This window comes from Haemophilus sp. HMSC066D02 (assembly GCF_001810545.1).
Lineage (GTDB): Bacteria > Pseudomonadota > Gammaproteobacteria > Enterobacterales > Pasteurellaceae > Haemophilus_D.
In genome coordinates this window covers 258608-316278 of the sequence record NZ_KV801805.1, presented here as the reverse complement: position 1 = coordinate 316278, position 57671 = coordinate 258608, and the positions used below count along the sequence as shown (strand labels likewise).

The 57671-nt window shown below is 38.0% G+C and carries 55 protein-coding genes and 1 pseudogene (1 of these 56 cut by a window edge); 45 read left to right on the top strand and 11 right to left on the bottom strand.

The window, feature by feature from the left end; genetic code table 11:
* On the bottom strand, positions 1–1302 hold the 5' portion of the coding sequence (pyrG, locus tag HMPREF2750_RS04180) for a glutamine hydrolyzing CTP synthase (RefSeq protein ID WP_070582690.1). Its footprint begins 336 nt before the window's first position; only the first 1302 of its 1638 coding nucleotides appear in the window; its start codon is at positions 1300–1302; the stop codon falls past the left edge of the window.
* A gap of 258 nt (positions 1303–1560) precedes the next feature.
* Between pyrG and glmU the strand changes: the two genes are divergently transcribed.
* From glmU to ispH, 3 genes are all read left to right on the top strand, one after another.
* Entirely contained in the window at positions 1561–2931 is a 1371-nt protein-coding gene (glmU, locus tag HMPREF2750_RS04175) for a bifunctional UDP-N-acetylglucosamine diphosphorylase/glucosamine-1-phosphate N-acetyltransferase GlmU (RefSeq protein WP_070582688.1), read from the top strand.
* A gap of 116 nt (positions 2932–3047) precedes the next feature.
* Complete coding sequence (gene lspA / locus HMPREF2750_RS04170) at positions 3048–3539, top strand: signal peptidase II (RefSeq protein ID WP_070582686.1); 492 nt, start codon at positions 3048–3050, stop codon at positions 3537–3539.
* Entirely contained in the window at positions 3536–4480 is a 945-nt protein-coding gene (gene ispH / locus HMPREF2750_RS04165) for a 4-hydroxy-3-methylbut-2-enyl diphosphate reductase (protein WP_049372702.1), read from the top strand. Before lspA ends, ispH begins: the two co-directional genes overlap by 4 nt.
* 48 nt (positions 4481–4528) lie before the next feature.
* Here ispH and HMPREF2750_RS04160 read toward each other — a convergent pair whose 3' ends face one another.
* A complete protein-coding gene (locus HMPREF2750_RS04160) occupies positions 4529–4900 on the bottom strand; it encodes a CopM family metallochaperone (RefSeq protein ID WP_049357924.1) in 372 nt (123 codons plus the stop codon).
* 131 nt (positions 4901–5031) lie between these two features.
* Here HMPREF2750_RS04160 and rdgB point away from each other — a divergent pair, with 131 nt between their 5' ends.
* From rdgB to HMPREF2750_RS04125, 7 genes are all read left to right on the top strand, one after another.
* Complete coding sequence (gene rdgB, locus HMPREF2750_RS04155; protein WP_070582684.1) at positions 5032–5631, top strand: RdgB/HAM1 family non-canonical purine NTP pyrophosphatase; 600 nt, start codon at positions 5032–5034, stop codon at positions 5629–5631.
* Positions 5632–5669: 38 nt separating this feature from the next.
* Positions 5670–5987 carry a heavy metal-binding domain-containing protein gene (locus tag HMPREF2750_RS04150; protein ID WP_005698058.1) on the top strand — a complete coding sequence of 106 codons (318 nt, stop codon included), beginning with the start codon at positions 5670–5672 and terminating at the stop codon, positions 5985–5987.
* Positions 5988–6131: 144 nt separating this feature from the next.
* Positions 6132–6482 (top strand): helix-hairpin-helix domain-containing protein, encoded by a 351-nt coding sequence (locus HMPREF2750_RS04145; protein ID WP_049364011.1) that lies wholly within the window; start codon positions 6132–6134, stop codon positions 6480–6482.
* A 212-nt stretch (positions 6483–6694) separates the two neighbouring features.
* Complete coding sequence (gene focA, locus HMPREF2750_RS04140; protein ID WP_070582683.1) at positions 6695–7549, top strand: formate transporter FocA; 855 nt, start codon at positions 6695–6697, stop codon at positions 7547–7549.
* Positions 7550–7602: 53 nt separating this feature from the next.
* Positions 7603–9915 carry a formate C-acetyltransferase gene (gene pflB, locus HMPREF2750_RS04135; protein WP_070582681.1) on the top strand — a complete coding sequence of 771 codons (2313 nt, stop codon included), beginning with the start codon at positions 7603–7605 and terminating at the stop codon, positions 9913–9915.
* 129 nt (positions 9916–10044) lie between these two features.
* The gene (gene pflA / locus HMPREF2750_RS04130; protein ID WP_070582680.1) at positions 10045–10785 is read left to right on the top strand and encodes a pyruvate formate lyase 1-activating protein; all 741 of its coding nucleotides are present in this window, start codon (positions 10045–10047) and stop codon (positions 10783–10785) included.
* A gap of 53 nt (positions 10786–10838) precedes the next feature.
* On the top strand, positions 10839–11342 hold the full coding sequence (locus HMPREF2750_RS04125; protein ID WP_070582679.1) for a surface-adhesin E family protein: 504 nt from the start codon (positions 10839–10841) through the stop codon (positions 11340–11342).
* A 121-nt stretch (positions 11343–11463) separates the two neighbouring features.
* On the opposite strand, the gene efp is transcribed toward HMPREF2750_RS04125, so the two are convergent.
* Positions 11464–12030 carry an elongation factor P gene (gene efp, locus HMPREF2750_RS04120; RefSeq protein WP_007241760.1) on the bottom strand — a complete coding sequence of 189 codons (567 nt, stop codon included), beginning with the start codon at positions 12028–12030 and terminating at the stop codon, positions 11464–11466.
* A 36-nt stretch (positions 12031–12066) separates the two neighbouring features.
* Between efp and epmB the strand changes: the two genes are divergently transcribed.
* The 9 genes and pseudogenes from epmB to HMPREF2750_RS04075 all read left to right on the top strand — a co-directional run bounded on the left by epmB (position 12067) and on the right by HMPREF2750_RS04075 (position 22401).
* Entirely contained in the window at positions 12067–13083 is a 1017-nt protein-coding gene (gene epmB, locus HMPREF2750_RS04115) for an EF-P beta-lysylation protein EpmB (protein ID WP_070582880.1), read from the top strand.
* 75 nt (positions 13084–13158) lie between these two features.
* Positions 13159–14550: an opacity-associated protein OapA gene (oapA, locus tag HMPREF2750_RS04110; RefSeq protein WP_070582678.1), complete on the top strand. Its 1392-nt coding sequence runs from the start codon at positions 13159–13161 to the stop codon at positions 14548–14550.
* Positions 14551–14655: 105 nt separating this feature from the next.
* Positions 14656–15063 carry an MliC family protein gene (locus HMPREF2750_RS04105; RefSeq protein ID WP_049364780.1) on the top strand — a complete coding sequence of 136 codons (408 nt, stop codon included), beginning with the start codon at positions 14656–14658 and terminating at the stop codon, positions 15061–15063.
* 7 nt (positions 15064–15070) lie between these two features.
* Complete coding sequence (recO, locus tag HMPREF2750_RS04100) at positions 15071–15775, top strand: DNA repair protein RecO (protein WP_070582676.1); 705 nt, start codon at positions 15071–15073, stop codon at positions 15773–15775.
* 36 nt (positions 15776–15811) lie between these two features.
* Positions 15812–17123: pseudogene (rlmD, locus tag HMPREF2750_RS04095) on the top strand (23S rRNA (uracil(1939)-C(5))-methyltransferase RlmD).
* 101 nt (positions 17124–17224) lie between these two features.
* On the top strand, positions 17225–19474 hold the full coding sequence (gene relA / locus HMPREF2750_RS04090) for a GTP diphosphokinase (RefSeq protein WP_070582672.1): 2250 nt from the start codon (positions 17225–17227) through the stop codon (positions 19472–19474).
* A gap of 20 nt (positions 19475–19494) precedes the next feature.
* Positions 19495–19851 (top strand): diacylglycerol kinase, encoded by a 357-nt coding sequence (locus HMPREF2750_RS04085; protein ID WP_070582670.1) that lies wholly within the window; start codon positions 19495–19497, stop codon positions 19849–19851.
* Positions 19852–19999: 148 nt separating this feature from the next.
* A complete protein-coding gene (locus tag HMPREF2750_RS04080) occupies positions 20000–21256 on the top strand; it encodes a GntP family permease (RefSeq protein WP_070582668.1) in 1257 nt (418 codons plus the stop codon).
* A 14-nt stretch (positions 21257–21270) separates the two neighbouring features.
* Entirely contained in the window at positions 21271–22401 is a 1131-nt protein-coding gene (locus HMPREF2750_RS04075; RefSeq protein WP_070582661.1) for a glycerate kinase, read from the top strand.
* A 58-nt stretch (positions 22402–22459) separates the two neighbouring features.
* Here HMPREF2750_RS04075 and xerD read toward each other — a convergent pair whose 3' ends face one another.
* From xerD to proC, 3 genes are read right to left on the bottom strand one after another with little or no spacing between them, the layout of a single operon-like run.
* On the bottom strand, positions 22460–23353 hold the full coding sequence (gene xerD, locus HMPREF2750_RS04070; protein ID WP_005698164.1) for a site-specific tyrosine recombinase XerD: 894 nt from the start codon (positions 23351–23353) through the stop codon (positions 22460–22462).
* Positions 23354–23355: 2 nt separating this feature from the next.
* On the bottom strand, positions 23356–24516 hold the full coding sequence (locus HMPREF2750_RS04065; RefSeq protein ID WP_070582660.1) for a 3-phenylpropionate MFS transporter: 1161 nt from the start codon (positions 24514–24516) through the stop codon (positions 23356–23358).
* A complete protein-coding gene (proC, locus tag HMPREF2750_RS04060; protein ID WP_070582658.1) occupies positions 24516–25331 on the bottom strand; it encodes a pyrroline-5-carboxylate reductase in 816 nt (271 codons plus the stop codon). The genes HMPREF2750_RS04065 and proC overlap by 1 nt, the downstream gene beginning before the upstream one ends.
* A gap of 68 nt (positions 25332–25399) precedes the next feature.
* Here proC and rdgC point away from each other — a divergent pair, with 68 nt between their 5' ends.
* Positions 25400–26311, top strand: coding sequence for a recombination-associated protein RdgC (gene rdgC, locus HMPREF2750_RS04055; protein ID WP_070582655.1), 912 nt, complete (start codon positions 25400–25402; stop codon positions 26309–26311).
* A gap of 82 nt (positions 26312–26393) precedes the next feature.
* Here rdgC and typA read toward each other — a convergent pair whose 3' ends face one another.
* Entirely contained in the window at positions 26394–28244 is a 1851-nt protein-coding gene (gene typA / locus HMPREF2750_RS04050; RefSeq protein WP_070582654.1) for a translational GTPase TypA, read from the bottom strand.
* Positions 28245–28492: 248 nt separating this feature from the next.
* Here typA and glnA point away from each other — a divergent pair, with 248 nt between their 5' ends.
* From glnA to ndk, 19 genes are all read left to right on the top strand, one after another.
* Positions 28493–29911 (top strand): glutamate--ammonia ligase, encoded by a 1419-nt coding sequence (gene glnA / locus HMPREF2750_RS04045; RefSeq protein ID WP_005695276.1) that lies wholly within the window; start codon positions 28493–28495, stop codon positions 29909–29911.
* A 202-nt stretch (positions 29912–30113) separates the two neighbouring features.
* The gene (locus HMPREF2750_RS04040; protein WP_070582652.1) at positions 30114–31247 is read left to right on the top strand and encodes an LPS O-antigen chain length determinant protein WzzB; all 1134 of its coding nucleotides are present in this window, start codon (positions 30114–30116) and stop codon (positions 31245–31247) included.
* 2 nt (positions 31248–31249) lie between these two features.
* Positions 31250–31879, top strand: a complete 630-nt coding sequence (locus HMPREF2750_RS04035) for an acetyltransferase (RefSeq protein WP_014064211.1) — start codon at positions 31250–31252, stop codon at positions 31877–31879.
* Between the two features lie 2 nt (positions 31880–31881).
* Positions 31882–32919, top strand: a complete 1038-nt coding sequence (gene neuB / locus HMPREF2750_RS04030; protein WP_070582650.1) for an N-acetylneuraminate synthase — start codon at positions 31882–31884, stop codon at positions 32917–32919.
* Between the two features lie 14 nt (positions 32920–32933).
* Complete coding sequence (locus HMPREF2750_RS04025; protein ID WP_070582648.1) at positions 32934–34193, top strand: cytidylyltransferase domain-containing protein; 1260 nt, start codon at positions 32934–32936, stop codon at positions 34191–34193.
* The gene (gene neuC / locus HMPREF2750_RS04020) at positions 34190–35359 is read left to right on the top strand and encodes a UDP-N-acetylglucosamine 2-epimerase (RefSeq protein ID WP_070582646.1); all 1170 of its coding nucleotides are present in this window, start codon (positions 34190–34192) and stop codon (positions 35357–35359) included. Before HMPREF2750_RS04025 ends, neuC begins: the two co-directional genes overlap by 4 nt.
* Positions 35359–35859 carry a serine O-acetyltransferase gene (locus tag HMPREF2750_RS04015; RefSeq protein WP_070582644.1) on the top strand — a complete coding sequence of 167 codons (501 nt, stop codon included), beginning with the start codon at positions 35359–35361 and terminating at the stop codon, positions 35857–35859. Before neuC ends, HMPREF2750_RS04015 begins: the two co-directional genes overlap by 1 nt.
* A gap of 6 nt (positions 35860–35865) precedes the next feature.
* Complete coding sequence (locus tag HMPREF2750_RS04010) at positions 35866–37059, top strand: oligosaccharide flippase family protein (RefSeq protein ID WP_070582642.1); 1194 nt, start codon at positions 35866–35868, stop codon at positions 37057–37059.
* Positions 37060–37062: 3 nt separating this feature from the next.
* On the top strand, positions 37063–37965 hold the full coding sequence (locus HMPREF2750_RS04005; RefSeq protein WP_070582641.1) for a glycosyltransferase family 52: 903 nt from the start codon (positions 37063–37065) through the stop codon (positions 37963–37965).
* Positions 37966–37978: 13 nt separating this feature from the next.
* Positions 37979–39052, top strand: a complete 1074-nt coding sequence (locus HMPREF2750_RS04000; protein ID WP_070582640.1) for an EpsG family protein — start codon at positions 37979–37981, stop codon at positions 39050–39052.
* 9 nt (positions 39053–39061) lie between these two features.
* Positions 39062–40033: a glycosyltransferase family 2 protein gene (locus HMPREF2750_RS03995; RefSeq protein ID WP_070582638.1), complete on the top strand. Its 972-nt coding sequence runs from the start codon at positions 39062–39064 to the stop codon at positions 40031–40033.
* Positions 40034–40041: 8 nt separating this feature from the next.
* A complete protein-coding gene (locus HMPREF2750_RS03990) occupies positions 40042–40857 on the top strand; it encodes a glycosyltransferase (RefSeq protein ID WP_070582636.1) in 816 nt (271 codons plus the stop codon).
* Between the two features lie 13 nt (positions 40858–40870).
* Complete coding sequence (locus tag HMPREF2750_RS03985; RefSeq protein ID WP_049372730.1) at positions 40871–42082, top strand: DegT/DnrJ/EryC1/StrS family aminotransferase; 1212 nt, start codon at positions 40871–40873, stop codon at positions 42080–42082.
* Positions 42083–42084: 2 nt separating this feature from the next.
* Positions 42085–42672: a sugar transferase gene (locus HMPREF2750_RS03980; protein WP_049372731.1), complete on the top strand. Its 588-nt coding sequence runs from the start codon at positions 42085–42087 to the stop codon at positions 42670–42672.
* A gap of 37 nt (positions 42673–42709) precedes the next feature.
* Positions 42710–44605 carry a nucleoside-diphosphate sugar epimerase/dehydratase gene (locus tag HMPREF2750_RS03975; RefSeq protein WP_070582635.1) on the top strand — a complete coding sequence of 632 codons (1896 nt, stop codon included), beginning with the start codon at positions 42710–42712 and terminating at the stop codon, positions 44603–44605.
* 5 nt (positions 44606–44610) lie between these two features.
* Positions 44611–45855: an O-antigen ligase family protein gene (locus tag HMPREF2750_RS03970; RefSeq protein WP_070582633.1), complete on the top strand. Its 1245-nt coding sequence runs from the start codon at positions 44611–44613 to the stop codon at positions 45853–45855.
* 15 nt (positions 45856–45870) lie between these two features.
* Positions 45871–46884, top strand: coding sequence for a dTDP-glucose 4,6-dehydratase (gene rfbB / locus HMPREF2750_RS03965; protein WP_070582632.1), 1014 nt, complete (start codon positions 45871–45873; stop codon positions 46882–46884).
* Between the two features lie 18 nt (positions 46885–46902).
* Positions 46903–48204, top strand: a complete 1302-nt coding sequence (gene pepB / locus HMPREF2750_RS03960; protein ID WP_070582631.1) for an aminopeptidase PepB — start codon at positions 46903–46905, stop codon at positions 48202–48204.
* A gap of 10 nt (positions 48205–48214) precedes the next feature.
* Entirely contained in the window at positions 48215–48634 is a 420-nt protein-coding gene (ndk, locus tag HMPREF2750_RS03955; protein ID WP_070582630.1) for a nucleoside-diphosphate kinase, read from the top strand.
* 48 nt (positions 48635–48682) lie between these two features.
* Here the strand turns inward: ndk and HMPREF2750_RS03950 are convergent, their stop codons facing one another.
* The 4 genes from HMPREF2750_RS03950 to HMPREF2750_RS03935 form a co-directional block, all read right to left on the bottom strand.
* Positions 48683–49414, bottom strand: coding sequence for an ABC transporter ATP-binding protein (locus tag HMPREF2750_RS03950; protein WP_070582629.1), 732 nt, complete (start codon positions 49412–49414; stop codon positions 48683–48685).
* Complete coding sequence (locus tag HMPREF2750_RS03945) at positions 49407–50384, bottom strand: FecCD family ABC transporter permease (protein WP_070582628.1); 978 nt, start codon at positions 50382–50384, stop codon at positions 49407–49409. The genes HMPREF2750_RS03950 and HMPREF2750_RS03945 overlap by 8 nt, the downstream gene beginning before the upstream one ends.
* Positions 50385–50612: 228 nt before the next feature.
* Positions 50613–51398, bottom strand: a complete 786-nt coding sequence (locus HMPREF2750_RS03940) for a substrate-binding domain-containing protein (protein ID WP_070582627.1) — start codon at positions 51396–51398, stop codon at positions 50613–50615.
* A gap of 73 nt (positions 51399–51471) precedes the next feature.
* Positions 51472–53394: a TonB-dependent receptor plug domain-containing protein gene (locus tag HMPREF2750_RS03935; protein ID WP_070582626.1), complete on the bottom strand. Its 1923-nt coding sequence runs from the start codon at positions 53392–53394 to the stop codon at positions 51472–51474.
* Between the two features lie 227 nt (positions 53395–53621).
* Here HMPREF2750_RS03935 and glyQ point away from each other — a divergent pair, with 227 nt between their 5' ends.
* From glyQ to HMPREF2750_RS03905, 6 genes are read left to right on the top strand one after another with little or no spacing between them, the layout of a single operon-like run.
* Positions 53622–54530 (top strand): glycine--tRNA ligase subunit alpha, encoded by a 909-nt coding sequence (glyQ, locus tag HMPREF2750_RS03930; protein ID WP_005695296.1) that lies wholly within the window; start codon positions 53622–53624, stop codon positions 54528–54530.
* Between the two features lie 53 nt (positions 54531–54583).
* Entirely contained in the window at positions 54584–55234 is a 651-nt protein-coding gene (locus tag HMPREF2750_RS03925) for an FABP family protein (protein WP_070582625.1), read from the top strand.
* Positions 55234–55491 (top strand): hypothetical protein, encoded by a 258-nt coding sequence (locus HMPREF2750_RS03920; RefSeq protein WP_049380690.1) that lies wholly within the window; start codon positions 55234–55236, stop codon positions 55489–55491. The genes HMPREF2750_RS03925 and HMPREF2750_RS03920 overlap by 1 nt, the downstream gene beginning before the upstream one ends.
* A 4-nt stretch (positions 55492–55495) precedes the next feature.
* A complete protein-coding gene (locus HMPREF2750_RS03915) occupies positions 55496–55942 on the top strand; it encodes a hypothetical protein (RefSeq protein WP_049384805.1) in 447 nt (148 codons plus the stop codon).
* Between the two features lie 40 nt (positions 55943–55982).
* The gene (locus HMPREF2750_RS03910) at positions 55983–57248 is read left to right on the top strand and encodes a histidine-type phosphatase (RefSeq protein WP_070582624.1); all 1266 of its coding nucleotides are present in this window, start codon (positions 55983–55985) and stop codon (positions 57246–57248) included.
* Between the two features lie 5 nt (positions 57249–57253).
* On the top strand, positions 57254–57619 hold the full coding sequence (locus tag HMPREF2750_RS03905) for an endonuclease domain-containing protein (protein WP_049364812.1): 366 nt from the start codon (positions 57254–57256) through the stop codon (positions 57617–57619).
* Positions 57620–57671 lie beyond the last annotated feature (52 nt).

Sequence of the window (57671 nt, the reverse complement as noted above, 5' to 3'; positions counted from 1 at the left end):
ATCTGAATTGTCGTCACGGGTTTCAATGTGGCCTTCCGCATCTTGCCATTCTGTAATCAAACCAACAACAGGTTGCTCACAGTGACGATCAAATTCAGATGAATTCGCTTTCTCAAGACCAGCGACATTACGAGCGTATTCGATTAACGCAATTTGCATCCCTAAACAAATACCGAGGTAAGGAACATTGTTTTCACGTGCATATTTTGCAGTCAAGATTTTGCCTTCTACACCGCGATAGCCAAAGCCGCCTGGTACTAAAATACCATCGACACCTTTTAATACGTCAGTACCTTTGGTTTCAACATCTTGAGAATCAATGTATTTGATATGCACGCTTAAACGGTTTTTTAAGCCAGCGTGTTTTAAGGCTTCATTCACTGATTTATACGCATCCGGTAATTCAGTATATTTACCTACCATACCGATGGTGACATCGCCCACAGGGTTTGCTTCTTGATAAAGCACTTGTTCCCATTCAGAAAGATCAGCTTCTGGGCAGTCTAAGTGGAAACGTTGACAGATGAATTCATCTAAACCTTGTGATTTCAATAATGCCGGAATTTGGTAGATTGAATTCACATCTTTTAATGAGATGACCGCACGTTCTGGTACGTTACAGAATAAGGCGATTTTTGCACGCTCGTTTGGTGGGATCATACGATCAGAACGACAAATAAGCACATCCGGCTGAATACCAATCGAAAGTAATTCTTTCACAGAATGTTGAGTTGGTTTAGTTTTTACTTCACCTGCAGTTGGAATATATGGCACTAACGTTAAGTGCATAAAAATAGTATGCTCACGGCCTACTTGTACGGCAAGTTGACGGAGTGCTTCTAAGAATGGAAGCGATTCAATATCACCCACTGTTCCGCCCACTTCCACGATAACCACATCATGGCCTTGCGCACCGGCAATCACGCGATCTTTGATTTCATTGGTGATGTGTGGAATAACTTGAATTGTCGCACCTAAATAATCACCACGACGCTCTTTGCGTAATACTTCAGAATAAATTTTACCTGTGGTGAAGTTGTTGCGTTTTGTCATTTTGGTACGAATAAAACGCTCGTAGTGACCTAAGTCTAAATCGGTTTCCGCCCCGTCTTGTGTCACGAACACTTCGCCGTGTTGGGTTGGGCTCATTGTACCCGGATCTACGTTGATGTAAGGGTCTAATTTCATAATAGTCACGTTTAAGCCACGTGCTTCTAAAATTGCTGCCAATGATGCTGCAGCAATACCTTTACCTAACGATGAAACTACACCGCCTGTGACGAAAATATAATTTGTAGCCATAGTGAGAGACCTAATATGTTGGGATAAAAATGATTATAGCCAATCATCTTTTATGCAAATTTGTGCAGAATGCTGAAAAGTGCGGTCAAAAATAAAAGAAAAAGATGATTAGCTATCAAGACGGGAGGATAGTTTACAGGATTTGAGATTTTTATACAATCTTGTCTTGTCAGGAATGTATGAAAATTAAATGGCTTATCATATTCTCCATTCTACGATAGAATACGTTCAATTTTTTTTAAAAGAAGAGAAGAATTTATGACAAATAAAGCATTAAGCGTGGTGATTTTAGCAGCCGGTAAAGGCACTCGTATGTATTCTGATTTACCGAAAGTCTTGCATAAAGTGGCAGGAAAACCGATGGTAAAACATGTGATCGATACGGCAAATCAATTAGGTGCGGAAAACGTGCATTTAATTTATGGTCACGGTGGCGAATTAATGCGTGAACGTTTGGCAAATGAAAGCGTAAACTGGGTGTTCCAAGCAGAACAATTGGGGACAGCCCATGCGGTTCAACAAGCTGCACCATTCTTCAAAGATGATGAAAATATTGTGATTTTATATGGTGATGCACCATTAGTGACCAAAGAAACATTGGAAAAACTCATTGCAGCGAAACCAGAAAATGGGATTGCATTACTTACTGTCAATTTAGATAACCCAACGGGTTATGGTCGTATTATTCGTGAAAATGGCAATGTGGTGGCGATTGTGGAACAAAAAGATGCCAACGCAGAGCAATTAAAAATCCAAGAAGTGAATACTGGCGTGTTAGTGGCTGATGGTGCGCATTTCAAAAACTGGCTTTCTCGTGTGAAAAATAACAATGCACAAGGCGAGTTTTATTTAACTGATGTGATTGGTTTAGCCAACCAAGATGGTTGTCAGGTTACTGCCGTTCAAGCCTCTGAATTTATGGAAGTAGAAGGTGCCAATAACCGTTTACAACTTGCTGCATTAGAGCGTTTTTATCAACGTAAACAAGCAGAAAAACTTTTACTTGCAGGCGTGATGTTAATTGACCCTGAACGTTTTGATTTACGTGGTACATTAGAACACGGTAAAGATGTTGAAATTGATGTGAACGTAATTGTGGAAGGCAATGTACGTTTGGGGGATCGAGTAAAAATCGGTGCGGGTTGTGTATTGAAAAATGTGACTATTGGTGATGATGTTGAAATCAAACCTTATTCTGTTTTAGAAGATGCAACAATTGGTGAGAAAGCGGCGATTGGCCCATTCTCTCGTTTACGTCCAGGTGCTGAATTAGCCGCTGAAACCCATGTAGGCAACTTTGTGGAAATTAAAAAATCTACAGTAGGGAAAGGTTCTAAAGTAAACCACCTCACTTATGTCGGTGATACCGAAATCGGTGAGAACTGTAACATTGGTGCAGGTGTCATTACTTGTAACTATGACGGTGCAAATAAATTTAAAACAATCATTGGTAACAATGTATTTGTTGGATCGGATACGCAGTTAGTCGCGCCTGTTACCGTCGCAGATGGCGCAACCATTGGGGCTGGTTCAACGATCACTCAGAATATTGAGAAAGATGAGCTGGTGATTACTCGCGTGCCACAACGTCATATTCAAGGTTGGCAAAGACCAGTGAAGAAAAAGTAATTAACATTGCAAGGCGAACCAATGTGTTCGCCTTTTATGATTTGATGCCTTTTACTTTATAAAGGTTGTTCGAGTTGCTAAAATCATCGTCCATTTATAAAGACAGATAATTTCCTATGACAAAAAATAAAACAGGACTTTCATTTCTTTGGCTAAGTGCGGTCGCATTTATCCTCGATTTACTGACCAAATATATTGTGGTGCAACGCTTTGATCTCTATGAAAGCGTGAACATATTACCCATTTTTAATTTAACCTATGTGCGTAACTATGGCGCAGCGTTTAGCTTCCTTGCGGAACATGATGGTTGGCAGAAATATTTCTTTATCGTGCTTGCAATTGGGATTTCTTTAATGCTGGCTTACTTTATGAAAAAGAATTCAGCAGAACAAAAATTACAAAATTCAGCTTATGCTCTGATTATTGGTGGCGCTTTAGCCAATATGGTGGACCGTGTGTATAACGGTTTTGTGGTGGATTTCTTAGATTTTTATTGGGATATTTATCATTATCCGGTATTCAATGTGGCAGATATTGCGATTTGTATTGGTGCGGGTTTATTAGCATTAGATGCCTTTAAAGGTGATAAAAAGAGCGGTCAAAAATGAAGATAATTTTAGCTAACCCTCGCGGATTTTGCGCGGGTGTCGATCGAGCCATTAGCATTGTTGAATTAGCGCTTGAAATTCATGGTGCACCGATTTATGTACGTCATGAAGTGGTGCATAACCGTTTTGTGGTAAATGGTTTGCGTGAGCGTGGGGCAATTTTTGTAGAAGAATTAAGTGAAGTGCCAGATGGTGCCATTGTGATTTTCTCCGCTCATGGCGTGTCACAAGCCGTTCGTCAAGAAGCAAAAGATCGCCAGTTAAAAGTATTTGATGCAACTTGTCCGTTGGTAACCAAGGTACATATGCAAGTGGCTCGTGCGAGCCGTAAAGGGACGAAAGCGATTTTGATCGGACACAAAGGCCATCCAGAAGTGGAAGGCACAATGGGGCAGTACAACAACGAGGAAGGTGGTATTTTCTTAATTGAAAGCGTGGAAGATATTGCTCGTTTGCCGGTTCAAGAAAATGATGATTTAACCTTTATGACGCAAACCACACTTTCTCTTGATGATACGGCAGAAACTATCAGTGCATTGAAAGACAAATATCCTGCTATTCAAGGCCCACATAAAAACGATATTTGCTATGCCACAACCAATCGTCAAGAAGCGGTGCGTGAATTAGCAAAACAATGTGATTTAGTGGTTGTTGTAGGTTCTAAAAACTCATCAAATTCTAACCGTTTAGCTGAGTTGGCATCACGTATGGGCGTGAAATCAAAATTGATTGATGATCCAAATGATGTGGCAGCAGATTGGTTTGAAGGCGTTGAAACAATTGGTGTGACTGCGGGGGCTTCAGCACCAGAAGAGTTGGTGCAATCCGTGATTGCTCGATTAAAAGAATTTGGTGCGGATAGTATCGAAGAGCTTCAAGGCTTAGAAGAGAATATGTTCTTTGAAGTGCCAAAAGAGCTACGAATAAAAGAAGTAAACTAATTCTATTAAAAAAGTGCGGTTAATTTACCGCACTTTTTTTGTGTTATTTTATTTTTTATTGTGCACTTTAAGCCATTTTTGCATTTGTTCAATTTCTGCTTGTTGAGCGTTAATAATATTCTCAGCAAGCTTACGCATCTCAGGATCTTTTCCGTATTTTAATTCAACTTCCGCCATTTTTACTGCGCCAATATGGTGTGGCAACATACCTGCTGCAAAAGCAACATCAGGATCTTTATATTGTGCAGCTGCCATCATGTCTTGATGCATTTGACTCATACCTTGCATTAATTCTTGTTGCATTGCAGAATCTGTCGACATTGGCATATTCATGTGTGCTTGATGCGGTTGTTCATTAGCTTGGGCATAAATTGAAACTGCAGCAGCGCTAAGTGTGATAAAAGTCATAAGTTTTTTCATGTTTTTCTCCTATGTGATAACTGAATGAGCACCAATCATAAACTTTGACCTAAGGTTAAGGTCAATATTTATTCCGAAAATTTTTGGTGAGATGCTAAAATAAGACAATGTTTGATATGAGGGACAGAATCATGAAACAAAAAATTGTGCTTGCCACAGGTAATAAAGGCAAAGTAAAAGAAATGGCGGATGTATTAGCCAATTTCGGTTTTGAAGTGATTGCTCAAACGGATTTAGGCATCGAAAGTCCAGAGGAAACGGGCTTAACGTTTGTCGAAAATGCGATCCTTAAAGCACGCTATGCGGCTGAAAAATCAGGGTTACCGGCAATAGCGGATGATTCCGGTCTCGTGGTGGATGCGTTAAATGGTGCGCCAGGATTGTATTCTGCACGTTATGCAGGTGTAGATGGTGATGAAGCTGATGCGAAAAATCGTGAAAAATTACTGGCAGAATTAGCTGATGTTCCATCTGAACGTCGCCAAGCAAAATTTGTGAGTACGATTGTGTTATTACAACACCCAAGTGATCCTTCTCCGATCATTGCTCAAGGTGAATGTGAAGGGAATATCATTTATGAAGAAAAAGGTGAAAATGGCTTCGGTTATGATTCGCTCTTTTTTAGCCCAGAAAAAGGCTGTACTTTTGCAGAATTAGAAACCGTAGAGAAAAAGAAAATTTCTCATCGTGCGAAGGCACTAGCTGTTTTAAAATCAAAATTAAGCGTCTAAAGTGCGGTTAATTTTTAACGAGAATTTAAGGATACAAAATGATTGTGACAACAACCCCTAATGTTGAAGGGAAACAAATCGTAGAATACAAACAAGTCGTCTTTGGTGAAGTTATTGCGGGTGCAAACTTCATGCGTGATTTTTTTGCTGGTATCACAGATGTGATTGGTGGGCGTTCTAGTGTTTATGAGCGCCGTATTAGTCGTGCGCGTCAAGATGCGTTGAAAGAACTAGAAGAAAAAGCGTATGCCTTGGGTGCTAATGCTATTGTTGGCGTGGAAGTTAATTACACAACGGTAGGCACGAAAAGCATGTTTATGGTGATTGCAAGTGGCACGGCAGTGGTGGTGCGCTAAGGTCGTTTTTTCATTTACTTAAATGTAATTTTTGCGATCAGGATCGCAAAAGTGCGGTCAATTTCTTGCGTGTTTTGGGTGTTTCTTAAAAATGTCGCTGTTGATATGAATCAACGGTACTTTTTGTTAATAAAGGACATTTTTATGAAATTGATGAAACATTTATTTAGTTCATTATTTGTTGCGACCACAATGTTGAGCTCGCAAGTGTTTGCAGAAGAAAAGGTAGCTGAACAGGCTCAACCTCAAGCGCAAGTTCAGCAACAAACCGCATCACAAACTACACAACAAGCAGTGAGTGATAAATTAAATATCAATACCGCCAGTGCATCAGAAATTCAAAAAGCGCTAATTGGTATTGGTGCGAAAAAGGCAGAAGCCATTGTGCAGTATCGTGAAAAGCACGGTAATTTCACTATGGCAGAACAATTGCTTGAAGTACAAGGCATTGGTAAAGCAACGTTAGAGAAAAATCGCGATCGTATTGCGTTTTAATCTGCGTTATTTATATATAAAAAGCGGGATAGTAATATCTCGCTTTTTTTGTATTTGAAGATAAAATTTACCAAAACTTGCAAAATATCAAATTTTTTTGAAATAAATAGGGGATTTCTTGCAAAGGTTTTTTAAGAGAGTAGAATAACGATAGGTATAAAAATACCTATGTTGAAGTATAAAAATAATCAATCAATTATTTGGAGTAAGATATGGCATCAGAAAATTTAAATCAATCTTCTGTTGCTCTCACACCAGTTGAAGCAACGGATTATGCTGAAAACGTCGCTGCGTATAAAGCGCAAAAACGTCCATTTTTATCATTCATGTCTGGTATTAGTGCAGGGGCTTGTATAGCATTAGCCTTTGTATTTTATACGACAACTCAAACAGCGAGCGCTGGTGCGCCTTGGGGATTAACCAAGTTAGTTGGTGGATTAGTCTTCTCTTTAGGCGTAATTATGGTGGTGATTTTAGGATCGGAATTATTCACCTCTTCTACTTTAACCTTAGTTGCCCGTGTAGGCGGAAAAATCACTACAGCACAAATGATTCGAAATTGGATTGTGGTGTATTTAGGCAACTTCGTAGGCGGTTTATTTATTGCTGCGGTGATTTGGTTTGGGGGACAAACCATGGCAGCAAGTGGTCAATGGGGTTTAACCATTTTGGCAACCGCGCAACATAAAATTCATCATACTTGGTTTGAAGCATTTAACCTTGGTATTTTATGTAACATTATGGTGTGTGTAGCGGTATGGATGTCTTATTCCGGTAAAACTGTTACAGACAAAGCATTTATTATGATTATGCCAATTGGCTTATTTGTTGCATCAGGTTTTGAACACTGTGTGGCAAATATGTTTATGATTCCGCTTGGCATTATTACAGCACACTTTAGTACACCAGAATTTTGGCAACAAATTGGTGTGGATCCAATGAAATATGCAGACTTAGATCTTTATCATTTCATTGTGAAGAATTTAATTCCCGTAACGTTGGGCAACATTGTGGGCGGCGCAGTTTGTATCGGCTTATTCCAACGTTATTTAACTAAAGCTCACTAATGTACTAACGAACTAACAGACTTATTTTTTATCAATTAAAAAAGGAAATGACTATGTCAGAACTTAATGAAGCACAAAAAGTTGCGTGGACAGGGTTCGTTGCCGGTGACTGGCAAGAAAACGTCAACGTGCGTGATTTTATTCAGAAGAACTACACCCCGTATGAAGGTGATGATTCTTTCTTAGCTGGTCCAACCGAAGCGACAACAAAACTTTGGGAAACCGTAATGGAAGGGATCAAAGTTGAAAACCGTACTCACGCGCCATTAGACTTTGACGAGCATACGCCTTCAACGATTATTTCTCACGCGCCAGGCTACATCAATAAAGACTTGGAGAAAATCGTAGGTCTTCAAACTGATGCTCCATTAAAACGTGCCATTATGCCATTTGGTGGTATTAAAATGGTGGAAGGTTCATGTAAAGTTTACGGTCGTGAATTAAATCCTGAAGTGAAAAAAATCTTCACTGAATACCGTAAAACACATAACCAAGGTGTATTCGATGTTTATACGCCAGATATTTTACGTTGCCGTAAATCAGGTGTATTAACAGGTCTTCCAGATGCTTACGGTCGTGGCCGTATTATCGGTGACTACCGTCGTGTAGCACTTTACGGTGTAGACTTCTTAATGAAAGATAAATACGCACAGTTCTCTTCTTTACAAAAAGACTTAGAAGATGGCGTAAATCTTGAAGCAACTATCCGTTTACGTGAAGAAATCGCAGAACAACACCGTGCATTAGGCCAAATGAAACAAATGGCAGCAAGCTACGGTTACGATATTTCTAACCCAGCAACTAACGCTAAAGAAGCAATTCAATGGATGTACTTTGCTTACTTAGCAGCAATCAAATCACAAAACGGTGCAGCGATGTCATTCGGTCGTACTGCAACCTTTATCGATATCTATATCGAACGTGATTTAAAAGCGGGTAAAATTACTGAAACTGAAGCGCAAGAATTAGTTGACCACTTAGTCATGAAACTTCGTATGGTTCGTTTCTTACGTACACCTGAATACGATCAATTATTCTCTGGTGACCCAATGTGGGCAACTGAAACCATCGCAGGTATGGGTTTAGATGGCCGTACATTAGTAACTAAAAATACATTCCGTATTTTACACACTCTTTACAACATGGGTACTTCTCCAGAACCAAACTTAACGATTCTTTGGTCTGAACAATTACCTGAAAATTTCAAACGTTTCTGTGCGAAAGTATCGATTGATACCTCATCAGTTCAGTACGAAAATGATGATTTAATGCGTCCAGACTTCAATAATGATGACTACGCGATCGCATGTTGTGTATCACCAATGGTTGTTGGTAAACAAATGCAATTCTTCGGTGCTCGTGCAAACTTAGCGAAAACATTGTTATACGCAATCAATGGCGGTATCGATGAAAAATTAGGTATGCAAGTAGGTCCGAAAACTGCACCAATCACTGATGAAGTGTTAGATTTCGACACAGTCATGACTCGTATGGACAGCTTTATGGATTGGTTGGCAAAACAATATGTGACTGCCTTAAACATCATCCACTACATGCACGATAAATATTCATACGAAGCAGCATTAATGGCGTTACATGATCGTGATGTATACCGTACTATGGCTTGTGGTATCGCAGGTCTTTCTGTTGCTGCAGACTCACTTTCAGCAATTAAATATGCGAAAGTTAAACCAGTTCGTGGCGACATCAAAGATAAAGATGGCAATGTTGTAGCAAGCAACGTAGCGATCGACTTCGAAATCGAAGGTGAATATCCACAATATGGTAACAACGACAACCGTGTTGATGACATCGCTTGTGATTTAGTTGAACGTTTCATGAAGAAAATTCAAAAACTTAAAACTTACCGCAACGCTGTGCCTACACAATCTGTATTAACCATTACTTCTAACGTAGTTTATGGTAAGAAAACAGGTAACACCCCAGATGGTCGTCGTGCAGGCGCGCCATTCGGACCAGGTGCTAACCCAATGCACGGTCGTGACCAAAAAGGTGCGGTAGCATCATTAACTTCTGTGGCTAAACTTCCATTTGCTTACGCAAAAGATGGTATTTCTTATACCTTCTCAATCGTACCAAATGCGTTAGGTAAAGATCCAGAAGCACAACGTCGCAACCTTGCTGGCTTAATGGATGGTTACTTCCACCACGAAGCAGCAGTAGAAGGTGGTCAACACTTAAATGTGAACGTGTTAAACCGTGAAATGTTATTAGATGCGATGGAAAATCCGGATAAATATCCGCAATTAACTATTCGTGTATCTGGTTACGCAGTACGTTTCAACTCTTTAACTAAAGAGCAACAGCAAGACGTCGTCACTCGTACATTCACAGAATCGTTCTAAAACACGATAAAATTTAACCGCACTTTAGCGGGAATATAAAAATTATGAGCCTGATTTAAGTCAGGCTCATTTTTTATAGATGATATTTTTGGTAAAATTTAGTTATATTCATTTTTGGGAAATTTATGTATGTCTGTTCTAGGAAGAATTCACTCCTTTGAATCCTGTGGAACCGTGGATGGTCCTGGCATTCGTTTTATTTTATTTATGCAAGGCTGTTTAATGCGTTGCAAATATTGCCACAATCGTGATACTTGGGATCTTGATGGTGGTCGTGAAATCAGTGTGGAAGAACTTATGAAAGAAGTGGTGAGTTATCGTCACTTTATGAATGCAACCGGTGGTGGTGTAACAGCATCTGGTGGTGAAGCTATTCTTCAAGCTGAGTTTGTACGAGATTGGTTCCGAGCTTGTAAAGCAGAAGGCATTAATACTTGTTTAGATACTAATGGGTTTGTACGTCATTATGATCACATTATTGATGAACTGATCGATGTAACCGATCTTGTTTTGCTTGATTTAAAAGAACTGAACGATCAAGTGCACCAGAATCTGATTGGTGTACCAAATAAACGTACGTTGGAATTTGCGAAATATCTGCAAAAACGTAATCAGCGCACCTGGATTCGTTATGTGGTGGTTCCAGGTTATACCGATAACGATCATGATGTTCATCTGCTCGGACAGTTTATTAAAGGTATGACCAATATTGAAAAAGTCGAACTTCTCCCTTATCATCGATTAGGCGCTCATAAATGGAAAACCCTCGGCTTTGAGTATGAGCTCGCAGATGTTTTACCACCGACAAAAGAGTCACTTGAACACATCAAAACGATTCTTGAAGGATATGGACATACGGTAAAATATTAAGCTAAGGTATAAAAAGATTAACAGCAGGCTTTAGAAAGCTTTAAGGAGGAAAAATGAAAAAATTAGCATTAACGTTTTTAGGTGTAGCCCTTTTAGCAGGCTGTTCAGCTGTTCAATCGCCAGTTACACAAGAAGAGGTGACATTAACACCTCCTTCAAAAGATAGAGTAGGGTATGTGCGATTAGTAAAAGATAAAAATTACTACATTGATACTGATTCAATTTGGGTGGACAACCAAGATTTAAACCAAGTGCATTTTGATGCCGTGGTGAATTTGGATAAAGGTTTATATGTGTATCCAAATGAGAAAAGACGTTATGCACGTTCTGTTCGCCAATATAAAATCTTAAACTGTAAGAACTACCATTTAACCCAAGTTCGTACTGATTTTTATGATGATTTCTGGGGCGAAGGTTTGCGTGCCGCACCGAAAAAACAAGAGAAATACACAATTAGCTTAAAACCTAATACAACGCTCTATGCGGCGGCACAAATCATTTGTGTGAACTCAGATAGAAAACCTTCTTTAGATTTAGAAGGCTCAAAAGCGAAATAATCAATCAAAGTGCGGTTAGAAATAACCGCATTTTTTATCTCTATGAAACTAATGAGTAGGCAATAAAAAACGGCCAATATTTATCAAATATTGACCGCTCTTTTTATCTCATAATGAAAGATTATTTCACACGAGAAACGTATTCGCCTGAACGAGTATCGACTTTAATCACTTCACCAATTTGAACGAAAAGAGGCACTTTCACCACTGCGCCAGTGCTTAATGTCGCTGGTTTACCGCCTGTACCTGCAGTATCACCTTTAAGACCTGGGTCTGTATCGATGATTTCTAATTCTACGAAGTTTGGTGGTGTGATGCTGATTGGTGCACCATTCCATAAAGTCACGATACAATCTGCTTGGTCTAATAACCATTTTTCTGCATCACCCACTGCTTTTGCATCAGCAGAGTATTGTTCGAATGTTTCTGGGTGCATAAAGTACCAGAATGCATCATCTTTGTATGAATAAGTCAGGTTAAGATCCATAACATCAGCAGCTTCAACCGAAGTACCAGATTTGAAGTTTACATCTAATACTTTGCCTGAAATTAATTTACGAATACGAGTACGAGTAAAAGCTTGGCCTTTACCTGGTTTAACGAATTCGTTTTCAACGATCACACAAGGCTCACCGTCTTGCATAAATTTTAGACCTGGTTTGAAATCACTGGTAGTATATGTAGCCATATTAAAAATATCCTAAAAAATAGAGATTGTTTGAAAGTGCGTATTTTAACCCGAAATATTGCGATTAGAGAAGAACAAAATTGGTTAGAAACCCTAAAAAATGCGATTTCTGATCCGAAAATCTTATTAAAAACCTTAAATTTGCCCGTTGAAGATTTTGCCGAGGACATCGCAGCTCGTAAACTTTTTACTATGCGAGTGCCTTTGCCTTTTGTTGAAAAAATGGAAAAGGGGAATCCTAAAGACCCACTTTTTTTACAGGTAATGACGGCTCAACAAGAATTTATTGAGGCAGAAGGCTTTAGCCAAGATCCTTTAGATGAGCAGCAAAAAAATGCCGTGCCTAATATTCTGCATAAATACCAAAATCGCTTGCTATTCATGGCAAAAGGGGGCTGCGCAGTTAACTGTCGCTATTGTTTCCGTCGTCATTTTCCTTATGATCAAAACCCAGGCAATAAAACGAGTTGGCAACAAGCAATAGACTATATTGCCGCACATCCTGAAATCGAAGAAGTGATTTTTTCGGGGGGCGATCCGATGATGGCGAAGGATAGTGAATGGGCGTGGCTATTAGAACGCCTTGAAAAGATACCGCACTTACAGCGTTTGCGTATTCACTCTCGTTTGCCGGTCGTGATTCCAGAGCGCATTACGGATGAATTTTGTGATTTATTGTTAAAAAGTCCATTAAAAACGGTGTTTGTGACGCATATCAATCACCCAAATGAAATTGATGAAGAACTCGCTTTCGCTATGCAAAAACTGGTAAGCGCTAAGGTCACATTACTCAATCAATCAGTCCTTTTAAAAGATGTGAATGATAACCCACATACATTAAAAGAATTAAGCGATAAGCTATTTCAAGCAGGCATTCTGCCTTATTACTTGCATTTGTTGGATAAAGTGCAAGGTGCGAGCCATTTCTATATTTCAGATGAGAAAGCGTTACAAATTTATAAAGAATTACAGGCGCTCACTTCTGGCTATTTAGTACCCAAATTAGCTCGAGAAATCGGTGGAGAGCCAAATAAGACTTTATACACAGCGTAAGATCCGATAAAATACGATCCAATTTTTCACCGCACTTTTTGTGCGATCTTTAGTTTAGCAAATCGAGGTAATCCCGTGGATAATAAAAATCAACCTAACGACAATTCATCTCAAAATGAATTAGATTTAGGATTTAATCATTCAGACTCTGTGACCCCAAGAAAACCGGTTCAACAAAGTGGCTCAATTTTTGATAAAGCCAAAGGTTTATTTGGTAAAAAAGAGCAACCAGATACGCAATTCCATGTTCGTCGCGAACCAACTTTTGGTGCGGCAGCAAGCCAACCTTTTTCTCCATCTCAAGCATTCCAAAGTGAAAATGTTGAGCAATCAGTTTCATCAAGCTCTTTCGAAACTCAAGAGCCCGTTGAGAATGTTCAGGTAGAAAACATAGCGGAAGAAAAAGTGATTTTTGAAAATTCTCCAGCAGAAGAGATTGTGGAAGAAGTGACAACTCAAGCCGAAACAGTTGCACCAGCAGCCGCTGCTGCTGCAAGCTTGAAATCACCTGAAAAATGGAAGGTTCTACAAATGTTACCAGAAAAACATCGTCGTTTATTTATTGCGATTTTGGGTTTAGTGGTATTGTTGATCATTTTCTTCACCCTAAAACCAAACTCAGATACGGTGGAGTCTTTTGAACAACAAAACAGTAATGAAATTCCAGTTCAATTCCAATCATTGGATCAGTCTCAACCGGTTGAAACCACCGTATTAGATAACAATAATACTACGGCTCCTGCAACAACAGAACAAACAGCAAATGATGCTAAATCAGATACACCTCCAGCAATGGAATATGTAGGTGATAAAGCAGACGCCGCTAAATCACAAACTGCAGAGCCTGCACAACAAACTGTTGCTCAACAACCAGCAACTCAACCTGTACCAGTTAAACCAACTCTTGATGCAACAAGTAAAGAACCATTGCTAAGAACCCTGCAGCCAACGGCAGAAAAACATACCGCAACGGTTGAGTATAAAGCAGAACCTCGTCATGAACATACACCTGTGGTTCAAGAGAAAAAACAACCTAAACCAGCAACTGAAAAAGCGACAGCTCAACCGACTCAAACCGTGAAAAAAGAGCAAAGCAAAATTCAAGAAGCGAAACCTGTTGCGACTAAAGAAACTAAAGTTCAAATTGTGGAAGCGAAATCCGCAACCAACAAGACTGTGAAAGCTGCAGAACCAGTAGTTCAAACAGCTTCAACAGGTGCAACAAAAACATTAACTGTGCCGCAAGGTGTTTCACTGATGCAAGTATTCCGTGATAATAAACTGAATATTTCAGATGTGAATGCGATGACCAAAGCAAGCGGTGCTGGTAATGCATTAAGCAGTTTCAAACCTGGTGATAAAGTACAGGTTTCTGTGAATAGTCAAGGTCGAGTAAGTGAGCTTCGCTTATCAAATGGCGGCAAGTTCATTCGTCAAGCCGACGGTTCATATCAGTATAAAAAATAATTTTTAGTGGGCGAGTAATCGCCCATTTTTCTAGATAAGATTGTTTATCCTTGCTCATTTTGCAAAGTGAGCAATCATAAACAACCCTTGATGGAAATAGAATTCATGTTAAAAAAATTAAGCGTAATTTTGACCGCACTTTGTCTTTCTGCTTGTTCACAAAATGTTGAATTAAGCAAGCCAGCACCACAGAAAATGAAAGTGCAAACCGTTGATAAAAAATCCCAAAAGGGTTCAGCGACGGTTTATTTGTGTAAAGGCAATAAAGAAGTGAGTGTGGTTCATACCAAGCAAAAACAGAAAAGTAAAAAAACACTTAGTCAGGTGACCGTTACTTTTAATGATGTAACCGAAAAATTGACACGAGTGATTTCTGAGCGTGGGAGAAATTATGCGAATATTCGTTGGTATTGGCAGGAGCGTGATGACTTCAGTCAATTACAAACTAGCGTAGGTGAAGTGCTCGCAGAACGCTGTGTTAAACAACCAAGTGAATTAAAATCAGGCAAATAATTCTTTTATGGATCTCCAACGCGGCTTTGTATTACATCGTCGTCCTTATAGTGAAACCAGCCTTTTGGTTGATTTATTCACTGAAGAAACGGGACGTTTGACGGTTATTGCAAAAGGTGCACGTGCGAAACGTTCGGCATGGAAATCTGTCTTACAGCCTTTTACGCCATTACTTCTACGTTGGTCAGGGAAAGGCGCATTAAAAACACTCACCAAAGCTGAACCAGCTGCGATTACATTACCTTTACAACAGACGGCTCTATACAGCGGGTTTTATGTTAATGAATTGATTATGCGAGTGATTGAGCCAGAAACGGCCAATCCACAGCTTTTTCAGCATTATCTACAATGCTTAACGGGCTTAGCGACTCAGCTACAGGTCGAACCTACATTACGCTTATTTGAATTTCATTTACTTAAAATTTTAGGTTATGGCATTGATTTTCTGCATTGTGCTGGATCAGGTTTGCCAGTGGATGAATCAATGACTTACCAATACCGTGCGGAAAAAGGGTTTATCGCCTCGTTAGTGAAAGATAACTTGACCTTTTATGGTCGAGATTTACTCGCTTTTGACCGTTTGGAATTTACCGATGAGGCAGTCTTGCAAGCGGCAAAACGCTTTACCCGTATCGCACTTAAACCTTATTTAGGCGATAAGCCGCTGAAAAGCCGAGAATTATTTACTCAAAATGTACTTTATTTAAAATAATCCCTTTCTTTGATACAAATAGATTAAAACACCATCATGGCTTTACTTTACGCTCCACAAAAAAAAACAGAAAACCACGCAAAAAATCGTCGCTGAAATTCAGGATTTAGATTATCAAGGGCTAGGTGTCGCCAAAATTCAAGGTAAAACCTGGTTCATTGAAAATGCCTTGCCAATGGAAAAAGTGGAAGCAGTAGTGACCGATGAAAAACGTCAATATGGATTAGCGACTGCACAAAAATGGCTACAAGAGAGTAATCAGCGTGTTGAGCCACAATGTCGTTATTATGGGCGTTGTGGTGGCTGCCAAGGTCAGCATATTCCGGTGGAAATGCAACGTAAAGCGAAAGAGAATGCCCTTTTTTCTCGTTTAAGTAAACTGCAAGCAGAGCCCATTCAATTAATGCCCATGATTTGTGGCGAACAATGGGCTTATCGTCGTCGAGTACGATTAAGTTTACTGTGGAATGCGAAAAACAAAACCGTTGAAATGGGATTTCGTCAGAAAAACTCCAATCAGTTAGTCAGCATTAAGCAATGCTTAGTGGCAGAGCAAGCAATCAATGATCTTATCCCCAAATTGACCGCACTTTGGGCGCAATATTCAGCCCCGAAACAATTAGGGCATATTGAATTAGTTTCAGCAGAGAATGGCGTAGCCATGTTGTTACGCTATAAGGGAAATTTAGCCGAAACTGACCGCACTTTATTGCTCGAGTTTGCACGCGTCAATGCCGTGAATTTGTTTCTGCAAGATGATCAAAACATCCAACTTGTACATGGTGAAATGCCTTATTATGCGTTAGACGATATTCTTTTATCTTTTGATATCCGCGATTTTATTCAAGTGAATACCCAGTTAAATCAGCAAATGGTTGAGACGGCTTTAGATTGGCTTGATTTGAATCAGGATGCTCATGTCTTAGATTTATTCTGTGGGATGGGTAATTTCACATTGCCTTTAGCCAAACGCGTGAAAAGTGCGGTTGGAATTGAAGGTGTTTTGGATATGGTGAAAAAAGCCCAATTGAATGCACAGTTTAACCACATTGAGAATGTTGAATTTTATCAAGCCGATTTAGACCAAGCTTTTTCAGAACAACCTTGGGCAAAACAACATTTCAATAAAATTCTTCTCGACCCGCCTCGTAGCGGTGCGGCTTTTGCACTGAATGCCTTATGTGAGCTTGGTGCAGAAAGCATTCTTTATGTATCTTGCAACCCTGCAACCTTAGTACGAGATGCAGAAATACTTCGCTCTTTCGGTTATCGTATCATCAAAACGGCTATGATTGATATGTTCCCGTATACCAGTCATTTGGAGTCGGTGACATTATTTATCAAATAAGGTGTAAATTCTGATAGAATAGTCAGACTTTTTTGTTGTCTTAAAAAGACAACTCGGTTGACAGGATGTCACCGAGCCATATTCATCAACAAGGGGGTATTATGGTTGCAGTTCGTGGTTCTCACTTATTAAATCCGCAAGATTTTGTGATCGAGCAATGGTGTTCGAGCCTTAAACTTCCTGCCGCCACTGAAAAGTCCCTGATTGATGCCTGGTATTACGCTCAAGCTAAAATAGCTGAACACACCGATAAAATGGAAAATGCAGTGCTCACATTGCAATCTGGTGTAGAAATGGTGGAAATCCTGCATGAAATGAATATGGACAGTGAGAGTTTGCTCACTGCGATGCTATTTCCATTAGTCGCCAACCAACTCGTAGATTGGGAACAAATTCAAGAAGATTTTGGCCCTAAAATCACTAAATTACTCAAAGGCGTAGAAGAGATGGATAACATCCGTCAACTCAATGCCAGTCATTCTGCCAATGCTTCTCAAGTGGATAATGTACGCCGTATGCTCCTTGCGATGGTGGACGATTTCCGCTGTGTGATCATCAAACTTGCCGAACGTATTACCTTTCTTCGCGATGCGGAAAATCATTTTTGCGAAGAAGAAAAAGTGTTGGCAGCCAAAGAGTGTTCCAATATTTATGCTCCGTTGGCGAACCGTTTAGGTATCGGTCAATTGAAATGGGAACTTGAAGATTACTGCTTCCGTTATTTGCATCCAGAACAATATCGAAATATCGCCAAATTATTACATGAGCGTCGTTTAGATCGTGAGCAGTATATTACTGATTTTGTGACAGAATTAACCGGTTATTTAAAAGAAAATATTGATCAGGTTGAGGTTTACGGTCGTCCAAAACATATCTATAGCATTTGGCGAAAAATGCAAAAGAAACATCTGGAATTCAGTGGTTTATATGATGTAAGAGCGGTCAGAGTTATTGTGCAAAAATTGCAGGATTGTTATACCGCGCTTGGTATCGTACACACTCATTTCAAACATTTACCAAAAGAATTTGATGACTATGTTGCCAATCCAAAACCGAATGGCTATCAATCCATTCATACTGTGGTATTGGGCAAAGGTGGTAAGCCGATTGAAGTGCAAATTCGTACTCAACAAATGCATGATGATGCGGAGCTTGGCGTTGCAGCACACTGGAAATACAAAGAAGGGACGACGGGTAGCCTTTCTGCTTACGAAGAAAAAATCACTTGGTTGCGTAAATTACTTGCATGGCAAGATGATATTACAGATTCTGGCGAGGTGATGGCCGAATTGCGTAGCCAAGTCTTTGATGACCGAGTCTATGTGTTTACGCCAAAAGGTGAGGTAGTAGACTTGCCAGCTGGTTCTACACCGCTCGATTTTGCTTATGCGATTCATAGTGAAATTGGACACCGTTGTATTGGGGCGAAAGTCGGGGGACGTATCGTGCCATTCACTTATCACCTGCAAATGGGTGAGCAAGTAGATATCATCACGCAGAAAAACCCTAACCCAAGCCGAGATTGGGTAAATCCTAATTTAGGTTTTACGCATACGTCAAAAGCGCGTGCGAAAATTCAAGCGTGGTTCAAAAAACAAGATCGCGATAAAAACGTTCCTGCGGGTAAAGAGCTGTTAGATAATGAGCTTGTGCGTTTGAATATCAGTTTAAAACAAGTAGAGCAGGTTGCATTACCTCGTTATAACTTAAAAAATCTTGAAGACTTATATGCGGGTATTGGTAGCGGGGATATTCGTTTAAATCAGTTGGTGAATTTCTTACAAAGCAGATTGATTAAAGTGACGGCTGAAGAGGCAGATCAAGAAATTCTCCGTCATGTGGCGAGCAAAAGTGCGAATACTGCACAGCAGAAGGCACAACAAAAAGCAGACCTGCAGCAGAAAAAAGGCTATGTGATTGTTGAAGGTGTCGGTAATTTACTGCATCATATGGCACGTTGTTGCCAACCGATTCCAGGCGATGCGATTGCAGGCTACATTACCATGGGACGAGGTATCTCAATTCATCGTTGCGATTGTGAGCAGTTCATTGAATTACAAGCGGCACATCCTGAACGAGTGGTAGAAGCCCTTTGGGGGGATAATTACGCGACCGGTTTCCATATTAATATTCGCATTGTGGCGAGTGATCGTAATGGTTTATTACGCGATATTACGACTGTACTGGCGAATGAAAAAGTCAGTGTACTAGGTGTTTCAAGCCGTGCGGACACCAAAAAACAAGTAGCAACAATGGATATGGAAATTGAACTAAAAAATGTCGAAAGTTTAAGTAAAATACTGGCCAGATTAGCGAAGTTAGACGACGTTATCGAAGCAAAACGTTTATAGATTACAACATAGGAACTTTTATGTATAAAACCACGGGATTAACCCATTTAATTAACTCCACAAAATATTCCTTACAAGGTTTAAAGAGTGCATTCAAAAATGAAACTGCATTTCGCCACGAATGTTTTCTTGCGTGCATTCTGATACCGCTCGCATTTTGGCTCGGTGACACTAAAATTGAGATCGCACTGATGATTTCATCGATTTTACTCGTGATGGCAGTAGAGCTATTAAATAGTGCAGTTGAAGCGGTGGTGGACCGTATCGGTACAGAACGACACGAGCTTTCAGGACGAGCTAAAGACCAAGGCTCAGCAGCGGTATTCATTGCGCTTTGCATCGTTGCCGTTGTTTGGGGAAGTATTTTATTTTTCTAAAGTGCGGTCAATTTTAAGTAAAAATGTCGGCTTATGTGTTTTACATAAGCCGTTTTTGTAGGTGGAAGTCGGACAAGATTTTATTCCTCTACTTTTGCTGATATAAATAAGAAAGATTTTTGCATATTCATATCAACAGGAGGACGCTATGCCAACAGTCTCAGCCTTAGGTGCGCTCATTGCACTCATCGTCGCTATTTTCCTTATTTTGAAAAAAGTCTCACCCGCTTATGGTATGTTAGTCGGGGCTTTAGTAGGGGGATTAGTTGGTGGCGCTGATTTATCTCAAACCGTGAGTCTCATGATCGGAGGCGCTCAAGGTATCACTACCGCAGTCATGCGAATTCTCGCAGCAGGGGTATTGGCGGGAGTACTGATTGAATCAGGTGCGGCTAATACCATTGCTGAAACCATTACAAACAAGTTAGGTGAAACAAGAGCATTATTAGCGTTAGCGTTGGCCACATTAATTTTAACCGCCGTTGGTGTATTTATTGATGTTGCCGTGATTACGGTCTCTCCAATCGCCTTAGCACTTGCTCGTCGTACTGACTTATCAAAACCTGCTATTCTATTAGCGATGATTGGTGGGGGGAAAGCAGGAAACTTAATGTCTCCCAATCCCAATGCAATCGCGGCGGCAGACACATTCCATCTTCCTTTAACGTCAGTGATGATGGCAGGGATTATCCCCGCTATTTTTGGCTTAATATTGACGTATTTTTTAGCAAAACGTTTAAGAAACAAAGGTTCGCGCGTTTCATCCCAAGAGGTTGTCGCAGTAGAAACACAGAATCTACCCTCATTTTTGACCGCACTTATGGCGCCTTTGGTTGCCATCTTCTTACTAGCACTTCGTCCGTTAGCCGATATTAAAGTCGATCCTTTAATCGCGTTACCACTTGGTGGTTTGATTGGCGCATTATGTATGGGCAAGCTTCGCCAAGCCAATAACTATGCGATTAGCGGTTTAGGGAAAATGGCTCCGGTGGCGATTATGCTACTTGGTACGGGAGCTTTAGCCGGTATTATTGCCAATTCCGGTATGAAAGATGTGCTCATTGAAGGCTTAAAACATTCGGGTTTACCTTCTTATATCCTTGCGCCAATTTCAGGTGCACTCATGTCGCTTGCTACGGCATCAACAACTGCAGGTACTGCTGTTGCTTCGAATGTGTTCAGTTCAACGCTATTAGAGTTGGGGGTGAGTAGTCTGGCAGGTGCTGCGATGATTCATGCGGGGGCGACAGTTTTCGATCATATGCCACATGGTTCTTTCTTCCATGCAACTGGTGGTAGCGTAAATATGGACATGAAAGAACGCTTAAAATTGATTCCTTATGAAAGTGCAGTGGGGTTAATTATGACCATTGTGTCCACCTTAATTTTTGGTGTATTTAGTTAGTTTAAGGAGAAAATATGAAAATTGTCATTGCGCCTGATTCATTTAAAGAAAGTTTAACCGCACTTGAAGTGGCTAATGCGATTGAAACTGCTTTTAAACGTATTTTCCCAAACGCTGAATATGTGAAATTACCAATGGCAGATGGGGGAGAGGGAACCGTACAATCTTTGGTAGATGCCACTCGGGGGCGCTTAATTGAGGCAGAAGTCACTGCACCGTTAGGCAACCAAGTAAAAAGCTTTTTCGGTTTATCGGGTGATGGTAAAACAGCAATCATCGAAATGGCGGCAGCGTCGGGATTACATCTTGTCCCGATGGATAAACGCAATCCTTGTCAAACTACCAGTTTGGGTACGGGGGAGCTAATTAAGCAAGCCCTTGACCTGGGTGTTCAACACATCATTTTAGGGATTGGTGGGAGTGCTACAAATGACGGTGGTGCAGGTATGCTACAAGCGTTAGGCTTACGTTTATTGGATAAAGACGGTCAATCCATTGGCTTTGGTGGAGCAGCGTTATCCAATCTTGCTGAAATTCAAATATCTGATTTAGATCCTCGATTGCAACACGTACAAATTGAAGTGGCTTGTGATGTGAATAATCCACTTTGTGGTGAACGTGGTGCTTCTGCAATTTTTGGCCCACAAAAAGGTGCGACGCCTGAGATGGTGAAGGAACTCGATACTGCGTTAGCCCATTTCTCCGAAATTGCCGAGCGGGATTGTGGTAAACAAATTCAAGAGCAACCAGGTGCGGGGGCGGCTGGTGGTATGGGCGGTGGTTTATTGCTCTTACCTAATGTGCAACTCAAAGCCGGTGTGCAGATCGTGTTAGATAATTTGAAACTCGCTGAGCAAGTTAAAGAGGCTGATTTAGTGATTACTGGTGAAGGCCGTATGGATGCGCAAAGTATCTTAGGTAAGACCCCAATCGGTGTGGCACGCACAGCAAAACAATTTAATAAGCCTGTTATCGCGATTGTAGGTTGTTTGCGTGAGGATTATGAAGTGGTGTATGAACATGGAATTGATGCGGTGTTCCCGATAATTCGAAGTCTGAGTGATTTACCGACAATTCTCAAGCAAGGCGAGCAGAATTTAATCTCAACAGCTCAAAATGTGGCGAGATTGTTGTCATTGAAATAAGCTTTTCATACTAAAGTGCGGTCAAAAATAACGATAAATTTGACCGCACTTTTTGATTTTATCCCCGTGGATGAAATCTTTCGTGAAGGTGTTTCAAGCGTTCTTTAGCCACGTGAGTATAAATTTGCGTGGTGGAGAGATCGCTGTGTCCGAGGAGCATTTGCACAACACGGAGATCCGCACCATGATTCACCAAATGTGTTGCAAAGGCATGACGGAGAACGTGTGGAGAAAGCGCATCAGTATCGATTCCTGCTAACACGGCATAATGCTTTATACGATGCCAAAAGGTTTGGCGAGTCATTTGCTGAGCCCGTTGACTCGGAAAGACCACATCAGAGCTTTGCCCATTAAGCAAAATAGGGCGACCGTAAAGTACGAATTGTCTCACCCAAAACGCGGCTTCTTCTCCCATTGGTACGATGCGTTCTTTGTTACCTTTACCAATCACACGCACGACACCTTGTTGTAAATTCATATTCTCAATAGTGAGCGTGACCAATTCCGTGACACGTAATCCAGTGGCGTATAGCAATTCCAACATGGCTTTATCGCGTAACTCGAGCGGAATTTCGACATCAGGTGTATTTAATAAATCTGTGACTTGTTGCTCGGTTAAATACTTGGGTAAACGGCTTGGTAATTTAGGTGAGCTCAGTACAGCACTTGGGTCATCCGTACGATACTTTTCACGATATAAATATTGGAATAATTTCCGCATCGCACTTAGCATTCGTGCAGTACTGGTAGCTTTGTAGCCTTGTTCTAAACGGCTGCCCAAAAATTGTTGCAGATCTAAGGGTTCGAGGGTTTCGAGAGATAAATTTTGTTTATCCAGCCAATCACAAAGTGCGGTCAAATCGAGACGATAGGACTGCACGGTGTTTTCAGACAATCCTTTTTCGATCCAATATTCATTCAAGAATAAATCGACTAGCGTGAGATTATTCATGTTTATACTCTATGTACCAAAAAGGCTTTCACGCCACGTGGGGTGATAAATAACCCAATGAAGGCAAAGGCGGCCATTAAACTAAAGGCATAAACTGGCGAAATTGGATAAAGTACGCCAGAAAGCGCAGTGAAAATCGCAATGGCTGCACACCCCGCCAAGGCATTGTATAAGCCTTGTAATTTCGCAATATGGGTTTGTGGTTGCGTGGTGATATAACGCACGGTCGCGTAATGGCCGACGACATAAGTAAGACTGTGAAAACATTGCAATAGCACGATTTCAACAAAGGTATCGGCATAACCGAACGCGAGCCAACGCACGATAGCCGCAATACCGGTAAGATAGAAAAGGGCAGTAATGGTCCAGTTTTTGAATAATCGAGTAGAGAAGAAAAAGACCACGATTTCAGCTAATACACTGATTCCCCAAAATAAACCTGCATCGGAAACGGAGTGGCCATGATTTGTCCAAAAAATGGTGCTATATGAGTAATAAGCTGCGTGCGATCCTTGAATCAGTGCAATCGCAATAAACAAACGAAGGGTGGTTTTATTTTTCAGTAAGTCTAAAAATCCAACGGAATTTTCGACCGCACTTTGAGGTTCATCCTGCGGCATTGGGTTCGGATGAAGTAATTGCACAATACAGTAAAAAACGAGTATGCCTGTGATCATCCAAGTAATATATTGCTCACCCACGAGCCCAACGAAATACCCGAATACCATCACACCAACAACAAACGCAAAGGAGCCAATTAAGCGCGCTTTGCCGTAATCTAAATGAATTTGTTGTTGCCATGTACTGGCGAGGCTATCACCAATCGGCATACCGGCCGCATTCACCATGGAATACAATGCAAGTCCAATAAACAAGAGCCAGAAATTGTGCGACATTAGTCCAATTAAGGCCATTGTAATGGCACTGGCCACGCCTAAATAACGTAAGCCATTTACTAAGAGGGAAACGCGTTTTATTAAGCCAGAAAATAAAATACCGCCGCTGAAACGGAAAATGTAGGCACAGGCGAGCAATAAGCCGATATTTTCTTCGCTATAAGATTGCGTTTTCAACCATGCTGGGAAAAGGGGAAGAAACACACCGTAGGCACAATAGTAGCCAAAAAAGCTCAAGGCGAGCCAAGTAAAAGGACGAACTTGCATTAGAATAATTTTTCCATTTCTTGTGAGCGTGCCACACAGGCCTGCATCGCTTGTTTAATGATGTCGTTAAATTGGAGTTGATTGAATACATTTAACGCAGCTGCGGTGGTTCCGCCTTTTGAGGTGACATTTTCTCGTAACGTGGAAAGTGCAGTCTGTGGGTTTTCAATCACCAGCTTCGCCGAGCCTAACATGGCTTGTTGTACCAACGCACGAGATTGATTTTCATCTAAGCCCATTTCTATTAAGCCTTGTTGCATGGCTTCTAAAAATTGGAAGAAGTAGGCTGGGCTACTGCCAGACGCAGCAGTGACTGCATGCATGTGATCTTCATTTGTCACCCAAGTGGTTTTCCCTACAGCTGAAAGTAAATCTTCCGCAAAAGTGCGGTCAATTTCAGGTGTGTTTTTATCGGCAAATAAGCCTGCCATGCCTTCTCCCACTAATGCAGGGGTGTTTGGCATCACGCGAACAATAGATTTTGCTGTTGGGATGAGTTCGGCTAATCGGGCTGTAGAAATACCCGCAGCAATAGAAATAATTAATTTATCAGAGAAATCAACCGCACTTAATGGCTTGCAAACATCGGCTAGTACTTGTGGTTTTACTGCAAATAACACAACTTGAGATTGTATGATGGATTGCTCGTTGTCTGTCGAAACGGCGATGCCATATTGAGCAAAAAAGGCACGTTTCTCTTCATTAGGATCATTAACAATAATTTTGTCGGCTGGATAACCTTGTTTTAATAGGCCTAACACAATCGCTTGTGCCATATTGCCACCGCCGATGAAGGCAATTAATTTCTGTTGCATCATTTTTTCCCGTGAGTTTATGGGCTACAATGTCGCGTATTTTACCCTATTATGAAGGAAGTGTTACGATGTGGTTTAAAAATTTAATGTCATATAGGCTGACGAAGCCCTTAGATTGGGATCTTAATGAATTGCAACGCCAGTTGTCAGATTGTGAATTTCATCCTTGTGGTTCACAAGATCAAAACAAATTCGGTTGGACGAATCCCTTGAAAGGCAGCGAATTATTGCATTTTTCTGTCGGTAAACACATTTTATTGGTTGCGAAAAAAGAAGAGAAAATGTTGCCGGCGAATGTGGTGAAACGTGAATTAGATGAACGCATTGAAAGCCTTGAACAAAAAGAAAACCGCAAATTGAAAAAAACGGAAAAACAAACGTTAAAAGATGATGTGGTGATGAATTTATTACCACGTGCATTCACTAAAAATCAGCAAACTGCCGTGTGGATTGATACCGAAAATAATCTTGTTCATGTCGATGCTTCATCCAGTAAACGTGCAGAAGATGCCTTAGCATTATTGCGTAAATCACTTGGTTCATTACCCGTTGTGCCGTTGGCTTTTGCCAATGAACCTTCGACCATTTTAACGGATTGGATTGTGCAGGAAAAAATCCCGCATTGGTTGGTGGCATTAGAAGAAGCTGAATTGAGAGGAAGCCAAGAAGACAGCGTGATCCGTTGCAAAAAACAGCCTTTAGAAAATGAAGAGATTCTCGCGCTTTTACAAGATGGTAAAAAAGTGGTGAGCAAGCTCGCATTAGAATGGGAAGATACGCTGACTTTTGTGTTTAATGAAGATTGCACGCTTAAACGCTTAAAATTTGCTGATGCGGTGCGCGAGAAAAATGCCGATATTTTAAAAGAAGATTATGCGCAACGCTTTGATGCTGATTTTGTATTGATGACGGGTATTTTATCTAAACTAACAGAAAACTTACTTGATGAATTCGGTGGTGAGAAAGTCAGATTAGGCTAGTTTTAATCATGAAATAAAAAAGGCGAATATGATGTTCGCCTTTTTTGTTTAAAAGTGCGGTCAAATTTCCGCACGTTTTTAATTAGTGTGTGCTCGTACTGGTTGTCGTACGGTTTGCACGTTTACGATCGTTTTCCGTTAAGAGTTTTTTACGGATACGGATCGATTCTGGTGTTACCTCGACTAACTCGTCGTCATCGATAAACTCGATAGCTTGTTCAAGTGTAAATTTCACCGGAGTGGTTAAGACGATAGCATCATCTTTACCTGATGCACGCATATTGGTGAGTTTTTTACCTTGTAAACAGTTAACCGTTAAGTCGTTTGTACGGCTGTGAATACCGATGATTTGACCTTCGTAAACTTCTACGTTAGCTTCGATCATTAATTTACCACGCTCTTGTAAACCAAATAGCGCATAAGCGAGTGCTTTACCTGTGGCGTTAGAAATTAATACACCGTTTTTACGTTGGCCGATTTCACCTGGTTTGATGTCATCGTAGTGATCAAAACTAGAGTAAAGTAAACCAGTACCTGACGTCATAGTCATGAATTCACCACGGAAACCGATCAAGCCACGGCTCGGGATGATATATTCTAAACGTACACGACCTTTGCCATCTGGCATCATGTCACGAACTTCACCTTTACGGATACCTAATGCTTCCATGACAGAACCTTGGTGTTGTTCTTCTACGTCGATAGTTACTTGTTCGTAAGGCTCTTGTTTTTTGCCGTTGATTTCACGGTAGATTACTTTAGGACGAGAAACCGCAAGTTCGTAACCTTCACGACGCATATTTTCAATTAATACAGAAAGGTGTAATTCACCACGGCCAGAAACACGGAATTCATCTGGGTTTGGTGTTTCTTCTACGCGTAATGCCACGTTGTGAACTAACTCTTTGTTTAAACGTTCAAGAATTTGACGAGAAGTCACATATTTACCTTCTTGACCTGCAAACGGTGAAGTGTTTACACAGAAGAACATGGTTACGGTTGGTTCATCAACAGTTAATGACGGTAAGGCTTCAACCGCGTTGATATCACAAATGGTATCCGAGATATTTAATTCACCTAAACCAGTAATCGCGATGATATCACCTGCGTAAGCAACATCTTCTTCATAACGTTGTAAACCAAGGTGACCTAATACTTGACCGACACGACCTTGGCGAGTTTTACCTTCACCATCAATGATCGTTACAGGTTGATTTGGTTTGATTGAGCCACGTTTGATACGACCGATACCAATAACACCCACATAGCTGTTATAGTCTAATTGGGAAATTTGCATTTGGAATGGGGCATCAAGTTCCACTTTTGGCGGTTCTACGTGTTGAATGATCGCTTCAAATAATGGGGTCATATCTTCCGCTAATTCTTCGTGTTCAAGACCTGCAACACCATTTAATGCAGAGGCATAGATAATAGGGAAGTCTAATTGCTCATCGGTTGCACCAAGGTTAACGAATAAATCGAAAACTTGATCCACTACCCAATCAGGACGTGCGCCTGGACGGTCAACTTTGTTGATAACTACAATTGGTTTTAAACCGTGAGCAAAGGCTTTTTGTGTCACGAAACGCGTTTGTGGCATTGGGCCGTCAAAGGCATCTACGACTAAAAGCACAGAATCCACCATAGAAAGTACACGCTCTACTTCACCACCGAAGTCGGCGTGTCCTGGGGTATCTACGATGTTAATGCGATAACCATTCCAGTTGATTGCGGTATTTTTTGCAAGAATGGTAATACCACGTTCTTTTTCAAGATCGTTTGAGTCCATTACGCGTTCATCAACATCACCACGCGTTGATTCAAATGTACCAGATTGTTGAAGGAGTTTGTCAACGAGGGTGGTTTTACCATGGTCAACGTGAGCGATAATTGCGATATTGCGCAATTTGTTAATATCAATGTCGTTTTTCATTTATTACGTTCTTAAAGTTTAAGTTTTGTAGGGTGGAATTTTAATGCCACCGAATAGTCCAAGTAGTTTGAATTAGTGAGTAAACCCACTCTACGAGAATCTCGAAAGGGCAAAAATTATACACGATATTTCGCTGCTCTGCTACGCCAGGACATAAAATAAATCTTATGAAAAAAGCAAGCGATTGCGTTATAATACTCTTTTAATTTTTATAAAGATTATACACATAGCAAAATAGAGGACTCCTTATGCCAAATGCAAATGCAATTGCCAACGTATTTAAACTGATCGAAGAGAACGATATTAAGTTCGTGCTACTTCGTTTCACCGACATTAAAGGTAAAGAACATGGTGTTTCTATCCCGGTTAGCCTTGTCGATGAAGATATGTTTGAAGATGGCAAAATGTTCGATGGCTCTTCTGTTGAAGGTTGGAAAACCATTAACAAAGCCGATATGCTTTTAATGCCAATTGCTGAAACTGCAGTAGTCGATCCATTTGCGCAGATCCCAACACTTTCAATTCGTTGTAGCGTTTATGAGCCAACAACCATGCAAAGCTATGATCGTGATCCGCGTTCAATCGCTATTCGTGCAGAAAACTATATGCGTTCAACAGGCGTTGCAGATCAGGCATTCTTTGGTCCAGAACCTGAGTTCTTCTTATTTGATGATGTGCGTTTTGATGTATCAATGAACCGTGCTTCTTTTGCCATTGATGATATTGAAGCCGCTTGGAACACCAACAAAAAATATGAAGGTGGTAACAATGCTTATCGTCCATTGAAAAAAGGTGGTTATTGTGCAGTGGCACCAATTGATACGGCTCATGATATTCGTTCTGAAATGTGTTTGATTTTAGAAGAAATGGGCTTAGTCATCGAAGCTCATCACCATGAAGTGGCAACAGCTGGTCAAAACGAAATTGCAACGAAATTCAACAGCTTAACCTTAAAAGCAGATGAAACACAAATCTATAAATATGTGGTGCAAAACGTTGCCTTAGAACACGGTAAAACTGCTTGCTTTATGCCTAAACCAATTACGGGTGATAATGGTTCTGGTATGCACTGTAATATGTCATTAAGCAAAGATGGCAAAAACATTTTCCAAGGTGATAAATATGCAGGCCTTTCTGAAACCGCACTTTATTACATCGGCGGTATCATTAAACATGCTAAAGCATTAAATGCGTTCACCAACCCAAGTACTAACTCATACAAACGTTTAGTACCTGGTTTTGAAGCACCAGTATTATTGGCTTACTCTGCAAGTAACCGTTCTGCGTCAATTCGTATTCCGGCAGTAACCAGCCCGAAAGCAATCCGTATTGAAGCGCGTTTCCCAGATCCAATGGCAAACCCATATCTGGCTTTCGCTGCATTATTAATGGCAGGTCTTGATGGTGTGGTGAACAAAATTCATCCAGGCGATGCAATGGATAAAAATCTTTACGATCTTCCACCGGAAGAATTAAAAGATATTCCAGCAGTTGCGAGCTCGCTAGAAGAAGCATTGAATTCATTAGAAAAAGACTATGAATTCTTAACGCAAGGTGGTGTGTTTACCAAAGACTTTATCGAAGCATTTATTAATATTAAACGTAAAGAAGTAGAACGTTTAAATATGACACCACATCCGGTTGAGTTTGAGATGTATTATGCTTAATTAGTATATAATTAATTGATTTTTAAATGTAAAAGATATCACTTTTTTAGTGGTGTCTTTTTTATTTATATTAATGATTTCTTTCGTTATTACAATTAATAATTATTCATTAAGATCATTCTAATTCCCTTGTTAGCATGGGGGAACTCAGGTAGAATGTGGTGAATTTATAGTATGTTCAAGAGACCTGAAAGGATTAATAATGAATGATAGTCGTTATCAAAAAATAAATGAGTCAGATGAGATTGATTTGATTGAATTAGTTAAAAATCTATGGAGGAAAAAACTATGGATTATTTTATCTGCCTTCGTTTTTACCGCCATTGCGGCAGGCTATGCTTTTACAGCCAAAGAACAATGGACATCCAAATCGGTAGTAATTCCGCCTAAAGTCGCTAATTTAGGTGATTATTTATCATTCCGTAGCGAATATGCATCTATTCTAGATATCAAAGATTTTTCTCAAGATAAAGTTTCCGAAAACGTATTTAATGACTTTAAAACAGCTTTATTTTCACGTAGTTTGAAAGAGGCATTCTTTTCTCAATCAAAATGGTTTAACACTTATGCTGATAAAAATGCTAATTCTGAAGAGACTAAACATAAGCTGTTATCTAATTTGGTCGATAAAAATCTGATTGTTACCGTACCAGATCCTAAAAAAGATCCAAATGCAATTGGTGTGAATGTTAGTTTTTCTGCCGAGACGCCAAAAGAAGCACAGGATGTATTATCAGCTTATATCCAATTTGTAAACCAATGGGTGGTTATTCAAAATAAAAAAGATTTTCTAGCTGATATTAGTGTAGTACGTGGTAGTTTAGAAATACAAAAGAACAAGATTAAGCAGGATGCTGAAAATGCTCGCCAAATTCAATTAGAAAATCTTACAACAGCTTTAAATATTGCTAAATCAGCAGGGATTAAAGATTATTCCAAGTCGTTAAGTGGAAATATAAGTTTACTAGAAGTTTCTCTTGGTGATACACGAGTGCCATCTACTGACTCAAAGTTGAGTGATGGTACATATTTATTTATGCTTGGGGAACAATATTTGCAAGCTCAAGTTAATACCTTAAAAAATGCGCCTTTAGTCTATCCGTTGAATTACTATAATATTGAAAAACAAGCTAATCTCTTAAGTGCGTTAGAGAAAAAAGTGGAGAAAGAAGGTGCTGTTAGTGGGTATTATTATTTAAGTGAGCCAGACTATCCCGTGATTAAAGATAAACCCCAAAAAGGATTAATTATTGTAATTGGGTTTATTATTGGTTTGATGATTTCTAGTTTTATTATTTTGTTGAGTTCATTGATTCAAAGTACTAAAAAACGTTAATAATGAAAAAGAAAGTAGTTTTTATTGGCGCAGGTGGCTATGCGAAGTCTGTACTAGATTCTTTAGATTTATCAAGATATGAATTTTGTGGGTTCATTGATAATTTTAAACCAGAAGGAACGAGTCATTTAGGTTATCCAATTCTTGCTAAAACGATTGATGATTTCCAAGAAAGGGAACATTACAGTTTTTTTATAAGTATAGGAAATAACACTTATCGCCTAGATAAATATTTAAAGCTTATGAAATATCAATGTGACGTTATTAACATCATTGATAAAACAGCGGTCGTATCTAACAACTCTTCTCTAGGTAGAGGGGTTTTTGTAGGGAAAATGGCCATAGTAAATAGCGGTGTTACTATTGGAGATAATGTCATTATCAATACTAAGTCATTAATTGAGCATGGTTGTTGTATTGGTGATCACAGTAATATTTCTACAAATAGTACATTAAATGGTGATGTTATAATTGAAGATTATTGTTTTATTGGAAGCTCATCGGTGATCACTGGCCAATTGAGAATTGGGGAAAGTGCTGTAGTTGGTGCAGGTGCAGTTGTAATTCGTAACGTAAAACCTCGTACTATTGTTGCTGGTGTTCCAGCAAAATTTATTAAGGAAGTAGAATAAAAATGAGTCAAGTATTTATTGTTGCAGAAATTGGTTGTAATCATAATGGAAATCCTGAGTTAGCAAAGAAAATGATAGATGTTGCAAAGGAATGTGGTGTTGATGCAGTTAAATTTCAAACATTTAAAGCAGATAAACTGATTTCAAAATATGCTCCGAAAGCGGAATACCAAAAAGTAACTACAGGTACTGCAGATAGTCAGCTTGAAATGACTCGTAAACTAGAGCTTTCTTATGATGAGTTTCGTAAATTAGAAGCTTATGCGCGTTCTTTAGAGTTAGAAGTGTTTTCTACGCCATTTGATATGGAGTCCATTGATTTTCTTGCTAGTGAAAAGCAAAAAGTATGGAAGATTCCATCTGGCGAACTAACTAACTTACCTTACTTAGAGAAAATAGCTAGTTTGCCGATTGAAGGAAAAAGCGTGGTAATTTCAACAGGAATGGCGACTATTGAAGAGATCAAAGATGCTTTATCTATATTAGAAAAAAATGGTATGAAGAAAGAAGAGATTACTATTCTTCACTGTAATACCGAATACCCAACCCCTTATGAAGATGTAAATTTAAATGCGTTTTATCAGTTAAAAACATTATTCTCTGATTATAATTTGGGTTTTTCAGATCATTCTGTAGGTTATTTTGCAGGGCTTGCAGCTGTGCCGTATGGTATTACTTTCATTGAAAAACATTTTACTTTAGACAAAAATTTTGAAGGTCCAGATCATAAAGCATCTGTGACACCAGAGGAATTGAAATTGCTTTGCGAAGGAATTCGCGCAGTCGAAAAATCATTAGGTTCTTCTGAGAAAATTGTTACTGCTTCTGAAGCTAAAAACAAAATTGTGGCTCGTAAATCCATTATTGCAGCTCGCCCAATTAAAAAAGGCGAAACCTATACGACTGAGAATTTGACCACTAAACGTCCAGGAAATGGTATTAGTCCGATGTGTTGGTATGATATTTTAGGCAAAGATGCGGAAATGGATTTTGAAGAAGATCAATTAATTCAAGATAGTCGTTTCTCAAATCAAGAATAAGAGCGGTTAAAATTATGAAGAAAATTGCAATTATTACAGCGAGAGCAGGCTCAAAAGGGTTACCTAATAAAAATGTTTTATTTGCAAATGGTAAACCACTAATGGCCTATAGTATTGAGGCAGCATTGGAAAGTGGAGAGTTTGAAAAGGTTATCGTAAGTACAGATTCTCAAGAATATATTGATTTACTTGCTCATTATCCGATTGAATTTATCAAACGTTCTGCCGAGCTATCCTCAGATAAAGCAAGTTCTTTTGTCGTAATTGAAGATGTATTGAATCGATATAGCCATGTTGATTATGATTATTTTGTATTGCTGCAACCGACTTCACCATTAAGAACTGCTCAACATATTCAAGAAGCGAATAAAAAATTTGAAGCACATTTTGCTAAATTTGATTTTTTAGTTTCGGTATCTGATGCGCATAAACCAACAACATTAACCCGTCCAATTGATGAAGATGAGAGTTTAAAAAACTTTAAATTAGATTATTCTAATTATGCTCGCCAGCAATATCATCCAGAGTACTCACCAAATGGGGCAATTTTTTCTGCAAAACCTCAGGCTTATTTAGAGCAAAAACACTTCTATGGAGAGAAGTGTGTTGCGTATTTTATGGCTAAAGAGGTTTCAGTTGATATAGATGATCGTCTTGATTTCGAATATTTCTATTTTATTCTTCAACAACGTAATAAAGATAAAATCCTATTAGAAACCATCAAAAAAACAATATCTGCTAAGAAAGATAATTTTAATCAAACAAAAGAAATCAGCTTAATTGGTCACTCAATTTTAGATTATTGGAATATTGAAGAAGTTAACAACCAAGCTGTTAATAATTTAGCTATTTCGGGGATTACTACTAAACAATATATTGATTTGATTCTAGATCAAGGATTGATTAAATCTTTAGGTAATAAAGCTATTTTGATGTTTGGAACTAATGATATCGTGTATGCTGATTGGACAAAAGAGCAAATTTTATCAGACATTCAGCAAGTTATTGAAAAACTAAAAGCAATCAATAATAACATTCAGCTTTATTTCTTAGAAATTACCCCTGTGGCCTTAAGGATTGATCGTAATAATGCAGTGATTAGAGAACTTAACGCATTTCTAAAAGAAAATCTTAAATCTGCAAGATGGATTGCTCTAGATAGCAAATTTAGTGATCACTATGGCAAATTAAACTTAAATTACACTAATGATGGCTTACATTTGAATGAACAAGGCTATCAGTTATTGGAAGATATTATCAGATCAGAGCTATGACTAAAAAAAGAATTGCCTATGTAACAGGCTCTCGTGCTGAATACGGTATTGTTAAGCGCTTACTAAGACGATTACAAGAAGACAATGGGTTGGATTTTTCATTGATTGTAACCGCTATGCACCTTGCTCCTCAATATGGAAATACCGTAGATGTGATTGAGCAAGATGGGTTTAATATTGCTGAGAGAATAGCAGTAAAACTTGATAGCCAAAATAACCAAACAATTTTAACTTCAATGGCTGAAACCCTCGATCTCTTTGGTAAACATTTCCAGAAAAATCATTATGATGCAGTAATGGTATTAGGTGATCGTTATGAAATACTTTCTGTAGCAACGGCTGCTGCAATGCATAACATTCCATTAATTCATTTGCATGGTGGCGAGCAAACATTAGGAAATTATGATGAGTTTATTCGCCACTGTATTACAAAAATGGCAAAACTGCATCTCACAGCGACAGAAGTATATCGTAAGCGAGTGATTCAGCTTGGCGAACTTCCTGAAAGTGTGCATACCATTGGCTCTCTTGGGGCTGAAAATGGACTAAGTTTAGAATTGCCATCAAAAGAGCGGTTGTTTTCTAAGTTAAATTTGCAAAATAAACCGTATTTTATGGTTGCATTTCATCCTGAAACTATTACTGGGCAATCTGTAGAAGAGCAAGTTGATCAGCTTCTTTTAGCATTAGATTCCTTTAAGTCAGATTATCAATTTGTGTTTATTGGATCTAATTCTGACACACATTCCGATGTTATATTTACCAAAGTAAAAAGTTATACAGATGAAAATCGATTTGCATTTTTCACATCGGTAAAACCGGAGGAATATTTAGCTTTAATTAAGTATTCAAAAGGGTTAATAGGTAATAGTTCATCAGGTTTGTTAGAAGCGCCTTCTTTACAAGTAGGGACAGTAAATATTGGGAAAAGGCAAGAAGGACGCGTTCGCGGCGAATCAGTTATTGATGTAGAAAGTAACCGACAATCTATTGAACAAGGGATTCAACATTTATTATCTGATGATTTCCAAAAACGCTTGCCTACAATGGTCAATCCATATTATCAAGATAATTCAGCGGAAAAGGCTTATGGGTTGATTAAAGCATTTTTAGCTAGTGAGAGTGGAAATAAACCGAAGCGGTTTTATGATTTAGAGAATAAGTAATGAAATTGTATAGATTTTTTTTAAGGTCATTAAGTGAGGAGTTGATCTTTTTAATAAGATTAATGCAACGTTTTAATCAAAATATAGAAAGATATAAAGATAGTAAATTTCTTTGTAAAATTAATAGCCTATTGGTCTTTTTATTGCATAAAAGGATATTTCGTAAGTTTGCTTGTGATATTACACCTAGTTGTAAATTAGGTAATGTTGTTTTTCGACATCCTACAGGAATTGTCATTGGTGGTGGAGCTGTCTTAGCTGATGGAGTTATTATCCATCAGAATGTTACTTTCGGTGCATTAAGATTTGACGAAAAAGAAAAAAGAGGTATCCCGTGTCAGCAAATTGTTGGTCAAGATACTATTATAGGATGTGGGGCAAAGGTTTTAGGTGATGTTACTATTGGTAAAAATTGCATAATAGGCGCTAATGCTGTAGTTACAAAAAATGTTCCTGATGACACAACAGTTGTTGGTTTTAATACATTCATTTATAAATGATAATTTATGATCTTAAAAGATAGTGTTATTTACTTAATAGGTGAGATAGTTGCTAAAATTTTCCCATTTTTACTGTTACCTTATTTGTCTAGAAAATTAGGTGTAAACGGCTTTGGGGAATTATCCTATTATCAAACAATACTATCTTTACTTATTATTATTATTAGTTTCAGTCAAGAAGGAGCTGTTACAAGGTACTTTTATTTCTATGGAAAGCGATCTATAAATTTGATCTTATTTTCAGGATATGCTTATGCTTTACTTGTAGGTTCCATAGGGTTGTTATTTTGCTATTTTTTTCATTCTGAAATTTTAGCATACTTAATTCTGACCTCAATTTTCCAAACTTTCTTAACAGTTCAATTATGTATAAAACAGTGTCAGAAAAAGGTAATCTCGTATACTTTAATTCAAATTGGAAGTGCATTGTTGACAACATTATTAACGGTATTATTTTTGGAGTTCTCTCACAGTGATCTTGTTGGCAAGAGATTTCTTGCACTATTCTTAGGTAACTTAATAATATTTATATTGGTTTATTTTTCCTATTTTAGGGAGCATAGAAGAAAGTCTTTTAATATAGCAGAGTATCAAAAAGGTTTTCTATATTTTCTAGGATTTGGTATTCCCTTAGCTTTTCATCAGATCAGCATGTTTATAAAAGGTCAATTAGATCGAGTATTTATTTATAATAAATTTACTGAATCTGAATTAGGTCTTTATGCTATGGGGGCTCAAATTGCGTTGGTGCTTGCAGTCATTATTCAAGCAATAAATAAGGCTGCAATACCTTATTTTTATGAAGCATTAAAACAAAAGAAGATTACTTTACAGAAAGTACACCAACTAACATTGCTTTCGTTACTTTTAATTCCTATTCCTTCTATTATTATGTGGGCAATTCCAGAGGAATTTGTGATTTTTGTTTTAGGAGAACAGTTTTGGGGAACAAAGTACTATATTATTATGTTCCTTATTGCCACAATGTTCTCGGTACCTTATCTAATTTTAGTAAATTACCTTTTCTTTTACGGAAAGAATAAATGGATATCATTATGCTCAATCCTTTCTACAATACTGTATTTAGGAGGGTTGTCGATCTTTATGCAATTTGGGGTTGAATATGTCCCCTTTGCTAGCATATTAGGAGCGGGTATTATACTTCCTTTTTTATATGTCATGACATCGAGAGTTAAATAAAATATGAATTTAATTATATGCACAACCCCTTTACAAACTCTTTTAGCAAAAGAGATAGTTAAAAACTATGAAGATGAGAAATTTTACGGAATATTATTTTCTAATCATTTTTCCGAGAAAGTGGATAGATATTTTAATTTATTTGGTGTTTTATGTCATATTTTAAATAAGATTTATTGTAAAAGTTCAATAAAGTTAGTATTCCTTATTTTGTATTACAAGATTAAATTATTTAATAAAAAATTTGATAAGATCTTCGTTGCAAATATAGAAAATATATTGATTCAATCAATTATTTCATCTCTTAAATTTAATGAGCTAATAACATTTGATGATGGAACTGCTAATATTTTGAAAAACAGTATGCTTTATCAAAATAATGAAAGCTGGAAGCTTAAGTTTATTAAGTTTATCTTTATGATCGATCATGATATTAATACATTAAAAGATATATCGTCTTTACATTATACTATATATGATATGGATAATATCATAAAAAATACAAAAAGAATTTCTATATTTAATTTTAATAATAGTGGTGGTAATGTTCTTAGCGGTGTATTAAAAATATGTTTAGGGCAAAGATTGTATAATGATGATGCTAAGAATGTAGATTTGTTTAAGAAAATAATAGATAAATATAATATTGATTATTACCTCCCTCACCCCAAAGAGAGCTTTGTTGTCGATGGAGTTAAGTATTATAATTCAGATTTAATTTTTGAAGATATCATATCTAATGAATTAAATAATTATAAAGAGATATATGTATATACTATATATAGTTCAGCGATTATAAATATATTAGGTGAAAATAGAATTCATCCGGTGTCTATTCAAGTGGAAGGATTTGAAAAAGAATCGGAATTGATGAGAAAGTTTGATATTCTAATTGAGAAATTATAGGTTTGGCTAATCTATGTTAGAAACATTTTTTATATACTATTTAATGTTTGCCAGTAGTGTTATATTTATTTTTGCCTCTGAGAATTGTAGCAATAGAATTGCTAAACACATATTGGTATTATTTTCTCTTATTCCTTTGTTTTTAATTTCTGGATTAAGAGAAAATACAGGTGCAGACTATGAGAATTATGTATATATATATAAAAATCTAGATTATTACCATTCACAGTGGCCTTTGGAGATCGGTTTTTACTATTTGAATAAATTATATAATTCTTTAGATCTGCATGTGCAGTTTATTTTTTTGACTATGGCGTTTATTCAGTGTTTATTCTTATACCTTTCCCTTATAAAGGTAAGAAAACCTTCTTTATTTTTGACTTTTTATATTCTTATTTTCTATTTGGATAGTCTAAATATAGTTAGGCAGAGTGTCGCTATGTCTATAGTTTTATATTCTTGTATACTTCTCCTATATGACAAGTTAACTATTAAATTCTTTTTTTTAATCGGGCTAGCATCTTCTTTTCATAATGTTTCATTAATTTTTGCTCCATTATTTTTTGTACGAAATTTTCATTTAAATAAGACTTTTATGTTGTTATTTATATTAATATTCCTTGCTGTGTTAAGGTTTGATTTGTTTGGTTTGTTGATTAGTCCTGATTATTTTTCTGGTACAAAGTATGAAGCATATTTTTTTATAGATGAGTATGCTAAAGAGGCAGATTTTGGTAGTGGAATAGGGGTTATATTCCAATATTTTATAATGCTTCCTATATTGTTCTTTAGAAATAAACTTTTTGAGAGTGATAAATATAATTTTGTATTGCTTTCTAATGTACTTGTTTGTATTGCATTCGCTGTCTCTATGAAATTTTATATCTTTAATAGAGTGTTGTCAGCTCTTAGTATTTCTCTTTTATTATCTGTTGAGCTTATATACTTTTCTAAGATTAAAGTTAGGAAGTTAATTGTTTTGGTTTATTTTTTGTTTTCTTTTATTTTATTTTCAAAAGATATTTATGATAGTTTTGGAAATCATGCTAATAAAAGAATTTCACCATATATTAGTATTTTAAATTGAGTATAACTTATGAGATTTTCTGTAATTGTCCCTGCTTATAATGTGCAGGATTATATCGTTAGTTGTATAGATAGTATTTTAAAGCAATCTTTTAGGGATTATGAAATTATCTTGGTGAATGATGGTTCTACCGATGCTACATTTGAGCATTGTCAAGAATTGTGCAAAAAAAATACATGTATAAAATTAGTTAATAAGGAAAATGGTGGTCTCTCTAGTGCAAGGAATGTCGGGATAAATCAAGCAGAAGGTGATTACTTATTATTTTTAGATGGTGATGATTTTTGGCGAGATGATGATTTCTTGGAAAATCTTAATTGTATAATTGAAACTAATTCACCAGATACGATAATTTTCCCTTACTCTTATTATTATGGCAAGGATAGAATTAAGGAGTATGAGTTTGACTTATCTGAAGTATCTTCCAGTTCAAATAAATTTTCTGACGACTTATATTTGTTGATTGATAATGGGATATGGTATCCATCTGCATGTAATAAATGTATAAGAAGGGATATTGTAGCTATTAATAATATTTCATTTCCCTTAAATATGACATCAGAAGATGTGAAGTGGTGTTTTGAGCTTTCACAGCATATAGCCTCTTATTATATTTATAATAAAGGAGTTTATATGTATAGACAAAATAGGGAAGGAAGTATTAGTTATAAGCTTAAAATGAAAAATTTGGAAGATCTATTTTTAAATATAGAAAATGTGCTTTCAGGTTCAAAGAAGATCAGGGATGCTGATTATTTGTATTTATCACATTATTATTTGGAAGTTATTCCTTATGTGATGCCATTTTTAAAAAATCCTAATGTTAAACGTATGTTAAGTAAATATAAATGGCTTTCTAAGTATTCTAAGAATACGAGGAATATAAAGAAAAGAATTATTTACTTTTGTTTAACATATATGGGGTTTAGATTATCTAGTCTTTTATTAAGTATTTTAGTTAAGTTGTATAAATCGACATAGGGTGTAATATGAATCTTTCAGTTTTGATGTCTATTTATTATAAAGAGAAGGCAGAATATTTCCATAAAACCATGGAAAGTATATGGACTGACCAAACTTTAAGACCCGATGAAATTATTTTGGTTGAAGATGGTGTCTTATCAGATCATTTGTATTCAGCAATTAATTACTGGAAAGAAAAAATAGGAACTAAGTTAGTATCTGTTCCATTACCTAAAAATATGGGGCTTGCTTTAGCATTAAATGAAGGGTTGAAGGTTGCTAAGGGGAATTTTATTGCTAGAATGGATACGGATGATATAGCTGAAAGAGACCGTTTTAAAGTACAGCTTGAGTTCTTACAACAGCATGTAGATGTTGATGCGGTTGGTTGCTGGATTTGTGAAATTGATGAAAATGATAGTGTTATCAATGATAAAGTAGAATATCCTCTTCTTCATGACGAGTTATATCAATTTTTTGAAAAACGAGATCCGATAGCTCATCCAACAGCTATGTTCAGGAAGGCTTTTTTTGATAAAGCGGGAAGGTATAGTAAGGAAGTTGCTTTAGCGGAAGATACTTTATTGTGGTATCAAGCATTCTTAAATAACTGCAGATTGGCAAATATTGATTATATTGGATTGAAATTCAGACGGAGTTCCGACTTTTATAAGCGCAGAGCAAATTGGAAAAAAACAATTGGGCTACTAAAATTCCGCCTATTTCATATAAATAGAGATTTAAATTATGGTATTAAAGCAGATATCTACGCAATTGCTTATTTTTTGATGTCTATTTCTCCAAGTTTTGTGAAAAAATTATTATATAAATTATTTAGATAGAAAGGATAAAAACATGAAAATTCCATTTTCCCCCCCATATGTTAATGAAGATGTAATCAATGAAGTTGTAGATTCTTTACGTTCAGGCTGGATTACCACAGGACCTAAAGTTAAAGCTTTAGAAGAAGAAATTAAACAATTCTCTGGGGCCAAAGAAGTGCTTTGTGTAAACTCTTGGACTTCTGCAGCGATTATGATGCTTCGTTGGTTTGGCGTAAAAGAAGGCGATGAGGTAATTGTGCCTGCTTATACTTATAGTGCAACAGCTTTAGCAGTATTGCATGCGGGAGCTAAGCCAGTAATGGTAGATACTTCAGAAGATTTTAATATTTCTTTAGATGCGATTAAAAAAGCAATTACACCAAGAACGAAAGCTATTATGCCTGTTGATATTGCTGGGTTCCCTTGCGATTATGACGAAATTATGGATTTGGTAAAATCTTCAGAAATTCGACCACTCTTTAAGGCTGAAAGCGAGAATCAAGAAAAACTTGGCCGTATTTTAGTATTGAATGATGCAGCACACTCTTTAGGTGCTTGGTACAAAAAGGGTATGAGAACAGGAAGTGAAACTGATATTGCTATTTTCTCATTGCATGCTGTAAAAAATGTTACCACAGCTGAAGGTGGTGCAATTTGTATTAACTTACCTGCACCTTTTGATAATGCTAAGCTCTATAGTGAACTTCGCCAAATGGCATTAAACTGTCAAACTAAAGATGCTTTCTCTAAGAGTAAAGCTGGTGGTTGGCGATACGATATTACTGGTCTAGGTATGAAAATTAATATGGCAGATGTGAATGCTGCTATCGGCTTAGCACAAATTCGTATTTATGAAGATTTATTGAAAGAGCGTAAACGTGTTTTTGATACTTATGGCGAAGCATTTAAACAATATGATTGGGCAATTTTACCACCATCAAAACAAGGTGAAAAAGAAACTTCATATCACTTATATGCTTTACGTATTAAAGATTTTACTGAAGCGCAACGAGATGCGATGATTGATGAAATAGCGAAGAGTGAAGTGGCTGTAAATGTTCACTTTATCCCAATGCCAATGCTTACTTTATTTAAGAACCTAGGGTATAAAATTGAAGATTACCCGCAAGCATATAATAACTATAAGTGTGAGATTTCTCTTCCTATCTATCCTCAATTAACAGATGAGCAGGTGAAATTTGTAATTGATACGGTTGTGAGTGCCTATAATAAGGTTAAGTAAAAGTGATTCGTTTTTTTGATTTTATTTTAAGTTTAGTTGGGCTAGTTGTTCTAGCCCCTATTTTCATTGTATTAGCCATTTGGATTAAGACAGATTCAAAAGGTCCTGTCTTTTATAAGCAAGTTCGAGTTGGACAGAATGGTATCGATTTTGGTCTGTTTAAGTTTCGATCAATGGTGGTTGATGCTGATAAAAAAGGGTTAATCACTGTAGGTGGTCGAGATCCTAGAATTACCCGTTCAGGTTATTTTATTCGTAAGTATAAACTTGACGAGTTACCACAGCTGATTAATGTACTTGTTGGAGATATGAGTTTAGTTGGTCCTCGTCCAGAAGTAAGAAAATATGTTGAGCTTTATACTGATGAACAACAAAAAGTACTTTCTGTAAAGCCGGGGATTACTGATTATGCTTCTATTGAGTATATGGATGAAAATGAAATTTTAGGGAAGTCTAATGATCCTGAAAAGACTTATATTGAAGAGATCATGCCTGAGAAGATTAAATATAATATGAAGTACATTCAGAATAAAAATGTATCAGAATACTTTAAAATAATCTTTCTAACATTGTTGAAGATTGTTAGGTAGATTGTTTAACCAATTTTACTAACTTAAGGATATTTGTATGATTTATTCTCTAGTATTTGGAATGTCGAGAACTAAAAAGAGAGTAATTAGTCTTTTTATTGATGTTGTCTTATTAATATCTGCATTTTTTCTAGCTTATTGGACTCGATTAGGTGGAATAGTTGCATTTGATGATACAGAAATTTGGACAACTCTATTATGCACAATTGCGATAACTCTTTTTACGTTTATTAAATTAGGGCTTTATCGTGCAGTCTTGCGTTACATTTCTTTTAAGGCTTTAGCAATGGTAGCTGGAGGCGCTTTCGTTTCAGCGGTTAGCCTTATTTTCTTTTCTTTCTTTATCGGTTCGGATATACCTAGAACTGTACCTATTATTTATTTTTCCTATGTGTTCTTGCTATGTGGTAGTGCAAGGATGTTGGTTCGCTATTATGTTAGTTTAATTTTAGATAAAGATAATGAATCTGTCTTGATTTACGGTGCTGGTACAACAGGGCGTCAACTAGCAGTGTTACTTAAACATGCTTATCGCTATCGCATTCGCGGATTTATTGATGATAATGCTAAGCTACATGGAAGTTATCTTTTAGGGAATAAAATATTTTCGCCAAATGATATTTCAAAACTTGTTCAAAAATATAATATTAAAGTTATTTTGTTAGCGATTCCTAGTGCATCACGTAGCGAGCGTAAGGCAATAATTGATAGTTTAATTCCTCTAAAAATTAAGGTTCAAACTATTCCTGACATGGAAGATATCTTACAAGGGAATGCAAAAATTGATGAGTTACGAGAAGTTCACATTGAGGATTTATTAGGACGAGAACCAGTATTACCAAATAAAGATTTATTGCAAAAAAATATTTTTCATAAAGCTGTAATGGTAACTGGAGCAGGTGGTTCAATAGGATCTGAGCTATGCCGTCAAATTATTTTAAATGAGCCAAATATTTTAATTTTATTTGAACTTTCAGAATTTTCTCTTTATGCCATCCATCAGGAGTTATTAGAGATTGTTAAGAAAAATAATATTACAAACACTAAAATTTATCCTGTTTTAGGAAATGTACAGGATATTGAACGTCTAGATCGTGTTTTATCTCATTTTAGTGTCGATACTATTTATCATGCGGCAGCATATAAGCACGTTCCTTTGGTTGAGTATAATATGATTGAGGGCGTGCAAAATAATGTGTTTGGTACATATAATGTTGCAAGATGTGCAGCAGAACATAATGTTAAATCGTTTGTGCTCATTTCAACAGATAAAGCAGTTCGTCCGACAAATGTAATGGGGGCAAGTAAGCGTATGGCTGAGCTGTGTTTGCAGGCATTATCAGAGCAATTAAAAGACTACCAAACTTGTTTCAGTATGGTTCGTTTTGGTAATGTACTCGGCTCATCTGGTTCAGTTATTCCATTGTTTAGAAAGCAAATTCTAAAAGGTGGCCCTATTACTATTACACATCCTGATATTATTCGCTATTTCATGACTATTCCTGAAGCGGCTCAGCTTGTTATTCAGGCTGGAGCAATGGCAAAAGGTGGTGATGTTTTCATTTTAGATATGGGTGAACCAGTTAAAATAGTAGATTTAGCTAAAAACTTAGTTCAGTTATCAGGGCTCTCAGTTAAGGATGAAACCAACCCGAAAGGTGATGTTGAGATTACTTATACTGGGTTGCGACCAGGAGAGAAGTTGTATGAAGAGTTGTTAATTGGTGGAGATAATGTTCGTAAAACAACCCATCCCCGTATTATGACTGCTGAGGAGGTTTATTTACCATTTGAACAATTATCTGAAGTGTTGTCTGAATTAGAGAATTCTTGCAAAGATGCCAATTATATGGCTATTCGTCAAGCATTGCTAAATGCTCCTACAGGCTTTAACCCGACTACAGAAATTGTAGATGTATTATATAAGGATTGAGATTTATGCATAATATAGGAATTTTCCCTAAGTTATTTATTAATGCATCTATATTTTTATTTTTTACTTTACTTTTGATGTTCCCTAAAGGATATAACTACGGTTCGACGGCCTTATTAGTTTTAAGTGTATTATTTTTGTGTTATTTACTATATAAGAGAGTAAGTTTCTTAGCAATAGTGAAGCAGAATAAAGCTATTTTTGTGGTGACTACTTTTTATTTTTTAGTTTCGCTTTTCTTTATTTTCTTCCATGGGGAAAAAATTAATCTCATTGATAATCCATTGAGAGCGTTTTTATTTCTTTCTGTAATTATTTTTGTAGTTTATAGTTCGGTTAAATTTGATGTATTACTCTATAGTATTCCTTTAGGGGCCTTTATTTCAGGTGTAGTAGCTCTCTATCAGTATTATATTTTAAACTTGGAAAGTGCTTTCTATTACCAAATGAAGATCCAGTCAGGGGATATGGCGATGTCATTAGGCTTATTTAGTTTTAGTGTTGCTTTTTATTTTTTAGACGTAAAGAAAAGTAAGTTGGCTTTATTTTCAGTTGGTTGTGGTATATTCGGCGTTTTGGCTAGCATCCTTTCATTTGCTCGTGGAGGATGGATTAGTGCTCCATTCATAGTAATAACCCTTCTTTTTTTATATAGATATTTATTATCAAGAAAGGTATTAATAGGACTTTCGCTGATTTTGTGTTTTGGTGGAGCATTATTGATGATGAATAATCAATTTACTGGGAGAATTTCTGATGCAAAATATCAATTAGATGTCTATTTATCTAGTTATAATAAAGTAAGCTCTGTCGGTGAACGTTTAGATATGTGGAAGATTGGTTCAAAAGCTTTTTTAGAACACCCAGTTTCTGGGTGGAGTTTAAAAGAATTAGATTATTATAAAAAAGATTTAGCTGATAAAGATGTTGTAACTAAGGCGTCAATTTCGTTTTCACATTTACATAATCAATTTATAGATGAATTGGCAAAGAAAGGGATAGTAGGAGGCATTGCCATATTGAGTATTTTTATTATTCCTCTATACCTGTTCTACAGAAACGCAGTTGGACAGTTGAATAAAAGAATAAAATTTATTTCGATATTAGGTATTGTCCATGTACTATCAATGATTATTTATTGTATGAGTCAGTCATTTCTTGCGCATAATTCAGGAAATATCTTTTACTTCTTTGTTCTATTTTTATTTTATGCTTTCATGGTTAATGAAAGTACCACTACATCTGAATAAATAGAGCTTCTTCTTATGAGTAAAAGAATCCTCATCACCGGCGGTTCCGGCTTCATCGGTTCCGCCCTTATTCGATATATCATTAACCATACTCAAGATTATGTGATCAATATTGATAAACTGACCTATGCGGCAAATCAATCAGCTTTGAAAGAGGTAGAAAATAATCCTCGCTATGCTTTTGAGCAAATTGATATTTGTGATCTTAAGGCGACAGAGAGTATTTTTGAAAAATATCAGCCTGATGCAGTGATGCATTTGGCGGCAGAAAGTCATGTTGATCGTTCTATTTCGGGAGCGGCTGATTTTATTCAAACCAATATTGTTGGTACTTATACGTTGTTAGAGGTTGCTAAGAATTATTGGCATACCTTAGACGAAGCTAAAAAAACGATCTTTCGATTCCACCATATTTCTACAGATGAAGTGTATGGGGATTTATCCCTTTCTGCTCCCGCCTTTACTGAATATTCTCCTTATCATCCGAGTAGTCCTTATTCCGCCTCAAAAGCAGCGAGTGACCATTTGGTGTACGCTTGGCATCGCACTTATGATTTGCCGGTGATTATCACAAACAGTTCCAATAACTATGGGGCTTATCAGCATGCTGAAAAGCTTATCCCTTTAATGATTTCAAATGCAGTGATGGGAAAGCCTTTGCCAATTTATGGTGATGGGCAGCAAATTCGTGATTGGTTATTTGTGGAAGATCATGTTCAAGCTTTATATTTAGTTTTAACAAAAGGTCGAATCGGAGAAAACTATAATATCGGTGGAAATTGTGAAAAAACAAACCTTGAAGTGGTTAAAACAATTTGCCAATTACTCGAAGAACTTGCGCCAAATAAGCCTAATCACATTAAGTATTACGAAGATTTAATAACCTTTGTAAAAGACCGACCTGGTCACGATGTGCGATATTCATTGGATTGTTCTAAAATTCATGCAGAATTAGGTTGGCAACCACAAATAACCTTTGAACAAGGACTTTGTCAGGCGGTAAAATGGTACCTAGAGAATAATAGATAAATAAAGGATAACAACCACATGCAAATTACATTATCAACTACTCCCGCTTCGGAGAGTTGGGGCAAAAATGCCATTTTAAGTTTTAATCAAGATCAAGCCGTTATTCATCTTAAAGATAATGAAAAATCGAACCTTGTTTTAGTGCAAAAAGCCGCACGTAAGTTATGTGGACAAGGCATTAAAGACGTTGAGCTTGTGGGTGATGCATGGGAATTAGAAAATTGCTGGGCATTTTATCAAGGTTTTTATACCGCGAAGCAAGATTATTCGATTGAGTTTCCTCATTTAGATGACGAGCCACAAGATGAATTATTAGCTCGTATTGAATGTGGTGATTTTGTGCGTGGCATTATTAATGAACCGGCACAAACCCTTACCCCAGTTAAATTAGCCGAACGCGCGGCAGAGTTTATTTCTAAACAAGCCGAAAATTATGCCGATAAAAGTGCGGTCAGTTTTCAAATCATTTCTGGTGAAGCATTAAAAGAGCAAGGTTACCACGGGATCTTTACTGTGGGTCGCGGGTCTATTAATCCGCCAGCCATGTTGCAATTAGATTTTAACCCGACTAATGATCCAAATGCGCCCGTATTAGCCTGTTTAGTGGGTAAAGGTATTACTTTTGACAGTGGTGGTTATAGCATCAAACCAAGTGATGGCATGAGTACTATGCGTACCGATATGGGCGGCGCTGCGTTATTAACAGGCGCGCTAGGATTTGCGATTGCGCACGGTTTAAATCAACGTGTAAAACTCTATCTATGCTGTGCAGAAAACTTGGTGAGCGGAAATGCGTTTAAATTAGGGGATATCATCACATATAAAAATGGTGTAACCGCGGAAATTTTAAATACTGATGCGGAAGGGCGTTTAGTATTAGCAGACGGTTTAATTGAGGCCGATAGCCAAAATCCACAATTTATTGTCGATTGTGCAACCTTAACTGGTGCGGCGAAAGTAGCAGTCGGTAATGATTACCACAGTGTACTTTCTATGGATGATGCGTTAGTAAATAGCTTATTCCAAGCCGCCAAAGAAGAAAATGAACCATTCTGGCGTTTGCCTTTTGAAGCGTTCCATCGTAGCCAAATCACTTCTTCTTTTGCGGATATTGCAAATACAGGTACAGCACCGGTTGTCGCGGGCGCAAGTACTGCAACGGCATTTTTATCGTATTTTGTGAAGAACTATCAACAACGTTGGTTGCATATTGATTGTTCGGCCACCTATCGTAAATCAGGTAGTGATTTATGGGCGGTTGGTGCAACCGGAATCGGTGTGAAAACTTTAGCAAATTTATTAGTAACGAAAGCAAGTTAAGTAGGATTTTATGACAGAACGTACTTTTTCAATTATCAAACCCGATGCAGTAAAGCGTAATTTAATTGGTGCTATTTTAGGGCGTTTTGAATCACAAGGATTTCGTGTCGTTGCCCTTAAAATGGTGCAATTAACCAAAGAACAAGCCGAAGGTTTCTATGCAGAACATCAAGGTAAACCATTTTTTGACCCGTTGGTGGAGTATATGCTCTCTGGCCCGATAGTGGTTTCTGTATTGGAAAAAGAAAATGCCGTGAAAGATTACCGCACTTTGATTGGCGCAACGAATCCGGCGGAGGCGGCAGAAGGTACTATCCGTAAAGACTTTGCGTTAAATCAGCGTGAAAACTCTGTTCATGGTTCTGATAGCGTTGAAAGCGCAAAACGAGAAATTGCTTATTTCTTTGTAGATTCAGAAATTCAACCGTAATTCATTTCTATAAAAAAAGCACTTAGTGAATCGCTAAGTGCTTTTATTTTATTGCTTTTCAATTTTTGAGATAGTCTTTTCCAGAGGATCAATTTCAGCCCGAATATGAAAGGCTTTCGCCAAATTTTCCGAATTTAATACAGCTTTCGTTTCACCGACAGCTAACAATTTGCCTTGTTCTAATAGAATAATTTCATCACAAAATTGATAAGCCAATGAAAGGTGATGAATTGCGACGATGCATGTGTGTTGTGGTGTGAGTGATTTAAGCTGTTCCATCATATCAATTTGATAATAAGGGTCGAGTGGTGCAATCGGCTCATCGACCAATAAAACAGGGGATTCTTTAATACAGCAACGAGTGAGTTGTACGCGTGCTTTTTCGCCACCAGAAAGTTGTTGAAATGGCTTATTGAGTAAATGCGTTACCGCAAATTTTTCTGAAAACGCTTGAATTTTTGACCGCTCTTTTTCTTTTGATAAGGGCGTAGCTAAACCTAATGCAATCACATCATAAACGGATAAATCCCAATGAATTTGCGTATTTTGTGCAAGGTAAGCAATGTGTTGGCTTTTTTCAGTTGCATTCATTTTGCTTAATGGCTGATTATCAAACCAAATTTCCCCTTGTTTGAGAGGCAAGATACCCGCAATGGTTTTTAATAAGGTAGATTTTCCCGCACCATTGGCACCCATGATGCCGATCAATTTACCTGATGGAAGCGTACAGTTGATGTCATTTAAGCAATAGGATTGGGTGAGTTTTTCAATTCTAATCATAGATTTTTCTCTGTTGCGTTAATAACATCCAAATCAAGCAAGGGGCACCGATAAGCGCAGTTAACGTGCCGATGTAAATATGTGAGAACAGCGGTATGTATAAAATCGCTAAATCGGCTAGTAACAGCAATAATGCTCCAATTAATGCGCTGGTAAGGTAAAGCTGTGATGGGCGAGCTTTTAATAAAATACGGGCGAAGTGTGGTGCGATTAAACCGATAAAACCAATGGTACCGGTTTGAGGAATGGTCGCCCCAACTAATAAAGCCACACCAAAGGTACTGATGAAAAAGCTACGTTTGGGATCTACGCCCATGGTGCTCGCCGTTTCTTCCCCAAAGGTGAGTAAATCTAAGTATCGGCGAGTGTGGTATAAGCAGAAAATCCCTACCAGAACAATAGGGAGTGAAATAAGCAGGGTATCTAATTTCGCCCACATCAATGATCCTTGTAGCCAACGATAAAGTTCAGCTAATGCCCATGGGCTTTCCGCGTTGGAAAGCAATAATGCAATCGCTGAACCAAGCAACATATTGACGGCTAAGCCGCTTAGAATCATCATCGTGGTACCGTAGTTTTTGGCGATCAAATACACGATGAAAAAACTTAAAAGCGCACCAATCACACCACCGGCTAAGAGCAGTGAAAATGGCACGGCAAAATAATAAAGGATAAATACACTAGCAGCCGTAGCACCAGAGCTACTGCCAAGTAAGCCCGGACTCGCTAATGGATTTTGAAAAATACCTTGCATCGCATTGCCGGCAATCGCTAGGCTAGCGCCAGTCAATAAAGCTAAACCAATGCGTGGAAAACGAATATCCCACAGCACAATTGAGCGCATATCGGTGAGCACGCCATCCGCATTTTTGAGATGGGCAAAATCGCCTAGCTGATGATAAATCGCAAACCCGCTAATCAACAGCAACGCGAAGAAAAGTGCGGTATTTAATTTGAGTGTTTTGGTCAATGATCAATTTCCTATGTAATTCAAATATCATTTGTTAATTTGATTTTGTCAAATCTCCCCTAACCCCTCTTTGCTAAAGAGGGGGATTATAGTGTCGGGATTTATAATTCTGATGTTTTATTCTAATCATTTATACATAAAGACATATAAATATGCCATCTAGGGTTAATTTAATAATGAAATCCCCCTCTTTAGCAAAGAGGGGTTAGGGGAGATTTGTCAGCTACATTATTTTAACTGCTCATAAATCTTCTCCGCCCCTTGCCACACGCCATGATCGAAACAATAGGTATATTTCATCGGGATGCTGACAAGCGGTTGGTTTTTGAAAAAATCTTGCAACATAGGGTGGTGCAGTAATTCGGCTTGTGCATTGTAACCTTGTTTATCAGTCAGTGAAATGAGCACATTCGGTTGGCTTAAAATCACTTTTTCTAACGAGAAATTTTGTGCGGTAAGTGGTTTTTTTAACGGTGTTAATCCGAGTAAACTTAACAGCACGGGATATTGCGGATAATAACTTTCTACCACACCAGTTTCTGACAAAATCAGTGTATCAGTAAGCGGTCGATTTAAGTGAAAGTTTTGCGATTTGAGTTTTGTTACTAAATCTGCCGCCTTTTGGTCATTACCCAGTTGCTTGCCTAAGTCTAGAATCAGCGTAAATAATTCATCAGGCGTTTGTGGACTGTCGTTAATCGGGATAATCTTCACACCGAGTTTTTTCAGCTCCGCGACTAATTGTGGATAAAAGGTTTCGTTAATCAGAATCGTTTTATCCAAATAGGGCAATAATTCCGTTAATTGCGGTTCTAGTACAGGTTTGTCGGTATTAATTTTATCCAACATCATCAACGGATTTTTTGAATAAGGTGACTGTGCAGCAATTTGTGAAGGCTCAGCCAGTTCAATAAGTAATCTGTCGCTGCAAAGCGTGAGCGAGACAAATTGTTCCGAAGCCTGAGCGGTAAACGGAAGGAAAAGTGCGGTTAAAATTAAGCGAGTTTTTTGCATATAGATAATGATACGCTACGCCATCAAGAATGTAAAAAGGCGTGCTAAGCACGCCCTTGTTAGTGAGTAATAATTAGAACGATCCTTTCAACCCAACGTAAACATTACGTCCTTCTTGGCCATAGCCCAGTACGTTTTCGTATTTTTTATTAAATACGTTGTTAAGGTTCGCATAAATCGTCAAGCTATCCGCTACTTTATAGTTCACGCCTAAGTTTGCCAAGGTGTAAGATGGCAATTTCACTTTATGTGTGCTGTAAGTTGGTGAGTAGTAGGTATCCATGCGTTTGCCTGTGTAAGATACATTTACATCTGCACCCAATTTTTCAGTGATTTGGTATGCTAAGCCCGCGTTCGCTAAATGTTTTGGACGACGTGCCAATTCAGCGCCTTTGCTATCTCGAGTTTGGGTGTAAGTGTAGTTCGCATAAGCAGTTAATGCATCGGTGATTTTACCGTTGTAAGCCACTTCAACACCTTTCACTTTGCTCTTACCTTCAAGGTTCACTGCACGGCTTGCATAGGTAGTGAAGTTGATGACTTCGCTGCTAATCGCGTTTTTCACGTTGCGAGCGAAATAAGTCACATCAAAGCTGTGACGACCATCATTGGTTTCAAATAAGAAACCAACATCGCCACCTAAACTTTTCTCTGGTTGTAAATTCGGGTTGCCGATATAGCGCGCGTTGTAACCGTAGTATTCCGTGATTGTAGGGTTTTGAATCGCCGAACCTAAACTTGCGTGTGCTTTCACGTTATTGTGTAAACGGTAAGCGCCTGCAATACGGCCCGTCCATGAGTTTTCATATTCAGAGCTGTCAGTGTAACGACCACTAATATTTAAACTATGATCTGCATCGTGCAGTAAGCGATATTCTGCTGCTAAGCTTTTCTCAACAAGTTTTTTATTACCCGCATTGTTGAAATAAGACGAGTTGAAATCGGTTTTTTGATAGTCAGTTAAGAAGCTTAAACCTTGTGTGAGAGTGCCTTCACGATCGAAATTGACATCTAATTGATAGTTTGCGTTGAGTTTTTTCGCATCGTAAGCCGATGTATAGCCAACGGTATCGCTGTCAGTTTTGAGATGGCTTACACCAACCTTATGTTTAAGCAATTGATCATCATTACCTAAGAAACCGCTTAATTTGAATAAGGTATCACGTGTGCGAGTGTAGTGGCCTTTTTCATCCGTTGCACTGTTATCAAAGTTAGCAGTTTGGCTGCTGTGAGAGGTTAAGAAATCAAAACCTTTTTGGTTATCGTCATAGCCAAAACGAAGAGAAGCGTTATCACGGTGGAATTTATCGCGTTCGCTTGAGCCACCTGTTCTGACCGCTGTACCATCTTGCGCGGTGTAGTTAAAGCGGTTTTTGCTGAGTGCCGAAATGCCTTTGGTGTGGTGGCTATCACCGTGTAAAGCGTAATAGAAACCGTTATTTGAGCCTGAAAGGGTTAATGAACCATCTACTGTACGATTAGAGCCTGTGCCGAAATCGTAATCAACGTTGAAGGTTTTACCTTTTTCTAAGCCTTTCTTCGTGGTGATATAAATCACACCACCCATCGCATCACTTCCCCAAAGAGCGGATTGCTCGCCGCGTAATACTTCGATGCGGTCAATATTGCTTAATGCTAAGCCACCGAAATCAAAGCCGTAGCCAGAAACTGGGTTCACTTTCACGCCATCAATAATCACAGCTGTGTGGTTTGCATCCGCACCACGTAAGAATACATTAGTTAATGTGCCACGACCGCCTGAAGTACTCACGGCTAAACTCGGTACAGTTTTCAATACGTCGCTGACATAAGTTGCCCCACGTTGTGCAAAATCTTTTTCAGTTAAAACAGTAACAGATGAGGCGGTTTGATGAAAGCTAGTTGGTATTGCTGATGCAGAATAGACGTTAATCACATCTAATTTTGCCACGTCTTCAGCCGCCGCTAATGCTGGAATTGCTAATAAAATCGCTGAAGTAATCACATTTTTTTTCATTTTAAAATCCCTAGGATAAAAGTCTGTATAAAAGCGCCAGCAGTTTACACATTTGAGGCTTGGCAAGCAAATCTCTCATGATGAAAATAACTCATCATCAAAATGAATGAAATTTAAGAGAAATAAAAAATTTAAGGATTTTTCTGACCGCACTTTTTCGCCTTTATCCGCCTTATAGTTTCAAGTATAATGCCTGTATTTTTCATCACATTGTTATTAAAAAAATTATGAGTACAAAATTCAACGTAAAAACATTCCAAGGCATGATTTTAGCCTTGCAAGAATATTGGGCAAATCAAGGTTGTACCGTTGTTCAACCTTTTGATATGGAAGTGGGCGCAGGGACTTCTCACCCAATGACTGCATTACGCGCATTAGGCCCTGAGCCAATGGCATTTGCTTATGTGCAACCTTCACGTCGTCCGACCGATGGTCGTTATGGCGAAAACCCAAACCGCTTACAACATTACTACCAATTCCAAGTGGTAATTAAACCTTCTCCAGATAACATTCAAGAACTCTATTTAGGTTCACTTGAAATGCTCGGTTTCGATCCAACACAGAACGATATTCGTTTCGTGGAAGATAACTGGGAAAACCCAACTTTGGGTGCTTGGGGTTTAGGCTGGGAAGTGTGGTTAAATGGTATGGAAGTGACCCAATTTACTTATTTCCAACAAGTGGGTGGTTTAGAATGTAAACCGGTAACAGGTGAAGTGACCTACGGTTTAGAGCGTTTAGCGATGTACATTCAAGGCGTAGATTCTGTGTATGACCTAGTTTGGTCTGACGGCCCATTAGGCAAAACCACTTACGGTGATGTGTTCCATCAAAACGAAGTCGAGCAATCCACTTACAACTTTGAATACGCGGATACTGATTTCTTATTCTACTGCTTTGATCAATACGAAAAAGAAGCAAAAAGCTTATTAGAATTAGAACGTCCGTTACCATTACCGGCTTACGAGCGCATTTTAAAAGCTGCACACAGCTTCAACTTGTTAGATGCACGTAAAGCGATTTCGGTCACAGAGCGTCAACGCTATATTTTACGCATTCGTGCATTAACTAAAGGCGTGGCGGAAGCGTACTATGCGAGCCGTGAAGCCTTAGGTTTCCCAGGTTGTAAAAAATAAGGCGAAAAACGACCGCACTTTAAGCATTAACACAACGATATAAGGAGAAAATGATGAAAGATTTTCAATACCCAGACGATATTTATACTGAAGCAGAAACTGATCCTAATACACTCGCGAATTTAGGCCCATTGGCAAAATTAGCGGGTGTTTGGGAAGGTAAACGCGGTGTGGATATCAACCCAAAAGCAGAAGGGCCAGAAAAAGATCCTTATATCGAACGTTACGAAGCCCATCCAACGGATGCGCAAACCAATGGTCCGCAACTCTATTATGGATTACGCTATCACACCCATATTGTACAACCAGGCGAAGTGGAGACGTTCCACGATCAAGTGGGTTATTGGTTATGGGAACCTGAAACAGGCAATATTTTATTAACAGGCAGCATTCCACGTGGCCAAACGTTTATTGCTGTCGGTAATGCACCGGCTGATGCGAAAGAGTTTACGGTAAAAGCAGTACGTGGTTCACTAACAAACGGTATTATTTCTAATCCGTTCTTAGAGCGTTCATTTACCACGGAAAGTTTTGAAATGACGGTAAAATTCCATGATGATGGCTCTTGGTCATACGATCAAACCACAACCATGATTATCCCGAATTATGATGCGCCATTTGAACATCGCGATCGTAACCGTTTAACGAAAATTGCTGACCCGAAATTAAATCCAACTGCGGCAGCAGAACAAGGAGGTGAATAATGAAACCTATCCTTTATTATGCAGCAGATTGCCCTGATACTGCGCCATTTGTGGCAGAGTTAAAACGCTTGGGCGTGGATTATGAGGCAGTGGAAGTATTATCTTCCATTCCAAACTTGAAACAATGGTTGCGTTTGCGTGATCGTCATGCCGCATTTGATGATGCAAAAGCACAAGGCTATGCGGGCTTTCCGGCATTATTGTTAGATGATGACCGTGTTATTTTAGATGAATCCAAATTAAAAGAGATTTTTTAAAGTAATGAAGAAAGTCAGTTTTTTGCAATTTTTATTTAGAATTGGTGATGACTATTTAATGTTTTTGCGAAATTTAACACCCGCTGTGTTGTTTTTATCACTCGCGTTATTTATGTATTCTGAGCTGAATTGGACACATTGGGCGTGGAGTAATGTGCTCGTGCTGTTTTTAAGTTTGGCTTCAGGATTTATTGCACTCAGCGTCATGGCAATAAATACCGTCGCTTTTGTACGCAAGATGCTGAAAACCTTAAGAACACTAGGCGGAGAGAGCGAACTTGATGAAAATATTGGTACGCTCGCATTATTTAAAATGCTCTGGGTGGAGAGCAACAGTAAACAACTAATCTTTTTTGCGGTAGTCAATATTGTTGCAGTATTTATGGTGTTAGTTTACGGCACCAAATATGCCTTGAATTTTTATAGCTCAATTTCAACATTAAATGATTAGGTCTTAAAGGCATAATAGAAAGTTAGGTTAAGTCTCGAATATGAAAAAAACAGTCCTAAAACTCACCGCACTTTTACTTGGTTTGACGCTTGCAAGCGGTGTATTTGCAACAGAAAATCGCCAAAACAAACAGAATGAAGATTACGAACTTGAGAAAGTCTTAATTTTCAGCCGCCATGGATTACGCTCGCCAGTGGAAAAAGATCCACAAGAGATGGCAAAATATTCACCGTATGCGTGGGCAAAATGGGATGTGCCATCAGGTTATCTCACGGCAAAAGGAACGGTATTAGAAACCTATTTTGGCCAATATTTAGGTCAATGGCTTGCAGATAAAGGGTTATTAACAACTGAACGTTGTGCATCGGGTGAAGGTATTTTCGCTTATGCGAATGCAGTACAACGCACAGTTGCAACGGGGCAAGCGATTGTGGCAGGTGCTTTTGCCGGATGTAGTGTGCAATTACAACATCGTGGTGAAATTGGTTCAGAAAAAGATCCAATTTTTACTACAAAAGTCCATAACCCAAGTAAAGCTTTGATCGAATCAGCAAAAAATAATGTAGATTTAACCGCTTTACAGCAAAAATTAGCGCCAAATTATGCGCTATTAAGTGAAATTATCGATTACAAAAACTCACCAAACTGCTTGCAAAAAGGCGAGTGTGATTTAGGTGGAAAAGTCGGTGAATACAGCATTAAAGACGGAAAGTCGGTCAAGATTACTGGCTCTATCAGCACAGGAAAGAAAATAGTTAGTGCATTATTACTCGCGCATTATGTGGGTAAGCCTGATTCAGAAATTGCAAACGGTCGTGTGAATAGCCAAGACAAATGGCGTGCAATTAACGAAATTAAAAACGAATATTACCGCACTTTATTTAAAAACAACGAAGCGTTGGCACAAAATGCCTCATATCCGTTATTGGCATTTATTCAGCAACAGCTAAATAGTGAGAACAAAATTAACTTATTGGTTGGACATGATTCTAATATCGTCGCTCTGCTTGCAGCACTGGGCGTTGAGCCTTATGAGTTGGATGATTCATTGGAAAATATCCCAATCGGTGGCAAGTTACTATTTGAAGTGTGGAAGCACAAACCAAGTGGGAAGCTTAAATTTAAGTTGGATTATGTTTATCAAACCACTGAACAGCTGATCAATATTACGCCATTAAGTTTAGCGACACCACCAAACCAAACAGCATTAACCCTCAAAGGCTGTGAAAAAGATGAAAAGGGCTTTTGTGATTATGAGCAATTTCAAAAGGTGTTGAGTGAAGGGATTGAGAACGGCAAGAAGTAGCTTTCATGCAACCCTATGAAAAATACTTAAAAGAGAATTCGCAGAAACTGCGAGTGGATCAAACGGATGCGGAAAGAAAATTATGGCAACGCATTAATCGAGATCAATTATTAGGATTTCGATTTAATCGACAAAAGCCACTTTTAAGTTATATCGTTGATTTTTATTGTGCGAAAGCAAAGCTGATTATCGAATTAGACGGTAGTCAGCACTATGAACCTGATTATCAGGAAAAAGATGCATTGCGAGATGCTGAATTAAATTCACTTGGTTTTACGGTGATGCGGTTTAGCAATGATGAAGTCATGCGTGAAATTGAAGCGGTAGTAGAGCAGATTTATTTGTTTTTAGAGAATGTAAGGGCTGATTGAGTATGAGCGTTAAGTAGCTCTGCCAAATCTCCCCTACCCCTCTTTGCTAAAG

Bases quoted from the DNA above. Each gene is read 5' to 3' on its own strand.
- glmU (WP_070582688.1), top strand. From the start codon at position 1,561: ATGACAAATAAAGCATTAAGCGTGGTGATTTTAGCAGCCGGTAAAGGC.
- lspA (WP_070582686.1), top strand. From the start codon at position 3,048: ATGACAAAAAATAAAACAGGACTTTCATTTCTTTGGCTAAGTGCGGTC.
- ispH (WP_049372702.1), top strand. From the start codon at position 3,536: ATGAAGATAATTTTAGCTAACCCTCGCGGATTTTGCGCGGGTGTCGAT.
- HMPREF2750_RS04160 (WP_049357924.1), bottom strand. From the start codon at position 4,900: ATGAAAAAACTTATGACTTTTATCACACTTAGCGCTGCTGCAGTTTCA.
- rdgB (WP_070582684.1), top strand. From the start codon at position 5,032: ATGAAACAAAAAATTGTGCTTGCCACAGGTAATAAAGGCAAAGTAAAA.
- HMPREF2750_RS04150 (WP_005698058.1), top strand. From the start codon at position 5,670: ATGATTGTGACAACAACCCCTAATGTTGAAGGGAAACAAATCGTAGAA.
- HMPREF2750_RS04145 (WP_049364011.1), top strand. From the start codon at position 6,132: ATGAAATTGATGAAACATTTATTTAGTTCATTATTTGTTGCGACCACA.
- focA (WP_070582683.1), top strand. From the start codon at position 6,695: ATGGCATCAGAAAATTTAAATCAATCTTCTGTTGCTCTCACACCAGTT.
- pflB (WP_070582681.1), top strand. From the start codon at position 7,603: ATGTCAGAACTTAATGAAGCACAAAAAGTTGCGTGGACAGGGTTCGTT.
- pflA (WP_070582680.1), top strand. From the start codon at position 10,045: ATGTCTGTTCTAGGAAGAATTCACTCCTTTGAATCCTGTGGAACCGTG.
- HMPREF2750_RS04125 (WP_070582679.1), top strand. From the start codon at position 10,839: ATGAAAAAATTAGCATTAACGTTTTTAGGTGTAGCCCTTTTAGCAGGC.
- efp (WP_007241760.1), bottom strand. From the start codon at position 12,030: ATGGCTACATATACTACCAGTGATTTCAAACCAGGTCTAAAATTTATG.
- HMPREF2750_RS04105 (WP_049364780.1), top strand. From the start codon at position 14,656: ATGTTAAAAAAATTAAGCGTAATTTTGACCGCACTTTGTCTTTCTGCT.
- recO (WP_070582676.1), top strand. From the start codon at position 15,071: ATGGATCTCCAACGCGGCTTTGTATTACATCGTCGTCCTTATAGTGAA.
- relA (WP_070582672.1), top strand. From the start codon at position 17,225: ATGGTTGCAGTTCGTGGTTCTCACTTATTAAATCCGCAAGATTTTGTG.
- HMPREF2750_RS04085 (WP_070582670.1), top strand. From the start codon at position 19,495: ATGTATAAAACCACGGGATTAACCCATTTAATTAACTCCACAAAATAT.
- HMPREF2750_RS04080 (WP_070582668.1), top strand. From the start codon at position 20,000: ATGCCAACAGTCTCAGCCTTAGGTGCGCTCATTGCACTCATCGTCGCT.
- HMPREF2750_RS04075 (WP_070582661.1), top strand. From the start codon at position 21,271: ATGAAAATTGTCATTGCGCCTGATTCATTTAAAGAAAGTTTAACCGCA.
- xerD (WP_005698164.1), bottom strand. From the start codon at position 23,353: ATGAATAATCTCACGCTAGTCGATTTATTCTTGAATGAATATTGGATC.
- HMPREF2750_RS04065 (WP_070582660.1), bottom strand. From the start codon at position 24,516: ATGCAAGTTCGTCCTTTTACTTGGCTCGCCTTGAGCTTTTTTGGCTAC.
- proC (WP_070582658.1), bottom strand. From the start codon at position 25,331: ATGCAACAGAAATTAATTGCCTTCATCGGCGGTGGCAATATGGCACAA.
- rdgC (WP_070582655.1), top strand. From the start codon at position 25,400: ATGTGGTTTAAAAATTTAATGTCATATAGGCTGACGAAGCCCTTAGAT.
- typA (WP_070582654.1), bottom strand. From the start codon at position 28,244: ATGAAAAACGACATTGATATTAACAAATTGCGCAATATCGCAATTATC.
- glnA (WP_005695276.1), top strand. From the start codon at position 28,493: ATGCCAAATGCAAATGCAATTGCCAACGTATTTAAACTGATCGAAGAG.
- HMPREF2750_RS04040 (WP_070582652.1), top strand. From the start codon at position 30,114: ATGAATGATAGTCGTTATCAAAAAATAAATGAGTCAGATGAGATTGAT.
- HMPREF2750_RS04035 (WP_014064211.1), top strand. From the start codon at position 31,250: ATGAAAAAGAAAGTAGTTTTTATTGGCGCAGGTGGCTATGCGAAGTCT.
- neuB (WP_070582650.1), top strand. From the start codon at position 31,882: ATGAGTCAAGTATTTATTGTTGCAGAAATTGGTTGTAATCATAATGGA.
- HMPREF2750_RS04025 (WP_070582648.1), top strand. From the start codon at position 32,934: ATGAAGAAAATTGCAATTATTACAGCGAGAGCAGGCTCAAAAGGGTTA.
- neuC (WP_070582646.1), top strand. From the start codon at position 34,190: ATGACTAAAAAAAGAATTGCCTATGTAACAGGCTCTCGTGCTGAATAC.
- HMPREF2750_RS04015 (WP_070582644.1), top strand. From the start codon at position 35,359: ATGAAATTGTATAGATTTTTTTTAAGGTCATTAAGTGAGGAGTTGATC.
- HMPREF2750_RS04010 (WP_070582642.1), top strand. From the start codon at position 35,866: ATGATCTTAAAAGATAGTGTTATTTACTTAATAGGTGAGATAGTTGCT.
- HMPREF2750_RS04005 (WP_070582641.1), top strand. From the start codon at position 37,063: ATGAATTTAATTATATGCACAACCCCTTTACAAACTCTTTTAGCAAAA.
- HMPREF2750_RS04000 (WP_070582640.1), top strand. From the start codon at position 37,979: ATGTTAGAAACATTTTTTATATACTATTTAATGTTTGCCAGTAGTGTT.
- HMPREF2750_RS03995 (WP_070582638.1), top strand. From the start codon at position 39,062: ATGAGATTTTCTGTAATTGTCCCTGCTTATAATGTGCAGGATTATATC.
- HMPREF2750_RS03990 (WP_070582636.1), top strand. From the start codon at position 40,042: ATGAATCTTTCAGTTTTGATGTCTATTTATTATAAAGAGAAGGCAGAA.
- HMPREF2750_RS03985 (WP_049372730.1), top strand. From the start codon at position 40,871: ATGAAAATTCCATTTTCCCCCCCATATGTTAATGAAGATGTAATCAAT.
- HMPREF2750_RS03975 (WP_070582635.1), top strand. From the start codon at position 42,710: ATGATTTATTCTCTAGTATTTGGAATGTCGAGAACTAAAAAGAGAGTA.
- HMPREF2750_RS03970 (WP_070582633.1), top strand. From the start codon at position 44,611: ATGCATAATATAGGAATTTTCCCTAAGTTATTTATTAATGCATCTATA.
- rfbB (WP_070582632.1), top strand. From the start codon at position 45,871: ATGAGTAAAAGAATCCTCATCACCGGCGGTTCCGGCTTCATCGGTTCC.
- pepB (WP_070582631.1), top strand. From the start codon at position 46,903: ATGCAAATTACATTATCAACTACTCCCGCTTCGGAGAGTTGGGGCAAA.
- ndk (WP_070582630.1), top strand. From the start codon at position 48,215: ATGACAGAACGTACTTTTTCAATTATCAAACCCGATGCAGTAAAGCGT.
- HMPREF2750_RS03950 (WP_070582629.1), bottom strand. From the start codon at position 49,414: ATGATTAGAATTGAAAAACTCACCCAATCCTATTGCTTAAATGACATC.
- HMPREF2750_RS03940 (WP_070582627.1), bottom strand. From the start codon at position 51,398: ATGCAAAAAACTCGCTTAATTTTAACCGCACTTTTCCTTCCGTTTACC.
- HMPREF2750_RS03935 (WP_070582626.1), bottom strand. From the start codon at position 53,394: ATGAAAAAAAATGTGATTACTTCAGCGATTTTATTAGCAATTCCAGCA.
- glyQ (WP_005695296.1), top strand. From the start codon at position 53,622: ATGAGTACAAAATTCAACGTAAAAACATTCCAAGGCATGATTTTAGCC.
- HMPREF2750_RS03925 (WP_070582625.1), top strand. From the start codon at position 54,584: ATGAAAGATTTTCAATACCCAGACGATATTTATACTGAAGCAGAAACT.
- HMPREF2750_RS03920 (WP_049380690.1), top strand. From the start codon at position 55,234: ATGAAACCTATCCTTTATTATGCAGCAGATTGCCCTGATACTGCGCCA.
- HMPREF2750_RS03915 (WP_049384805.1), top strand. From the start codon at position 55,496: ATGAAGAAAGTCAGTTTTTTGCAATTTTTATTTAGAATTGGTGATGAC.
- HMPREF2750_RS03910 (WP_070582624.1), top strand. From the start codon at position 55,983: ATGAAAAAAACAGTCCTAAAACTCACCGCACTTTTACTTGGTTTGACG.
- HMPREF2750_RS03905 (WP_049364812.1), top strand. From the start codon at position 57,254: ATGCAACCCTATGAAAAATACTTAAAAGAGAATTCGCAGAAACTGCGA.